The 57,671-nt window shown below is 58.8% G+C and carries 52 protein-coding genes (2 of these 52 running past the window's edge); 23 read left to right on the top strand and 29 right to left on the bottom strand.

Annotated features, from left to right (window positions below; translation table 11 throughout):
* On the top strand, positions 1-284 hold the end of the coding sequence (locus I6L37_RS09980) for an anhydro-N-acetylmuramic acid kinase (RefSeq protein ID WP_216993932.1). The gene continues 826 nt to the left of window position 1, outside the view; 284 of the gene's 1,110 nt are visible here — the last part of the coding sequence; the start codon falls outside the window, past its left edge; the stop codon is at positions 282-284.
* Between the two features lie 25 nt (positions 285-309).
* On the opposite strand, the gene I6L37_RS09975 is transcribed toward I6L37_RS09980, so the two are convergent.
* Positions 310-1,182, bottom strand: coding sequence for a hypothetical protein (locus I6L37_RS09975; protein WP_216993931.1), 873 nt, complete (start codon positions 1,180-1,182; stop codon positions 310-312).
* Positions 1,183-2,460: 1,278 nt separating this feature from the next.
* Between I6L37_RS09975 and I6L37_RS09970 the strand changes: the two genes are divergently transcribed.
* Complete coding sequence (locus tag I6L37_RS09970) at positions 2,461-3,726, top strand: RidA family protein (RefSeq protein ID WP_216993930.1); 1,266 nt, start codon at positions 2,461-2,463, stop codon at positions 3,724-3,726.
* A 167-nt stretch (positions 3,727-3,893) separates the two neighbouring features.
* On the opposite strand, the gene I6L37_RS09965 is transcribed toward I6L37_RS09970, so the two are convergent.
* Complete coding sequence (locus I6L37_RS09965) at positions 3,894-4,472, bottom strand: hypothetical protein (protein ID WP_216993929.1); 579 nt, start codon at positions 4,470-4,472, stop codon at positions 3,894-3,896.
* A gap of 181 nt (positions 4,473-4,653) precedes the next feature.
* Positions 4,654-6,645, bottom strand: a complete 1,992-nt coding sequence (tkt, locus tag I6L37_RS09960) for a transketolase (protein ID WP_124240461.1) — start codon at positions 6,643-6,645, stop codon at positions 4,654-4,656.
* Positions 6,646-6,997: 352 nt separating this feature from the next.
* On the opposite strand from tkt, the gene metK reads away from it, so the two are divergent.
* The 5 genes from metK to gshB all read left to right on the top strand — a co-directional run bounded on the left by metK (position 6,998) and on the right by gshB (position 11,372).
* Positions 6,998-8,149 (top strand): methionine adenosyltransferase, encoded by a 1,152-nt coding sequence (gene metK / locus I6L37_RS09955; protein ID WP_026457661.1) that lies wholly within the window; start codon positions 6,998-7,000, stop codon positions 8,147-8,149.
* Positions 8,150-8,218: 69 nt separating this feature from the next.
* The gene (locus I6L37_RS09950; protein WP_216993928.1) at positions 8,219-8,728 is read left to right on the top strand and encodes a SprT family zinc-dependent metalloprotease; all 510 of its coding nucleotides are present in this window, start codon (positions 8,219-8,221) and stop codon (positions 8,726-8,728) included.
* Positions 8,729-8,802: 74 nt separating this feature from the next.
* Positions 8,803-9,507 (top strand): endonuclease, encoded by a 705-nt coding sequence (locus I6L37_RS09945; protein WP_026458599.1) that lies wholly within the window; start codon positions 8,803-8,805, stop codon positions 9,505-9,507.
* Between the two features lie 65 nt (positions 9,508-9,572).
* A complete protein-coding gene (gene rsmE / locus I6L37_RS09940; protein ID WP_216993927.1) occupies positions 9,573-10,304 on the top strand; it encodes a 16S rRNA (uracil(1498)-N(3))-methyltransferase in 732 nt (243 codons plus the stop codon).
* Positions 10,305-10,418: 114 nt separating this feature from the next.
* Complete coding sequence (gene gshB / locus I6L37_RS09935) at positions 10,419-11,372, top strand: glutathione synthase (RefSeq protein WP_216993926.1); 954 nt, start codon at positions 10,419-10,421, stop codon at positions 11,370-11,372.
* 153 nt (positions 11,373-11,525) lie between these two features.
* Here the strand turns inward: gshB and I6L37_RS09930 are convergent, their stop codons facing one another.
* Positions 11,526-13,151 (bottom strand): methyl-accepting chemotaxis protein, encoded by a 1,626-nt coding sequence (locus tag I6L37_RS09930; RefSeq protein WP_216993925.1) that lies wholly within the window; start codon positions 13,149-13,151, stop codon positions 11,526-11,528.
* Between the two features lie 117 nt (positions 13,152-13,268).
* Here I6L37_RS09930 and I6L37_RS09925 point away from each other — a divergent pair, with 117 nt between their 5' ends.
* Entirely contained in the window at positions 13,269-13,823 is a 555-nt protein-coding gene (locus I6L37_RS09925; RefSeq protein WP_216993924.1) for a YqgE/AlgH family protein, read from the top strand.
* A 46-nt stretch (positions 13,824-13,869) separates the two neighbouring features.
* On the top strand, positions 13,870-14,292 hold the full coding sequence (ruvX, locus tag I6L37_RS09920; protein ID WP_026457452.1) for a Holliday junction resolvase RuvX: 423 nt from the start codon (positions 13,870-13,872) through the stop codon (positions 14,290-14,292).
* Between the two features lie 107 nt (positions 14,293-14,399).
* Here the strand turns inward: ruvX and ampC are convergent, their stop codons facing one another.
* Positions 14,400-15,548, bottom strand: coding sequence for an FOX/MOX family class C beta-lactamase (gene ampC, locus I6L37_RS09915; RefSeq protein ID WP_216993923.1), 1,149 nt, complete (start codon positions 15,546-15,548; stop codon positions 14,400-14,402).
* Positions 15,549-15,717: 169 nt separating this feature from the next.
* Between ampC and I6L37_RS09910 the strand changes: the two genes are divergently transcribed.
* The 3 genes from I6L37_RS09910 to I6L37_RS09900 are packed head-to-tail and all read left to right on the top strand — an operon-like array spanning position 15,718 to position 19,590.
* Entirely contained in the window at positions 15,718-16,638 is a 921-nt protein-coding gene (locus I6L37_RS09910; protein ID WP_216993922.1) for a MoxR family ATPase, read from the top strand.
* Positions 16,638-17,627, top strand: a complete 990-nt coding sequence (locus I6L37_RS09905; RefSeq protein ID WP_216993921.1) for a DUF58 domain-containing protein — start codon at positions 16,638-16,640, stop codon at positions 17,625-17,627. The genes I6L37_RS09910 and I6L37_RS09905 overlap by 1 nt, the downstream gene beginning before the upstream one ends.
* Positions 17,614-19,590, top strand: coding sequence for a transglutaminaseTgpA domain-containing protein (locus I6L37_RS09900; RefSeq protein WP_216993920.1), 1,977 nt, complete (start codon positions 17,614-17,616; stop codon positions 19,588-19,590). The genes I6L37_RS09905 and I6L37_RS09900 overlap by 14 nt, the downstream gene beginning before the upstream one ends.
* Before the next feature lie 51 nt (positions 19,591-19,641).
* Here the strand turns inward: I6L37_RS09900 and I6L37_RS09895 are convergent, their stop codons facing one another.
* On the bottom strand, positions 19,642-21,072 hold the full coding sequence (locus I6L37_RS09895) for a sodium:alanine symporter family protein (protein ID WP_042027935.1): 1,431 nt from the start codon (positions 21,070-21,072) through the stop codon (positions 19,642-19,644).
* 702 nt (positions 21,073-21,774) lie between these two features.
* On the opposite strand from I6L37_RS09895, the gene tal reads away from it, so the two are divergent.
* Both tal and I6L37_RS09885 read left to right on the top strand, forming a co-directional pair.
* A complete protein-coding gene (gene tal / locus I6L37_RS09890) occupies positions 21,775-22,725 on the top strand; it encodes a transaldolase (protein ID WP_216993919.1) in 951 nt (316 codons plus the stop codon).
* 159 nt (positions 22,726-22,884) lie between these two features.
* On the top strand, positions 22,885-23,067 hold the full coding sequence (locus I6L37_RS09885) for a DUF3545 family protein (protein WP_026456021.1): 183 nt from the start codon (positions 22,885-22,887) through the stop codon (positions 23,065-23,067).
* Positions 23,068-23,282: 215 nt separating this feature from the next.
* Here the strand turns inward: I6L37_RS09885 and accA are convergent, their stop codons facing one another.
* The 17 genes from accA to rpsB all read right to left on the bottom strand — a co-directional run bounded on the left by accA (position 23,283) and on the right by rpsB (position 42,550).
* Positions 23,283-24,233 (bottom strand): acetyl-CoA carboxylase carboxyl transferase subunit alpha, encoded by a 951-nt coding sequence (gene accA, locus I6L37_RS09880; RefSeq protein ID WP_005343800.1) that lies wholly within the window; start codon positions 24,231-24,233, stop codon positions 23,283-23,285.
* 15 nt (positions 24,234-24,248) lie between these two features.
* On the bottom strand, positions 24,249-27,728 hold the full coding sequence (gene dnaE, locus I6L37_RS09875; RefSeq protein ID WP_216993918.1) for a DNA polymerase III subunit alpha: 3,480 nt from the start codon (positions 27,726-27,728) through the stop codon (positions 24,249-24,251).
* A 38-nt stretch (positions 27,729-27,766) separates the two neighbouring features.
* A complete protein-coding gene (gene rnhB / locus I6L37_RS09870; protein ID WP_043818967.1) occupies positions 27,767-28,357 on the bottom strand; it encodes a ribonuclease HII in 591 nt (196 codons plus the stop codon).
* 119 nt (positions 28,358-28,476) lie between these two features.
* On the bottom strand, positions 28,477-29,616 hold the full coding sequence (gene lpxB / locus I6L37_RS09865; RefSeq protein WP_216993917.1) for a lipid-A-disaccharide synthase: 1,140 nt from the start codon (positions 29,614-29,616) through the stop codon (positions 28,477-28,479).
* Positions 29,609-30,400 (bottom strand): acyl-ACP--UDP-N-acetylglucosamine O-acyltransferase, encoded by a 792-nt coding sequence (gene lpxA / locus I6L37_RS09860; RefSeq protein WP_005338557.1) that lies wholly within the window; start codon positions 30,398-30,400, stop codon positions 29,609-29,611. The genes lpxB and lpxA overlap by 8 nt, the downstream gene beginning before the upstream one ends.
* Positions 30,401-30,405: 5 nt before the next feature.
* A complete protein-coding gene (fabZ, locus tag I6L37_RS09855; RefSeq protein WP_005338559.1) occupies positions 30,406-30,867 on the bottom strand; it encodes a 3-hydroxyacyl-ACP dehydratase FabZ in 462 nt (153 codons plus the stop codon).
* A 24-nt stretch (positions 30,868-30,891) separates the two neighbouring features.
* Positions 30,892-31,911, bottom strand: a complete 1,020-nt coding sequence (gene lpxD / locus I6L37_RS09850; RefSeq protein ID WP_088869967.1) for a UDP-3-O-(3-hydroxymyristoyl)glucosamine N-acyltransferase — start codon at positions 31,909-31,911, stop codon at positions 30,892-30,894.
* Positions 31,912-31,914: 3 nt separating this feature from the next.
* A complete protein-coding gene (locus tag I6L37_RS09845) occupies positions 31,915-32,427 on the bottom strand; it encodes an OmpH family outer membrane protein (RefSeq protein WP_005338563.1) in 513 nt (170 codons plus the stop codon).
* Between the two features lie 149 nt (positions 32,428-32,576).
* Positions 32,577-35,108: an outer membrane protein assembly factor BamA gene (bamA, locus tag I6L37_RS09840; protein ID WP_216993916.1), complete on the bottom strand. Its 2,532-nt coding sequence runs from the start codon at positions 35,106-35,108 to the stop codon at positions 32,577-32,579.
* 34 nt (positions 35,109-35,142) lie between these two features.
* The gene (gene rseP, locus I6L37_RS09835) at positions 35,143-36,495 is read right to left on the bottom strand and encodes a sigma E protease regulator RseP (protein WP_100654335.1); all 1,353 of its coding nucleotides are present in this window, start codon (positions 36,493-36,495) and stop codon (positions 35,143-35,145) included.
* Positions 36,495-37,691: a 1-deoxy-D-xylulose-5-phosphate reductoisomerase gene (gene ispC / locus I6L37_RS09830; protein ID WP_216993915.1), complete on the bottom strand. Its 1,197-nt coding sequence runs from the start codon at positions 37,689-37,691 to the stop codon at positions 36,495-36,497. Before ispC ends, rseP begins: the two co-directional genes overlap by 1 nt.
* Positions 37,691-38,548: a phosphatidate cytidylyltransferase gene (locus I6L37_RS09825; RefSeq protein ID WP_216993914.1), complete on the bottom strand. Its 858-nt coding sequence runs from the start codon at positions 38,546-38,548 to the stop codon at positions 37,691-37,693. Before I6L37_RS09825 ends, ispC begins: the two co-directional genes overlap by 1 nt.
* 27 nt (positions 38,549-38,575) lie before the next feature.
* Complete coding sequence (gene uppS, locus I6L37_RS09820; protein ID WP_216993913.1) at positions 38,576-39,352, bottom strand: polyprenyl diphosphate synthase; 777 nt, start codon at positions 39,350-39,352, stop codon at positions 38,576-38,578.
* A gap of 72 nt (positions 39,353-39,424) precedes the next feature.
* A complete protein-coding gene (gene frr / locus I6L37_RS09815; RefSeq protein ID WP_216993912.1) occupies positions 39,425-39,982 on the bottom strand; it encodes a ribosome recycling factor in 558 nt (185 codons plus the stop codon).
* Positions 39,983-40,029: 47 nt separating this feature from the next.
* Positions 40,030-40,764, bottom strand: a complete 735-nt coding sequence (pyrH, locus tag I6L37_RS09810) for a UMP kinase (RefSeq protein WP_026457972.1) — start codon at positions 40,762-40,764, stop codon at positions 40,030-40,032.
* 71 nt (positions 40,765-40,835) lie between these two features.
* Positions 40,836-41,717, bottom strand: a complete 882-nt coding sequence (tsf, locus tag I6L37_RS09805) for a translation elongation factor Ts (RefSeq protein ID WP_026457973.1) — start codon at positions 41,715-41,717, stop codon at positions 40,836-40,838.
* 104 nt (positions 41,718-41,821) lie between these two features.
* Entirely contained in the window at positions 41,822-42,550 is a 729-nt protein-coding gene (rpsB, locus tag I6L37_RS09800) for a 30S ribosomal protein S2 (RefSeq protein ID WP_005303470.1), read from the bottom strand.
* 373 nt (positions 42,551-42,923) lie between these two features.
* On the opposite strand from rpsB, the gene map reads away from it, so the two are divergent.
* The 4 genes from map to I6L37_RS09780 all read left to right on the top strand — a co-directional run bounded on the left by map (position 42,924) and on the right by I6L37_RS09780 (position 48,036).
* Positions 42,924-43,712 (top strand): type I methionyl aminopeptidase, encoded by a 789-nt coding sequence (gene map, locus I6L37_RS09795; protein WP_216993911.1) that lies wholly within the window; start codon positions 42,924-42,926, stop codon positions 43,710-43,712.
* Between the two features lie 84 nt (positions 43,713-43,796).
* Complete coding sequence (gene glnD, locus I6L37_RS09790) at positions 43,797-46,445, top strand: bifunctional uridylyltransferase/uridylyl-removing protein GlnD (RefSeq protein WP_216993910.1); 2,649 nt, start codon at positions 43,797-43,799, stop codon at positions 46,443-46,445.
* Between the two features lie 174 nt (positions 46,446-46,619).
* Positions 46,620-47,447, top strand: a complete 828-nt coding sequence (gene dapD, locus I6L37_RS09785; RefSeq protein WP_216993909.1) for a 2,3,4,5-tetrahydropyridine-2,6-dicarboxylate N-succinyltransferase — start codon at positions 46,620-46,622, stop codon at positions 47,445-47,447.
* Positions 47,448-47,652: 205 nt separating this feature from the next.
* The gene (locus I6L37_RS09780; protein WP_005303475.1) at positions 47,653-48,036 is read left to right on the top strand and encodes a DUF3461 family protein; all 384 of its coding nucleotides are present in this window, start codon (positions 47,653-47,655) and stop codon (positions 48,034-48,036) included.
* Between the two features lie 227 nt (positions 48,037-48,263).
* Here I6L37_RS09780 and ptsG read toward each other — a convergent pair whose 3' ends face one another.
* The 6 genes from ptsG to I6L37_RS09750 form a co-directional block, all read right to left on the bottom strand.
* A complete protein-coding gene (gene ptsG / locus I6L37_RS09775; RefSeq protein WP_042027964.1) occupies positions 48,264-49,694 on the bottom strand; it encodes a PTS glucose transporter subunit IIBC in 1,431 nt (476 codons plus the stop codon).
* Positions 49,695-50,116: 422 nt separating this feature from the next.
* Positions 50,117-50,962, bottom strand: coding sequence for a MalM family protein (locus I6L37_RS09770; protein ID WP_026458145.1), 846 nt, complete (start codon positions 50,960-50,962; stop codon positions 50,117-50,119).
* Positions 50,963-51,166: 204 nt separating this feature from the next.
* On the bottom strand, positions 51,167-52,441 hold the full coding sequence (locus tag I6L37_RS09765) for a maltoporin (protein WP_216993908.1): 1,275 nt from the start codon (positions 52,439-52,441) through the stop codon (positions 51,167-51,169).
* 528 nt (positions 52,442-52,969) lie between these two features.
* Entirely contained in the window at positions 52,970-53,410 is a 441-nt protein-coding gene (locus I6L37_RS09760) for a flavodoxin (RefSeq protein ID WP_216993907.1), read from the bottom strand.
* Positions 53,411-53,500: 90 nt separating this feature from the next.
* Positions 53,501-54,274, bottom strand: a complete 774-nt coding sequence (gene truC, locus I6L37_RS09755; protein WP_206874759.1) for a tRNA pseudouridine(65) synthase TruC — start codon at positions 54,272-54,274, stop codon at positions 53,501-53,503.
* Complete coding sequence (locus I6L37_RS09750; RefSeq protein WP_005338596.1) at positions 54,271-54,606, bottom strand: YqcC family protein; 336 nt, start codon at positions 54,604-54,606, stop codon at positions 54,271-54,273. The genes truC and I6L37_RS09750 overlap by 4 nt, the downstream gene beginning before the upstream one ends.
* A 276-nt stretch (positions 54,607-54,882) precedes the next feature.
* Between I6L37_RS09750 and I6L37_RS09745 the strand changes: the two genes are divergently transcribed.
* The 5 genes from I6L37_RS09745 to I6L37_RS09725 all read left to right on the top strand — a co-directional run.
* Positions 54,883-55,923 (top strand): DUF3549 family protein, encoded by a 1,041-nt coding sequence (locus I6L37_RS09745; protein WP_216993906.1) that lies wholly within the window; start codon positions 54,883-54,885, stop codon positions 55,921-55,923.
* A 111-nt stretch (positions 55,924-56,034) separates the two neighbouring features.
* Positions 56,035-56,334 carry a DUF3301 domain-containing protein gene (locus tag I6L37_RS09740; RefSeq protein ID WP_047435589.1) on the top strand — a complete coding sequence of 100 codons (300 nt, stop codon included), beginning with the start codon at positions 56,035-56,037 and terminating at the stop codon, positions 56,332-56,334.
* Between the two features lie 74 nt (positions 56,335-56,408).
* A complete protein-coding gene (locus I6L37_RS09735) occupies positions 56,409-56,645 on the top strand; it encodes a DUF2789 family protein (RefSeq protein ID WP_005338602.1) in 237 nt (78 codons plus the stop codon).
* A gap of 79 nt (positions 56,646-56,724) precedes the next feature.
* Positions 56,725-57,021 (top strand): DNA-binding protein, encoded by a 297-nt coding sequence (locus I6L37_RS09730; RefSeq protein WP_158112218.1) that lies wholly within the window; start codon positions 56,725-56,727, stop codon positions 57,019-57,021.
* Between the two features lie 3 nt (positions 57,022-57,024).
* Positions 57,025-57,671, top strand: partial view of a Zn-ribbon-containing protein gene (locus tag I6L37_RS09725; protein WP_216993905.1) — the 5' portion only. The gene runs 139 nt beyond the window's last position; 647 of the gene's 786 nt are visible here — the first part of the coding sequence; its start codon is at positions 57,025-57,027; the stop codon falls past the right edge of the window.

Below are 57,671 nucleotides of genomic sequence, written 5' to 3'. Positions count from 1 at the left end.
GCATCGCCAGCCAGCTGCCGGCCCTTGAGGGAGTGGCCGAGCACGGCGAACTGTTTGTCTGTGGCGGCGGCGCCCATCACGGCCCGCTGCTGGCGGAGTTTGCGGCGCTCTTGCCCGGGTGGCGCATCACCACCACCGACGAGCTGGGCATCGCCCCGGACTGGGTAGAGGGGGCCGCTTTCGCCTGGCTGGCGCAACGCTTTATCCATCGCCTGCCCGGCAACTTGCCCGCCGTCACCGGCGCCAGCCGCCCCGCCGTGCTGGGCGCCCTCTATCCCGCGTAAGCACAGGGCTCGATATCAGGATGCCCTAAGCGGCGTCCTTGAACAGGCGAGCAACCTGTTGCCACAGCCAGACAAACGGGGACGGCCTGGGGGCCACCAGATTGACCTGGCTGAGGCCGGCGCGCGCCTCACAGCGCATCAGGTTCTGGATGTAGTAGGGGTGAGAGCGATTGATCAGCTGTGAAGCCTGGTAGGCCCACAACTTGGGCACTCCCCAGAGAGTGCTGGCAATAGCGCCGACGATGCAGAAAAAGGCGGGCTCCCGTATCCCCATCCTGGCCCCGTTCTCCAGCGCCTCCTTGAAGGAGCCCGAGTGGGCGATGCAGGTGAGGATATTGACCATGAAAGCCTCGTAATCGTCCCCCTCCCCCTTGCCAATCCGCGCCGTCAGATCGGGCGCCGGGCGATAGCCAAACTGGTGGCCTATGTCTTCCAGCACCGCATTGCGCTGGCGGATCACCTTGCCATAGAACATCAGCATCACCACACAGTCGATCACCTTGCACAGCACCTCGTAGTGAGGGTGAGCCTTCTTGGGACGCGGCGCCGTCAGCAGCGCCAGCTCCTCGGAGATGGCGATCAGACCGACAGGCACCGCGGTGGCGATAAAAGAGAGGTCGATGGAGAGCGCCAGTCCCTCGTCCCCTTCCAGCCGGGCCACGATGACGTGCTCGGCAAACAAAAGACGCTGGCGCTCGATATAGGCCCCATAGATCAGCTCCCGATACCGCTTCTGTGGGTAAGGGGTATTGAGCAGGGTCTCTATGGTCATGATGGCGGCCGACACGCGACCATGTAGTTGATAACCAAGGGGAATGGGGAAGTGTTTCCCCAGCTTGGGAGGCAAGGAGTGCGAGCCCCCTTGACAGTACATATCACCCAGAACAAAACCCAACATAAGCCCTCCACCATCAGGTAAGGGCGACCGCATTGCGATCGCGCTGGCCAACTTCCTGGCAGTTGAGTGCCGGACTCTGTGTGCTATCCGGCAGACCCTTTGATGACCATACCAACACCACCATCAACAGGCGATCAAAAAAGCAACATATTGCATATCAGCTCCCGTTATTCATTGTGTTGCCGGGCGGCTACGACAAAATGACAAGCGGCTGCTCTCTTCGATCATTTCTATTTTTTAAACAATCAGTTAGGCGATAGTTTTTCAAGATGATGCGCCATATCCCCCAGCCCCCGTGTCCATATAACGCCCGGGGAGTGCAGCCATGGCGGCATTTTGTGGCACGGGAAGGGCTTGTCAAGTCACCGCCGCTTCTGTCGCAGCTCACACTCAACCCGCTGAGCATCTTTCCCCCTCAAGGCACTCTTATCGCCTTATCGTTTTATCGCCGAGCAGGACGCCGGGGGATGAGAGCCAATCCGAAACAACCCGTTCCCCGCGTACCACTCGGCGGATCAGATTGGCCAGCAACCGAGCGATGGCCGCTTATTTCGGTGCTGCAAATTCATGGCATATTTCGTTATTACCAAGGCAATCAGAAAGGAGCCCTTTTCACCTGTTGGTGCGTCATGGACGCACAATACCGATATCACTCTTATAGGTCGCCCATGCAGCGCCACTGAATTATATTCCAGATGCATCTTTATTGACGCAGGCAGGCATATTTTCCAGCGTTTGGGTAGCCCCTAAAAAATCCTGAAAATACATATCTATGCACAATTGAATGCATGAACTGCCGGGTTTCGGCATATTATTAACGCTTTATTCACAGAGTCGCCCCCTATTCGACCCAGGAGAGAGCCTTGCCATAGCTGATGTGCCCTGGTGTTAAGAGTCATTCAGCCCGCTTTGTCCCCCTCCTGCCCGTGAATTGAATCGCAATCTGGCTATATTTCAGCGCGTTGAGCCATCTCATAGAAATGAGATCCCGGTTTGCATCCCGTGTTCGCGCCTCATAGGATTTCCCCTGTCTGAAATCATTAACCCAGCCCGGGCTTCTTTTTATCAAATCCCTCAATTGATGGATTTGGTCATAAATAGAGGCAGCGGCTCCTGTGTTTGCCTTTATAGCCTTATGCCTGCAGTGATTGCGGGCCAGGGTAAATATTAAAGAGATAAAACACGGCAAGGCAGGAGCGACGTCAAAATAGATAAGGCGTTGGCGAGGGTTAACCTGTCCCTACATCGATAACCAGTATTACAACGAGGAATATCACCATGAGTGACACCATCATCAAGGCTGCCAGAAATACCTCCAATGCCCCCCAGGGCCTGGGCCCCTACACCCAGACGGTGGCTTTCTCCCACTACAACAATATTGCGGCCCAGTTACCGGTCGATCCCCGCACCGGCAAGCTGATCGAAGGTGATGTCAAAATGCAGGCCAGACAGTGCCTGACCAATATCAAGGCCATCGTCGAGAGCATCGATCACGTGATGGACGATATGGTGAAACTCACCGTATTCCTCAGCGACATCGCCGAACTGGATGCGGTCAACGAGGTCTATCGCGAATTCTTCCCGGGCTATGTGCCGACTCGCACCTCCCTGGCGGTAGCCGCCCTGCCGCTGGGCGCCAAGGTTCAGATGGACGCCATCATCTCCAACGGCGAAGGCACCTATCCGCAGGCCCCCTGCGCCCTGGTGAAGCTGGCTCGCAACAGCAGCCGTGCGCCGCAAAGCGCCCTCTCCACCCAGACCGTTGCCTTCTCCCACTACAACAACATCGGCGCCCAGCTGCCCATCGATGCAGCCTCCGGCCAGCTGGTTGCCGGTGGCATCAAGGAGCAGGCGGCCCAGTGCCTGAATAACATCAAGGCCATTCTGGAGGGGATCGACGTGCCCTTCGACGATATCGTCAAGGTGACCGTCTATCTGAAAAACCTCACCGATCTGGATGCCGTCAACGAGGTCTACACTACCTTCTTCCCGGATTCCGCCATCGCCCGCGCCGCCGCCTATCTGCCGGCCCGCAGCGTGATTGCCGCCTCTGCCCTGCCGATGGACGCCCTGGTGCAGATGGATGCGGTCATCTCCCACGGTGACGGCACCCCGCCCCAGCTGGTGGAAGACAGACACAACTTGGTGATCCGCGCCCGCAATACCGACAAGGCACCGCGCAGCCCCCTGCACACCCAGACCGTCGCCTTCTCCCACTACAACCATATCGCCGGGCAGCTGCCGGTCGATCTCGCCACCGGCAAGATCCTGACCGGTTGCGTCAAGGAGCAGACCGCCCAGTGCCTGAACCATATCAAGGCGATTGTGGAGAGCATCGACCATGTGATGGACGATATCGTCAAGGTAAATATCCAGCTGGCCCGTATCGAGGATCTGGAGGCGGTCAACGCCATCTATACCCGCTACTTCCCGGATTATCAGCCCGCCCGCACCGTGATCGCGGTACGCGAGCTGCCCGCAGGCGCCCTGATCCAGATGGATGCCGTGATGTCCAATGCAGAAAGTACCCCGCCGCAGGCGTAAGGTTGCGTTAAATAATAAAAAGAGACCGGCCGATGGCCGGTCTCTTCTTTGGTAACACGAAGGGATATTACTTTTATGGTATCGACGTAAAGAACGCGAACGTCCGATTATGCTTCGCTAATCGAACCTACGGGCTAATCAAATCTACAGACAATAATTTTTAATGCTTATCTTTTATCTATTGCCTTTTTAATTTCATTATAATAGTAGCCTTCTTCAGGCTCTTGACCAAATGCAATCTGCATCATCATTTTGATCATCATAATGGTTCCGACTTGAATTCCTTTTTCATCTATTTCTTGTCCTGAATAATCTGGGTGGATTGATATTTCATAATTCATGATCCAATAGACACCAATTTTGTTGGTAACCTCAAGCATTTTATTAAAAATGCCTACATCAACCTCATAGTCTGGCTCTGATATAAATTTAGGTAAATTATGTGCAACTTCATTACGATGTGCTATTGATTTTTCAAAATCCTCGATATCGATGTCACTTATAGCTCCTTGTTCTTTGAACCATAACAATGATGCTTTAAGAGGGCTTCGACCAAAAGACATAACATCCTTGGAATATTCCTCACTCAGAGTCTCACCATTGATTTCCCAGCTATCAGTAAAAAAGTCTCTTGGTTTTGATATAATGAAATCTTTACACATTTCATATGATGAAATATATACAGAAGCGCTCATCAAGTTCTCTCGCAACTTCTTTGGATTTGTTAACTTTTCCCATGCTTCCATGACTATATTCCGAGCAATTAAAAATTAAATTGAAGAATAACTCACTATATAAGCAGTTATAACAAATTTTTAATTGTATATTTCAAACCATAAAAAACGCCCCCCATCTTGCGATGGAGGGCGTTTTGTTGTTCCGGCTATTGGGCCAGAGCGGCCCAATGGTCAGGAATTACAGGGACTGTTACAGGGACTCAGCGGTCGCAACCACGTTTTCCACGGTAAAGCCGAATTCCTTGAACAGCAGCTCGGCCGGCGCGGACTCGCCGAAGGAGCGCATGCCGATGATCTTGCCGCCAAAGCCCACGTACTTGTACCAGTAGTCGGCGATACCCGCTTCGATAGCCACACGCTTGGTGACGGCCGCCGGCAGGACGGATTCCTTGTATTCGGCGGATTGAGCGTCGAATACGTCGGTGCAAGGCAGAGAGACAACGCGCACGGCACGGCCCTTGGCAGTCAGCTGCTCATAGGCGGCCACGGCCAGCTCCACTTCGGAACCGGTGGCGATCAGGATCAGCTCCGGGGTACCGGCGCAATCTTTCAGCACATAACCACCCTTGGCGGCATCGGCCAGCTGCTGGGCAGTGCGGTCCATCTGGGCCAGGTTCTGACGAGAGAAGATCAGAGAGGTCGGGCCGTCGGTACGCTCGATGGCGTGTTTCCAGGCGATGGCAGACTCTACCTGGTCACACGGGCGCCAGGTGCTCATGTTCGGAGTCAGACGCAGGGAGGCGATCTGCTCGACCGGCTGGTGAGTCGGGCCATCTTCACCCAGACCGATGGAGTCGTGGGTGTAAACGAAGATGGAACGCTGCTTCATCAGGGCGGCCATACGCAGGGCGTTGCGGGCGTACTCCATGAACATCAGGAAGGTGGCGCCGTAGGGGATGAAACCACCGTGCAGGGCGATACCGTTCATGATGGCGGACATGCCGAACTCGCGTACACCGTAGTGGATGTAGTTGCCGGAGGCATCGTCGTTGGTCAGGGACTTGGAACCGGACCACATGGTCAGGTTGGACGGAGCGAGATCCGCGGAGCCACCCATGAATTCCGGCAGCAACTTGCCGAAGGCTTCCAGAGCGTTCTGGGAGGCCTTGCGGGTGGCGATCTTGGCCGGGTTGGCCTGCAGGTTTTCGATGATCTTGGCAGATTCTGCAGCCCAGTTGGCCGGCAGTTCGCCAGCGCTGCGGCGCTTGAACTCGGCAGCCAGCGCCGGGTGAGCGGCTTCATAGGCGGCGAACTTGGCAGCCCAGTCGGCTTCCAGCGCAGCGCCCTTCTCGCGACCGTTCCACTCGGCGGCGATGTCGGCCGGGATCTCGAACGGTGCGTGGTCCCACTTCAGGAAGGCGCGGGCAGCGGCGATCTCGTCGTTGCCGAGCGGTGCACCGTGGCAGTCGTGAGAGCCGGACTTGTTCGGGGAGCCGTAACCGATGATGGTGCGGCAGCAGATCAGGGTCGGCTTGCCGGTCTCGGCCTTGGCGGCTTCGATGGCGGCGTTGATCGCTTCCGGGTTGTGACCGTCAACGGCCGGGATAACGTGCCAGCCGTAGGCTTCGAAGCGCTTGACGGTGTCGTCGGTGAACCAGCCTTCCACGTGACCGTCGATGGAGATGCCGTTGTCATCCCAGAACGCGATCAGCTTGCCCAGTTGCAGGGTACCGGCCAGGGAGCAAGCCTCGTGGGAGATACCTTCCATCAGGCAGCCGTCGCCCATAAAGGCGTAGGTGTAGTGGTCAACGATGTCGTGACCCGGCTGGTTGAACTGCTCGGCCATAGCCTTCTCGGCGATCGCCATGCCCACGGCGTTGGTGATGCCCTGACCCAGCGGACCAGTGGTGGTCTCGACGCCCGGCGCGTAGCCGTACTCCGGGTGACCCGGGGTGCGAGAGTGCAGCTGGCGGAAGTTTTTCAGATCATCGATGGAGAGGTCATAACCGGAGAGGTGCAGCAGGGAGTACAGCAGCATGGAGCCGTGGCCGTTGGAGAGGATGAAACGGTCGCGGTCGGCCCACTTGGGGTTGTTCGGGTTATGTTTCAGGTGGCTGCGCCACAATACTTCGGCGATATCCGCCATTCCCATGGGGGCGCCCGGGTGACCGGAGTTGGCTTTTTGAACGGCATCCATACTCAATGCACGAATGGCATTGGCAAGCTCTTTACGAGAAGGCATCTGTATCTCCTGCGATTGCTTCATTTGATGGCCAAGATTAAGGCGCGTTATTGTCCCAGCAGGGCGCGCGCCGTGCAAATGTTATCTGGATGAATAAAGTGGCTTTGGGAGGACAATCGCTTTTCTCGCCTTGGGTTGGCGGCCCAAACCGGCTGCAAACGTTTGATCTCCATCCCTTTGGAGATAGCGGGGCGTCATAAGAAACCAATCTGGCCGGTAGCGGGAAAATAGTACTGGCATTCAAGGGGGGCGCTAACTAGAATAGACGTCCAGATGTAGATACCTCTACAGTCATCCCAATATCACCCGGTTATTGCACTGGCGATAACCCGGACAAACTGAGAATTTCATCATGGCAAAGCTGTTTACTTCCGAGTCGGTCTCCGAAGGCCATCCCGATAAAATCGCGGACCAGATCTCCGATGCGGTGCTGGACGCCATTCTCCAGCAAGACACCAAGGCGCGCGTCGCCTGCGAGACCCTGGTCAAGACCGGCATGGTCATGGTGGCCGGTGAAGTAACCACCTCTGCCTGGGTCGATATCGAAGAGATCGTGCGTAATACCGTGCGCGAAATCGGCTACACCCACTCCGACATGGGCTTCGATGCCGACTCCTGCGCCGTGCTGAACGCCATCGGCAAGCAGTCCCCTGACATCAACCAGGGCGTTGACCGCAGCGACCCGCTGGAGCAGGGCGCCGGTGACCAAGGCCTGATGTTCGGCTACGCCACCAACGAAACCGACGTGCTGATGCCGGCCCCCATCACCTACTCCCACCTGCTGGTCAAGCGCCAGGCCGAAGTACGCAAGAACGGCACCCTGCCGTGGCTGCGTCCGGATGCCAAGAGCCAGCTGACCTTCGCCTACGACGACGCAGGCAAGATCCTGGGCGTGGATGCCGTGGTGCTCTCCACCCAGCACTGTGACTCCATCAGCCACAGCGACCTGGTGGAAGCGGTACGCGAAGAGATCATCAAGCCGGTGCTGCCGCAAGAGTGGATCACCAAGGACACCAAATACTTCATCAACCCGACCGGCCGTTTCGTTATCGGCGGCCCCATGGGTGACTGCGGTCTGACCGGTCGCAAGATCATCGTCGACACCTACGGTGGCATGGCCCGTCACGGTGGTGGCGCCTTCTCCGGCAAGGATCCGTCCAAGGTTGACCGCTCCGCCGCCTACGCTGCCCGCTACGTGGCCAAGAACATCGTTGCCGCCGGCCTGGCTGATCGTTGTGAAGTGCAGGTCTCCTACGCCATCGGCGTGGCCGAGCCGACCTCCATCAGCGTCGAGACCTTCGGCACCGCCAAGGTGGCCGAGGATCTGCTGGTCAAGCTGGTGCGCGAGCACTTCGAGCTGCGCCCGTATGGCCTGATCGAGATGCTGGATCTCAAGCGCCCGATCTACCAGGCTACCGCCGCCTATGGTCACTTCGGTCGCAACGAGTTCCCCTGGGAGCAGACCGACAAGGCCGAGCTGCTGCGCGCTGCCGCCGGCCTGTAAGGCTCACGGTTGTGATATAAAGGGGAGCCTGGCTCCCCTTTTGCTTGTCTGCCGACCACCGGAAGTCCCATGTCTGCCCAGCTAGAATCCCTGCTCCATCAACGCGTTGACGCCTGCTTCACCCGGGCCGAGGCACGCCTTGGCCGAACCTTCCCCCGCCCGCGCATTCATTGCAACATGCGGGGCCGGGCGGCCGGGTCGGCACGGTTGCAAACCTGGGAACTGCGCTTCAACCCCGCCCTCTATCAGGCCAACCAGCAGGCCTTTCTGGCCGAGGTGGTGCCCCACGAGGTCGCCCACCTGCTGGTCTATGCCCTCTGGGGTGAAGGGCGCGGCAAGGCGCGGGTACTGCCCCACGGCAGGCAGTGGCAGTCGGTAATGCGGGAAGTGTTCAACCTTGAGCCCAGAACCACCCACAGCTTCGATCTCGCGGTACTGGCACAGCCGACCGTGCCCTATCGCTGTCAGTGCCAGCTGCATCAGCTGTCGATCCGTCGCCACAACAAGGTGATGCGCGGCGAGGCCCGCTATCACTGTCGCCGCTGCCATACGGCACTGGAACGGGCCCAGACGGAATAAGCCAGCCTGTGTCGCACCTCTGTGCTAGGGTGCCCGCTTCGTTACGTTAAACTGCTTTATTTTCAAGGATCTCCATGTTTCGTCCGCTGTTGTCCCTCACTCTGACCCTGCTGGCCGGTTTGCCGCTGCTCAGCGCCCCCCTGCATGCCCAGACCTTTCGCGAAGCCAAGCAGGATCTGGTCAGGCTCTACCAGACCCAACCCGCCGTCACCAGCTTCTACTGTGGCTGCGACATCGACTATCAGGGCAGGAAAATGAGCCCGGATCTCGCCAGCTGCGGCTATGAACCGCGCAAGCAACCCAAGCGCGCCGCCCGCATCGAGTGGGAACACGTGGTGCCCGCCTGGGAGTTTGGCCACCAGCTCAAATGCTGGCAGGAAGGAGGCCGCAAAAACTGCGGCAAGAGCGACGAGTTCAACAAGATGGAAGGGGACATGCACAACCTCTACCCCGCTATCGGCGAGGTGAACGGCGATCGCGCCAACTTCCGCTTCTCCGACTGGAACGGCAAGCCGGATCAATACGGCCAGTGCCAGATGCTGGTGGACTTCAAGGATCGTCGGGTACAGCCGCCCAAGGGGCCGGTACGCGGCCAGATCGCCCGCGCCTACCTCTACATGAGCCAGCAGTATGGGCTGCGCCTTGCCGCGCAACAGCGTAGACTGTTCGAAGCCTGGGATCGCCAGTACCCGGCCGAGGGCTGGGAGTGCGAGCGCAACCGTCGCATCGGCAAGCTGCAGGGCAATACCAACCCCTTTATTGAAAAGCAGTGCCAATAACCCTATCTAATGGCGAGGATCAGGCATCCTCGCCTGTTGAACGAGCAAGAGACTGATAAGCCGCCATGCGCATTCCACGTATCTATGAACCGGCCACCCTGCAGGTGGGCCAGACCCTCGCCCTGTCGGAAGACGGTGCCAACCACATCGGCCGGGTGCTGCGCATGCAGCCGGGCCAGCAGCTCGAACTGTTCAATGGCGACGGCAACCAGTATCCCGCCACCATCACCAGCGTCGGCAAGAAGTCGGTGGACGTGACCATAGACTGCTGCGAACCGCGCTCGGTGGAGTCACCGCTCGCCATTCACCTGGGCCAGGTGATCAGCCGCGGCGACAAGATGGATTTCACCATCCAGAAATCGGTGGAGCTGGGCGTCACCTGCATCACCCCGCTCTTCTCCGAGCGCTGCGGCGTCAAGCTGCCGGCGGATCGGCTGGAGAAAAAACGCGAGCAGTGGCAGAAAGTGGTGATCAGCGCCTGCGAGCAGTGCGGCCGCAACGTGGTGCCAGAGGTGCGCATGCCGATGGAGCTGGACGCCTGGCTGGCGGAAGAGACCAAAGAGCTCAAGCTCAACCTGCACCCGCGCGCCGAGTACAGCATCAACACCCTGCCGGTGCCGGAGCATGGCGTGCGCCTGCTGATCGGCCCGGAAGGGGGCTTGTCGAGCGACGAGATCGCCCGTACCGTGCAGGAAGATTTCAAGGAGATGCTACTGGGGCCACGGGTGCTGCGCACCGAAACCGCCGCCCTGACCGCCATTACGGCACTGCAGTGTCGCTTCGGCGATCTCGCTTGATACTATCGGCCGCATCAATCAGCCCCATGGCTGCATCGACGCAGCCGCAAGCGGACGATTACGCTGCGCTAATCGACCCTACAACCCTATCGAGCCATTAAAAAGGAACAGCGGATGACCATTAAACTCGGCATCGTGATGGACCCTATCTCGTCCATCAACATCAAAAAGGATTCCAGCTTCGCCATGCTCGAAGAGGCGCAAAAGCGCGGCTACGAGCTCTTCTATCTGGAGATGAAGGATCTCTACATGCAGGAAGGCCGGGCATTTGGCACCATGCGTCCGCTCACGGTCAAGCATGACTACGCCAACTGGTTCAGCCTGGGCGAGGTGGTCGATCAGCCCCTCTCCAGCCTGGACGTGATCCTGATGCGCAAGGATCCGCCGTTTGACACCGAGTTCATCTACGCCACCTACATGCTGGAGCGTGCCGAGGACGAGGGCTGCCTCATCGTCAACAAGCCCCAGAGCCTGCGCGACGCCAACGAGAAGCTCTACACCGCCTGGTTTGCCGAGCACACCCCGACCACCCTCGTCACGCGTCGTGCCGACAAGCTGCGCGCCTTCCACGCCCAGCACAAGGACGTCATCCTCAAGCCGCTGGACGGCATGGGTGGCGCCTCCATCTTCCGCATGAAGGAGGATGACGCCAACGTCGGCGTCATCATCGAGACCCTGACCGAACACGGCCAGCGCTACTGCATGGCCCAGACCTACCTGCCGGCCATCAAGGAGGGGGACAAGCGGGTGCTGGTGGTGGACGGCGAGCCGGTTCCCTACTGTCTGGCGCGCATCCCGGCCCAGGGCGAAACCCGCGGCAACCTGGCCGCCGGCGGTCGTGGCGAGGCACGCCCCTTGAGCGTCTCCGACTGGGCCATCGCCCGCGCGGTGGGGCCGACCCTGAAGGAGAAGGGCCTCATCTTCGTCGGACTCGACATCATTGGTGATCGCCTGACCGAGATCAACGTGACCAGCCCGACCTGCATCCGCGAGATCGAAGCGGCCTTCCCGGTGCACATCACCGGCATGCTGATGGACGCCATCGAGCGCCGTCTCGGCAAAGCCTGATCACGGGTACGGCTGGCAAACAAACAGCAACGAAAGAGGCGGCACCCTGTGCCGCCTCTTTTTTGCCTCCGGTTTCTGCCGCTGACGCGAGAAGCATCATGAGCCATTCAGCCCCGCTCACGGATCGGGTCGTCACACCAGAGCGGTACACTCTTAGCAGCGGAACTGCCCCACCTTCGCCTTGAGATCGTTCGACAGCTGCTCCAGCTCGTGGCAACTCTGGTTGAGCTGGGTCGCCGCCTCGGTCGACTCGGTCGAGATATGGGCGATATTGACCACGTTGCGGGTGATCTCCTCGGCCACCTTGCTCTGCTCCTCCGCCGCCGTGGCAATCTGGGTGTTCATCTCGTTGATCACGTTGACCGAACTGACGATATCCCCCAGCGCCTGACCACAGGCCAGCACGGTGCGGTTGGACTCCTCCACCTGCTCCAGCCCCTGCTCCATGCTGCTGGCCGCCTGGTTTGCCCCCTGCTGCAACTTGATGATGGTCTTGCCAATCTCTTCAGTGGAACGCTGGGTGCGCTGGGCCAAGGTGCGTACCTCGTCGGCGACCACCGCAAAGCCGCGTCCCTGATCCCCCGCCCTGGCCGCTTCGATGGCGGCGTTGAGAGCCAGCAGGTTGGTCTGCTCGGCAATGCCGCGAATGGCGTCCATCACGCTGCCGATATCCTGGCTATCATCCGCCAGCTGGGTGATCATGGCCGCCGTGTTCTGGATCTGGGAGGAGAGACCGGACATCCGGTGGATGGCGTCTTCCACTGTCTTGTGACCGTGCCGCGCGCTGTCATCGGCATGACGGGCCGCATCGGCGGCGTTGTTGGAACTGTTGGCCACTTCGGCCACAGTGCTGCTCATCTGGTTCATGGCGGTCGCGGTCTGATCCGTCTCCGCCTGCTGCTGGGCAAAACGCTGGCGGCTCTCGACCCCGATATGGGCCAGCTGGGCCGACTCTCTGGCAAGCTGCTCCGCCATGTCGTTGATCTGGGCGATGAGGCCACGGAAATGGCGGATCACCTCGTTGAGGGAGTGCGCCAGGCTGCCCATCTCATCCTTGCGCAGCACGGGGGCCTGTTTGCTCAAGTCGAGATCCGTCTGCATACCGCGCAGGATCTGGCCCATGGCCGCCAGCGGCTGGCTGACACTGCGCCCGGCCCAAATCCCGATAAACAGCACGCAGCCACCCACCACCACAAACAGCGCGATAAACAGCTGGGTCAGCTGCTGCCTGAGCTGATTGAGCTCGGCCACTTTCTTCTCCGCTTCCGTCAGCTGATATTCCACCAGCACGCTCACCGCATCGCTGACCGGGTCGATCACCTGATAGAGGGGCATGATGGCGGCGGAGAGGGCCGTGCGATCCTGTCCCTGCGAGCGATCCAGCAACTGCATCACGCTGTCTATCTCGTGATTGGCGGCGGCAAACAACCCTTCCACCTTGTCCGCCAGCCTGCGCTCCTCGTCGCTCATGTTGTGGCTGCGATATTGGCGCCAGATCCGGGTTATCTCCTGCTGGGCGGCGCTCATGTCCGCTTTGGAACGAGAAGGTTCAAAGCCCCCGACGTTGGCCTTGTTGGCAGCATCGATCACCTTGACCGCGTAGAGATCGGCGATCTGCTTGAGCTCCTTGAGCTGGACCACCTCCCCCTGATACATGGCGTTTATCCCCGTCATCAGTTGGGACATCGCCTGGGTTGCCCCTATGACCAGCAGCAACAGCGCCAGCAGGGGGACTACGCAGCCCAGGATAAGCTTCTGCTTGATTGAAATACCTTCCATGGCTTTCTCTCCACCCGAAATAGATTGATAGGCCTGAACCGGCCGCCAAAAAGCGGTTTTGCCAGACGAAGCGAGCTGCCATAATTGACGCAAATACCTTTGCAATATTTGGCCCATATGCAAACACTGCAAAATCACTTCCTGCTCGCCATGCCGAGCCTCACCGACCCCTATTTCGAGCGTTCGCTGGTTTACCTGTGCGAACACAATGAACAAGGCGCCATGGGGCTGGTGGTCAATATTCCGGTGGATATGTCGCTGGAGACCATGCTGGCGCAGCTCAAACTGGCCCCGCCCGCCAATCCGGAGCTCAAGCAGCCCGTGCTGCAAGGGGGACCGGTGCACGCCGATCGCGGCTTCGTGCTGCACAGCTTCCGTCCCGGATTCAACTCCACCCTGCAGGTGGGGGACGAGGTGATGGTGACCACCTCCAAGGACATTCTCGAGACCCTGGGCACCGACGAGGCGCCGGAGCACTGGCTGGTCGCCCTGGGTTATGCCGGCTGGAGTGCAGGTCAGCTGGAGCAGGAGCTGGTCGAGGGCGCCTGGCTGGTGATCCCTCCCAATCCGGATCTGGTTTTCAAGACCCCCATCCACCAGCGCTGGCAACGTGCCGCCGCCAGCATTGGCGTCAATCCCGTTCACCTGTCCAGCGACATCGGCCACGGCTGATGCAATCTGCTGTGCATTTTGCGACGCATTTTGAGGAAATTATTCAATGTCATCACGCAGTATCATGGGCTTTGACTACGGCACCAAGAGCATAGGGGTCGCCATCGGCCAGGAGCTCACCGGCACGGCCCGCCCGCTGCGCGCCCTCAAGGCCAACGACGGCATCCCCAACTGGGACGAGATAGAGAAGCTGCTCAAGGAGTGGCAACCGGACCTGCTCATTGTCGGCCTGCCGCTCAACATGGACGGCACCGATCAGGAGATCACGGTGCGCGCCCGCAAGTTCGGCAATCGCCTGCACGGCCGCTTCGGCAAGCCGGTGGAGTTCAAGGATGAGCGGCTCACCACCACGGATGCCCGGGCCCGCCTGTTCGCGCAGGGTGGCTATCGCGCCCTGGAGAAAGGCAGCGTGGACGGCGTCTCCGCCCAGCTCATCGTCGAAGCCTGGATGGAAGAGCAGTACGGCTAATCTGCTTATCCCCCTCCAAGCCCCGTAAACAACGACGCCGGGATCAGCCCGGCGTCATTGTTTACGTCAACCAGCCACTTATCATGGCCAAACATTGAATGCGGCCATCAGGGTGCCAGATGGCGCAGGATGGCATAGGCAGCCTTGACCCTGGCCTCAATGGGGTAGTTGCGATTGGCCAGCATGACGATGCCCACGCCTCTGGCCGGGACAAACACCACATAGGCACCAAAGCCGTTGGTCGAGCCTGTCTTGTTGTAGAGTCGCTCGTTCCCCATCACTCTGGGAGCCACAAAGGGTTTGACCGGATTGGCCTTGAAGCTCACCGCCGGTGAATTGCCCGCCAGCAGCGCCTGTTCGGTCACGGGATAGGCGTAGCTCTCCCACCCCAGCCCCTGGGTCATCTCTCCCACCGAGTAGAAACCGGTACGGGTCATGGCCAGCGCTTGCTGCACCGCCTTGTCACCACTGCCTGTCATGTTGGCGCCCACAAACTTGATGAGATCCGCCGCGCTGGTCTTGATGCCATAGGCCTCGTCCGCCAGCACTCCGGGATTGACTCTGACGGGTTTGTCTTCCTTCGAATAGCCATAGGCGTAGTCAACCATGGCTGCGTCTGGCACCTCGAGATAGGTGTGCTGCAAATCGAGCGTGGGCAGCAGAGTCTGGCTCATCAGTTGTCTGAATGGTTGGCCCAGGGTGCTCGCCGCCAGATGGCCGAACAGACCTATGCTGGGGTTGGAGTACTCGCGATGAGTGCCTGCCACATAAAGCGGTGACCACTGCCGGTAGTACTGGCGCATTCTCTCGTTTGAGTCGACCTCATCGGGAAACTGCAACGGCAAGCCCCCTGCGCTGTAGGTCGCCAGCTGGGCCATGGTGACGCGATCAAACGCCGAATTCTGCAACCAGGGTGCGTGCTGGCTCACCTTGTCATCCAGCCGAAAGCCCCCTTTGACGACCGCGTAGGTGCCCAGGGTCGCAGTAAAGGTCTTGCTGACCGAACCAATCTCGAACAGGGTCCGCTCGCTGATGCGCCGGCCGCTCTCCCGATTGGCGACGCCATAATTGAAGTAGTGAGGCTTGCCCTCCTTCAGCACGGCAACCGCCATGCCCGGGATCCGGTACTCCTCAAGCAGCGGCTGGACAGCCTTTTCCACTATGCTCGCCATGGGCTCATCTGCCGCGGCATAAACGCGGGGGACGAGCAACAGGGGCCCCAATGCCAGCAGTGATAGCGCGGTTCGTTGTTTCATGGTGTCAATCTCATGGTGGAATCAGAGATGCCACTATAACCATGCTGCATGAGCCCAGGGTGAACCTGTGTGAAGTCTCTGTGAAGTCACCAAGAAATAAACGACGGCCAGCTTAGACCAATCTCTTCTGACTAGGGTATAAATGGGAGAGAGCACAATGGAGGTGCGAATGAGGACACAGGAACAGATTGCGCAACTGTTGACGGCCCTGGAGCAGGTGATCCTCGGCAAGCCGCAGCAACTCAAGATAGCTCTGGTCACCTTACTGGCTCGCGGCCATCTGCTGATCGAGGATCTGCCCGGCATGGGCAAGACCACCCTGGCCCATGCGCTGGCCCAGGTGCTGGGGCTCGATTGCCGGCGAGTGCAGTTCACCGCCGATCTGCTGCCTGCCGATCTGCTGGGGCTGCAGATCTTCGATAAAGTCCAGCAGCAGTTTCGCTTTCACCCCGGCCCCGTCTTCACCCAGGTGTTGCTGGCCGACGAGATCAACCGCGCCAGCCCCAAGGTGCAGAGCGCCCTGCTGGAGGCCATGGCCGAGCACAGTGTGAGCATGGAGGGACAGAGCTATCCGCTCCCCTCCCCCTTCTTCGTCATCGCTACCCAGAATCCGGCGGATCAGGCAGGCACCTATCCCCTGCCGGAGTCCCAGCTCGATCGCTTTGCCGTACGCCTGTCGCTGGGATTTCCCCCGCGGGAGGCCGAGCGACAGCTGCTGCGCGGTGCCAACCAGCCCGTCACCCTGACCCGCCAGCTGGATGCTGCCGCCCTGGCCGCCCTGCAAGCGCAAGCAGATGGCATTCATCTCTCCGATGCCACCCTCGACTACCTGCTGGCGCTGGTCCACCAGAGCCGGTTCGATGAGGATCTGCCCCAGCCCCTCTCCCCCCGGGCCGCTCGCACCCTGCTGGCGGTCAGCCGCGCCTGGGCCCTGGTCGCGGGGCGCCGTTTCGTAACGGCAGAGGATGTGCAGGCCGTTTTCCCCTATGTGGCCGAACACAGGCTCAGGGGGAGCTTTGGCGTGCAACGCGGCGAGGCCTGCCCCCTGAGCCAGCGCCTGCTGGCCAGGGTGGATCCGGACAACCCCTGATGGGCTGGCGACACCGACGGGATGCATGGCAGCGGCGCTGGCTGGCTCGCCGCATTCCCCCTGCCCGCCAGGTCACCCTGGGGCCGCGCAGCCTGTTTATCCTGCCGACCCGCCTCGGGCTTGGCTACCTGCTGGTGATGATCGCCATCTACCTGCTCGGCACCAACTACCAGAACAATCTGGTACTGCTGATTGCCTACTGCCTCGCCAGCCTGTTTATAGCCGCCATGTGGCTCACCCATCGCAACCTGCTGGGGTTGTCCCTGCTTGGGGGCCCCATGGTGCTGGGTGAAGCGGGCCAGCCCCTGCCCATCCGGGTGACGGTGAGAGCCCTTCGCCCTGCGCGGGCACTGCTGTTGACCCTGAACGAAGGCTCCCTCTGGCTGGCGCAAGCCGACTCTGCTCCTGCCAGTCTGATCCTGCCAGTCAAGGGCGGCCGGCGCGGCCGGGTGGCGTTGAACCGGCTAAGGGTGGAGAGTCTCTATCCCCTGGGGCTGTTTCGCTGCTGGTCGCTACTGGATCTGCAACTGGAGGCCTGGCTCGCCCCCGCGCCCCTATATGGGAGTTTGCTCACGGGCGCCTCGCAAACGGAACAAGCGGGACAGGGGCAAACCGTTCCCGCCACTCTCGGGGACTTTGATACCCTGCGGGAGCATCGCCCGGGGGAGCCGCCGAGCCGGATCGCCTGGAAGCAGCTCGCCCAGGGACGCGGCCTCCTGGTCAAGCAGTTCGAAGAGCCCCTGCAAGATGACACCCACCTCTCCCTCTCCCGGGTCAGTGGCCAGGATCTCGAAGCGCGGCTGTCAGTGCTGGCCTGGTGGTGCAGCGATTTCGCCAAGCGGGGCGTCCCCTTCACCCTGACTCTGGCGAGCCAGACCCTCGGCCCCGAGAGCGGGCCCGCCTTTTTGCATCGTTGCCGGCTGGCACTGGCACGCGTTGGCGACAAGGGGGATACAACAGCAGAGAGGGGGATGGATGCTGCTCGATAACCGTCGCCTGCTGCCGCTCATCGCCCTGCAACAGCTGCTGCTGGCGGCGGCGCTCTGGCCCCAGCTGCAACTCTGGGTGCTGACCGTGGGTTCCGCGACCCTGGGCGTGCGCGCCATGATGCTGTGGCGGGGCTGGCGTCCGCCCCCTGCCCGGCTACTGGCGCTGCTGGCCGGCATCGGCATCTTGCTGCTGGTATGGCAATGGCGGGCGCTGGGCACCCTGCCGGCCCTCATCAACCTGCTCTGGCTCGGCTATAGCCTCAAGATGATAGAGGTGCGACGAGAGCGGGACATAGAGCAGGTGCTGCTGCTCGCCTTCTTCCTCATCGCGCTGGCGCTGGTACATCGTCAGAGCATCGGCTGGACCCTGGTGATGGCGCTGACCCTCTGGCTGGCAATCACAGCGCTGGTGGCGGCGGTGGATCCCGCTTTGCAGCAGCCCTGGCGCAAGGCGGGCTTTGCGCTGCTGCTGGCCTTTCCATTGCTACTTACCCTGTTTTTGCTGCTGCCAAAACTGCCGCCTCTATGGCAGATGCCCGCCACCAGCCGCGCCCTGTCGGGGCTGTCGGAGGAGGTATCACCCGGGGACATCAGCGAGCTGGCCAACTCGTCCGAGCTCGCCTTTCGCGTCACCTTCGCAGGTGGCCCGCCCCCCACCAGCGAGCGTTACTTTCCGGTGATGCGTCAGGAGTATTTCGATGGCCGGAGCTGGCAGCTGAGCGCCGAGGTCAAGGCTTGGCAGCGCACCGTGCCAACCAGAGAGGGCGTCCCCGGTGTGCTATCCGATGTGCCTCTGCCAACCGGCAGTTACGAGGTGATCGCCGAGCCCCAGCGCCATCGCTGGGCCTTTGCCCTGGCCAGTCCCTTGGTGCTGGATGGTCCCGTACTGGTGACCCCCCTTGCCACCCTCTATCGCCAGGGACGCGGCGAGGTGACCATCCGCTATCGGGTAAGCGGCCTTCAGGCAGAACAAGATGTCACCCCGCAATCACTCCAGCGCAATCTGCAACTACCGGTGGCGGGCAACCCCAGGGCGCGCGCCTTCGCCCTTGACTTGCGCGAGCAATACCCCGAGCGGGATGCCATGGTGGCCGCCTTGCTGGCGACCTTTCGCCGTGAGCCCTATGCCTACACCCTGACGCCCCCTCCCCTTGGCGACGACGGGGTGGATGAGTTTCTGTTCGATACCCGGCGCGGCTTTTGCGGCCACTACGCCATGGCCACCGCCTTCGTGCTGCGCTCAGCCGGGGTGCCAGCCCGGCTGGTGACCGGTTATCTCGGCGGCGAGTGGAATCCCAGCGGCAACTATCTGGCGGTACACCAGTTCGATGCCCACGCCTGGGTGGAATATCTTGATGAGGCCGGACGCTGGCGACGCATCGATCCCACTGCGGTAGTCGCGCCAGAGCGTATCGAAGGAGGCATCACCCAGGCGCTGAATGAGGAGTTTACCGCCGCCGATCCTCTCGCCCTGCAGCGCTATCGCAACTGGGCCCTGCTCAACCAGCTGCGCTGGTGGGGCAGCAACATCGACTATCAGTGGAGCCGTTGGGTGCTGGGTCATGATGCCAGCCAGCTCTGGCAGCAGCTCGGCCAACGCTGGCCGGCACTCGCCGGCCAGATCCCATGGCTTATCCTCGCCAGCCTGATGCTGGTTACCCTGCTGGTGAGCCTGCCCCTGCTCTGGCCAGGCCGCCAACCGCCACAACAACGCATCTGGTCGCCACTGCTAAAACGGGGGCGGAAGATAGGCTGCTCACCCGCTCCGGGGGAAAGCCTGGCCCTGTGGTGCGAACATCTGGCACAGCAGCGTCCCGAGCTGGCCCATCCCCTGCGACAAAGTGCCTGGCTCTATCGCAGGTGGCGCTACGCTTCCCTCAATGCACGGCAGCGCCAACGCTGCTGGCGCCAGCTGCAGCGACGGCTGAACCAAGTCTGTCGCCGCTGGGATCTTCTGACATAACGAAAAAAAGGGGAGCCACTGGCTCCCCTTGTCGGTCTGACTCACCCGCTCTTATTTCTTGGTCGGGTTGTCCCAAATCCCCGCTTCCAGCTGGGAGCGGATCTCGGGGTACTTGTTGGCATCGAAGGTGGGCAGCTTGCCCAGCTTGAGCTGGTCGTTGTAATCCTTGGCCAGCTTGATGGCAACGCCGGAGAGCAACAGGATAGCCACTAGGTTGACAATGGCCATCAGCCCCATGGAGACATCCGCCATGGCCCACACGGTCGGCAGCTCGCCCACGGAACCGAACATCACCATGCCCAGCACGAACAGACGGAACAGCATCAGGCCGCCCTTGTGGTTGTGCTCGAGGAACACCAGGTTGGTCTCCGCGTAGGAGTAGTTCGCCACGATGGAGGTAAAGGCGAAGAAGAAGATGGCTGCGGCGATGAAGATGTTGCCACCGTTGCCTATCTGGGATGACAGCGCACGCTGGGTCAGCTCGACGCCGGTCACACCGGAACCCGGTTCAAACTGGCCGGAGACCAGGATGATGGCCGCGGTACAGCTGCAGATGACGATGGTGTCCATGAAGACACCCAGCATCTGCACATAACCCTGGGAGGCCGGATGGGGCGGATAAGGGGTCGCAGTCGCTGCAGCGTTGGGCGCAGAACCCATGCCCGCCTCGTTGGAGAAGAGGCCGCGCTTGATGCCGTTGATCATCGCCTGGGAGATGGCATAACCCAGGGCACCGGACCCTGCCTGTTCGATACCGAACGCCGACTTGATGATCAGGGCAAACACACCGGGCAGTTCGCTGATATTCATGGCGACGATGATCAGCGCCAGCAGGATGTAGGCCAGTGCCATGAAGGGCACTACCAGTTCGGCGAAACGGGCGATGCCGCGAATCCCGCCGAAGATGATGAGGCCGGAGAGGACCACCAGCGCCAGGCCGCTGACCCAGTCAGGAATGCCGAAAGCCACGTTCATCGCCAGGCTGATGGAGTTGGCCTGCACCGCGTTGAACACCAGACCGAAGGCCAGGATCAGGCACAGTGAAAACAGCACCCCCATCCAGCGCATGCCAAGCCCCTTTTCCATGTAGTAGGCGGGGCCGCCACGATAGTTGCCGTCTTCATCCTTGACCTTGTAGAGCTGGGCTAGGGTGCTCTCGACGAAGGCGGTCGCCATGCCGATGAAGGCGATCAGCCACATCCAGAAGATGGCGCCCGGGCCACCCAGATAGATGGCTACGGCCACACCGGCCAGGTTGCCGGTGCCGACACGTGCGGCGAGACTGGTACAAAGAGCCTGGAAGGAGGAGATGCCTGCGTTGTCCGATTTACGGCTGTTCTTCAGCACGGAAAACATGTGGCCAAAGTGGCGGACCTGGATAAAGCCGAGTCTGAAGGTGAAGAAAATTCCGACCCCGATGAGCAGGTAGATGAGCACGGCTCCCCACATCAGGTCGTTTAGCATCGCAATCAAAGTGTCCATAATTCTCTCGTTGTTATTCACATCCATGGCCGATCCGTGCCGGCCGTTTTTTGTCTGTCGTTTTAATTAGCGTTTCGCTAAAGGGGCGGAATCTAGCATAGCGGGGGTGTTCAGAATAGTGATCCCGATCACTCGAGATACAAAAAACGAACGGAAAAAGCCCAAAAAGCTCCATTCAAATCGCAAACTTTCAACAATTCCAATAAGTTAATCGAGCAAGCAGAAAACAAGCCTCATAAGAGAACCTTTCATCCGCCGCCGCCAAACCTCGTCAAAAAATGCAAACGCTTGCCTGAAACGGCGCTCAAATCGCGCACTGTCGCCAAACGTTTTCCATGTAATTAAATTTCAAGTACCTTAAGTAATAATTTATGTGATCTAGAACACAAATATGGATATTGGTGAAAAAAGATGGCTCGACGACAAGCGAAGCCAACCTTGTTGCAGGAAGTAAAAAACCTTACTAATCATATACTTTTATCATGGTTTTTGAGGTGACATCAAACACTGGATGATTAACGGCCAACCCTCCCTATTGCAGGATGCACCACATCAGTATTAATTAGGCAGGCAATGACGATGGGCTGGCCCCGTCGCGTTTTTCTGAGCATGAGGCAACAAGAACCTGTAATTTTATTTCAGAATCGCCGTCTCACGCCCGCAACCCCGGGATGACTCCCGCATTAAGAGATGATATTCGCTATGGCCGATAAATTAACCCAGCTGAAAGCCCTGACCACTGTTGTTGCCGATACCGGTGATATCGAAGCCATCAAACGTTATCAGCCCATCGATGCCACCACCAACCCTTCTCTGGTTCTGAAGGCCTCCGAGATCCCCGAGTACGCTCCGCTGATCGAAGACGCCATCAACTGGGCTAAATCCCAGAGCCAGGACAAGGCACAGCAAATCATCGATGCGGGCGACAAGCTGGCAGTCAACATCGGTCTGGAAGTGCTGAAGATCGTCCCGGGCCGCATCTCCACCGAAGTGGATGCCCGTCTCTCCTTCGACACCGAGGCCAGCATCGCCAAGGCCCGCAAACTGATCCGTCTCTACAACGAAGCAGGCATCAGCAACGATCGCATCCTGATCAAGCTGGCCTCCACCTGGGAAGGGATCCGCGCCGCCGAGGTACTGGAAAAAGAGGGTATCCAGTGCAACCTGACCCTGCTGTTCTCCTTCGCCCAGGCCCGTGCCTGTGCCGAAGCCGGCGCCTTCCTGATCTCCCCGTTCGTGGGCCGCATCCTCGACTGGTACAAGGCCAAGCACAACCGCGACTACACCGCGAGCGAAGATCCGGGCGTGGTCTCCGTCACCGCCATCTACAACTACTACAAGCAGCATGACTACCCGACCGTGGTGATGGGCGCGAGCTTCCGCAACACCGGCGAGATCCTGGAACTGGCTGGCTGTGACCGCCTGACCATTGGCCCGGCCCTGCTGGAAGAGCTGAGCAAGGCCGAAGGCGCCGTGGTTCGCAAGCTGGACTACACCGGCGAGCGTATGCCCAAGCCGACCCCGATGACTGAAGCCGAATTCCGCTGGGAGCTGAACCAGGACGCCATGGCTGTCGAGAAGCTGGGCGAAGGTATCCGCCTGTTTGCCATCGACCAGGGCAAGCTGGAAACCATGCTGGCAAGCCACCTGTAATCGACTCTTTTTGCTGAAAAAAACCGGGAGCCATGTTGGGTTCCCGGTTTTTTTATGGGCTTTTTTTAGCGCTGTCATGGAGTCGCAATAAAAACGTTTTACTTTCAATGTCGTTATGTTATACGGATGGTGAAAACGATAACAACCAAGGAGGGAGCCATGGACATGTTCAACTTCGAGTATGAAGAGGTGGTTGAACTCGGTTCGCGTAGCCGCGGGACAACGGGAAAAAAACGCAAGTGGCGTGAGATTGAGGCGTTGAAAGACAAGCATCGCCTGCAGAAGGAGCTGCAATCCATCGATATCGCCTACGAAGGAATGTGTGACGAGATTGAATTGTAACACCGGCACATGAGATACCAGCGCCCCGCTCCTGCGGGGCGTTTTATTTTACCCGGCCATCCTGCACCCGACAGGCTAATTGCGGCGGGCACGCCCCCAAGCCAATCCTGCTTTACTCCCCAACCCTTCTGAGTCTCTGAACCTATGGCCAGAAGCAGACATAAAAAAGCCCCCGTGCAGGACGGGAGCTTCATGATGCTGGTGCCGAGCCGGGTTTAGCAGTAGCCGTAGCCCAGCAGACGCTGGTAGCGCTGCTCCAGCAGTTGTTCGGTATCAAGCGGACGCAGAGCGTCCAGATCCTGCTTGATGCGGGCCTTGAGGTTTTTAGCCATCTTTTCCACATCGCGGTGGGCACCGCCGAGCGGCTCTTCGACGATGTTGTCGATGAGTTTCAGCTCTTTCAAACGCTGGGCAGTGATCCCCATCGCTTCAGCAGCCACAGAAGCCTTCTCGGCGCTCTTCCACAGGATGGAGGCACACCCTTCCGGCGAGATGACAGAGTAGGTGGAATACTGCAGCATGTTGACGCGGTCACCCACGCCGATAGCCAGCGCACCACCTGAGCCGCCTTCACCGATTACGGTGCAGACCACCGGCACGGTCAGGCCGGCCATGACTTTCAGGTTGCGGGCGATGGCTTCGGACTGGCCCCGCTCCTCTGCACCAACGCCCGGGTAGGCCCCCGGGGTGTCGATAAAGGTGATGATCGGCATCTTGAAACGCTCGGCCATCTCCATCAGACGCAGGGCCTTGCGGTACCCTTCCGGACGCGGCATGCCGAAGTTGCGCTTGATCTTCTCTTTGGTCTCGCGACCCTTCTGGTGACCAATCACCATCACCGGCTCGCCGTCGAGACGGGCAATACCGCCGACGATAGCCTTGTCATCGGCATAGGCACGATCACCGGCCAGCTCGTCGAAATCGGTGAAGATCTGCTCGATATAATCGAGGGTGTAAGGGCGCTGGGGATGACGCGCCATCTGGGATACCTGCCAGGCCCCCAGATCACCGAAGATCTTCTTGGTCAGCTCTTCGTTTTTCTTCTCCAGCCGGCGGATCTCGTCTTTCAGATCCACGGCGTGATTGCCTTCACTCACATGTTTGAGCTCATCAATCTGCGCCTGCAACTCGGCAATCGGCTGTTCAAAATCCAGAAAAAGACTCATAGGGCCTTAGAACCTCTAATCAAAAACCAACTCGACCCGCTCTCGTCCAAGCAGGACGCGCAAGTCATCTAACAGTTGATCGGTGGGCGTCACCCGCCACTCGGTACCGAGCGTCAATCGCACCCGGGAACCGGGGCGACGATAGTTTACCTGAACCGGACAGACTCCGGCACGGGCGGGCTCCAAAATCTCGCACAAACGCGGAAAAAAGCGATCATCGATACGCTGTTCATCGAGGGAGATGCGGATTGCTCTGGCAAAACGCTCCCTCGCATCATTGATATCCAGTAATTCCCGGGCCGACATTTTAAGGCCACCGGAGAAGTCATCAAAGCTGACCTGTCCAGAAACCACCAAAATGCGGTCTTTTTGCATCAATTCTTCATATTTTTCCAGCGCTTCACTGAACAGGGTCACATCGAGGCGACCGGAACGGTCGTCCAGGGTGAAGATCCCCATCTTGTTGCCACGCTTGGTCACCATGCTGCGGGCCGCAATCACCAGCCCCGCCGCCGTGGTCACGGTATCGCGGGAGGTGGGATGCAGATCGCACAAGCGACCCGAGGTATAACGACGCAACTCGCTGCTGTACTGGTTGATCGGGTGACCGGTGAGATAGAGCCCGAGGGTCTCGCGCTCCCCTTCCAGCCACACCTTGTCAGGCCAGTGCGGCACGTTGGCAAACGCCTTCTTGACGTCGTCAATCTCTTCGGTGAGCACGCCGAACATGTCGACCTGCCCCACCGCCTGCGCCTTGGCGTGCTGCTCGGCGGCACGCATCGCCTCCTCCAGCGTCGCCATCAGCGCCGCGCGGTGGGGGCCGAGCCGATCCATGGCGCCGGAGAGAATAAGCTTCTCCATCACCCGCTTGTTGAGCTTCTTGATGTCGACCCGGTTGCAGAAGTCGAACAGGTCGCGGAACGGGCCGTCCTGATCCCGGGCGCTCAAGATCGCATCGATGGGGCCTTCACCGACCCCCTTCACCGCCCCGATCCCGTAGACGATATGGCCATCTTCGTTGACCGAGAAGCGATAGCGACCTGTGTTCACATCAGGCGGGATCACGGTGAGCCCCATCCGCTGGCACTCGTCCACCAGGGTCACGATCTTGTCGGTGTTGTCCATATCGGCGGTCATCACCGCCGCCATGAACTCGGCCGGGAAGTGGGTCTTGAGCCAGAGGGTCTGGTAGGAGACCAGCGCATAGGCGGCGGAGTGAGATTTGTTAAAGCCGTAGCCGGCAAACTTCTCCACCAGATCGAAGATCTTCATCGCCAGCTCGCCGTCGACGCCATTCTTGACGGCACCCTCCTCGAAACCGGCCCGCTGCTTGGCCATCTCCTCGGGCTTTTTCTTACCCATCGCCCGGCGCAACATGTCCGCGCCACCCAGCGTATAGCCTGCCAGGGTCTGGGCAATCTGCATCACCTGCTCCTGATAGAGGATGATGCCGTAGGTCGGTTCCAGAATCGGTTTCAGGCTCTCGTGCTGCCACTTCTCGTCCGGATAGGAGATCGCTTCATTACCGTGTTTGCGGTCGATGAAGTTATCCACCATGCCTGACTGGAGCGGGCCCGGTCGGAACAGGGCCACCAGTGCGATCATATCTTCGAAGCAGTCGGGGCGCAGTCGCTTGATGAGATCCTTCATGCCGCGGGATTCGAGCTGGAATACCGCTGTGGTCTCATAGCGTTGCAGCAGGTCGAACGACTTCTTGTCATCGATGGGGATGGCGGCGATATCCACCGGCGGCTTGCCCTCTTTGGCAAGACGCGGGTTTATCATGCCGAGCGCCCAGTCGATGATGGTGAGGGTGCGCAGACCCAGGAAGTCGAACTTCACCAGACCGGCGTATTCCACATCGTTCTTGTCGAACTGGGTCACCGGATGATGACCCTCGTCATCGCAGTAGAGCGGCGCAAAGTCGGTGATCTTGGTCGGCGCGATCACCACGCCACCAGCGTGTTTACCGGCGTTGCGCACCACCCCTTCCAAGCGGCGGGCCATGTCGATGAGGTCTTTGACCTCCTCATCCTGCTCGTAGAGCTCGGGCAGCTTGGGCTCGGCCTCGAATGCCTTGGCGAGCGTCATGCCCGGATCCGGCGGGATCAGCTTGGAGATGCGATCCACAAAGCCGTAAGCGTGGCCCAGCACCCGGCCCACGTCCCGCACTACTGCCTTGGCCGCCATGCTACCGAAGGTGATGATCTGGGAGACCGCATCCCGACCATACATGTCGGAGACGTGCTCGATCACCTCGTCGCGCCGGTCCATACAGAAGTCGACGTCGAAGTCGGGCATGGATACCCGCTCGGGGTTCAGGAAACGTTCGAACAGCAGGTCAAATTCCAGCGGATCCAGGTCGGTGATCTTGAGGGCGTAGGCCACCAGAGAGCCAGCACCCGAGCCCCGGCCCGGGCCAACGGGAATGCCGTTGTCCTTGGACCACTGAATAAACTCCATCACGATGAGGAAGTAACCCGGGAAGCCCATCTGGTTGATCACTTTCAGCTCAACATCGAGACGCTCGTCATACTCGGGACGTCGCTCGGCCCGCACTTGCGGATCCGGGAACAGGAACTCGAGACGCTCCTCCAGACCCTCTTTCGATTTGGCCACCAGAAAATCTTCGGTAGTCATGTCACCGGTCGGGAAGTTGGGCAGGAAGTATTCGCCAAGACGCACCGTCACGTTGCAGCGCTTGGCGATCTCCACCGTGTTCTCCAGCGCTTCGGGGATATCGGCAAACAGCTCCGCCATCTCCTCCTGACTGCGCAGGTACTGCTGGGGGCTGTAGCGACGGGGACGGCGTTTGTCCATCAGGGTATAGCCATCGTGGATGGCAACACGGATCTCGTGGGCGTCGAAGTCATCGGCGTTGAGGAACACCACCTCGTTGGTGGCGACCACCGGCAGCTCGAACTCGGTGGCGATGGCCACCGCCATGTGCAGGTAGACCTCTTCGTCGGGTCGACCGGTACGCAGCAGTTCGAGGTAGTAGGCATCGGGGAAGTGGGTCTGATAGAAGGCGACACACTGCTCGGTCATCTGCCGGTTGCCCTTGAGCAGGAACTTGCCCACATCCCCCTCGCGGCCGCCTGAGAGGACGATCACCCCCTTGGCATGCTCGGCGAGCCAGCTCTTGTCGATAACCGGACGCCCCTGCACGTGGCCGCGCTGGTAACCGCGGGAAATAAGCAGGGTGATGTTCTGGTAGCCGTCGTTATCCATGGCGAGCAGGGTGAGACGGAACTGCTCGTCGCCGAGCTCATCGCTCTGCACCCAAAAGTCGGCACCGACGATGGGCTTGATCCCCTTGCCGTGTGCCGCGCCATAGAAGCGCACCAGACCGCACATGTTCATCTGATCGGTCAGCGCCAGCGCCGGCATGTTGTTGGCCGCAGCCGCCCCGACGATGGGGTTGATCTTCTGCAGGCCATCGACCATGGAGAAGTCGGAGTGGACTCGCAGGTGGATAAAACGGGGTTCAGCCATCGTCATCTCCTCTCGCTGCTCAAACTAAATGGCATGGTCTACTCGATCCCCAGTGCGCGGCGCACCGGTTTGAAGCTCTTGCGATATTCGGGCAACGGGCCCCGTTCGGCCAGAATGGCGAGGTGCTCAGCGGTCGGATAACCCTTGTGGCGGGCAAAACCATATTCGGGATGACGGCTGTCCAGCTCGGTCATCTCCGCATCGCGGGTCACCTTGGCGAGGATCGAGGCGGCGCTGATGGCGGCCACCAGACTATCGCCCTTGACCACGGCGCGCGCTTCCATCGGCAATGCCGGGCAGCGGTTGCCATCGATAAAGACCAGCTCGGGGGTGACCTTCAACCCCGCCACGGCGCGCTGCATCGCCAGCATGGTGGCATGCAGGATGTTGAGCTCGTCGATCTCCTCCGGAGTGGCGCGACCGATGGCCCAGGCGAGCGCTTTCTCTTTGATCTCGTCAAACAGGGCGAGGCGCTTCTTCTCGGAGAGCTTCTTGGAGTCGTTTAGCCCCGCGATCGGATTGGCGGGGTCGAGAATAACCGCAGCGGTGACCACGTCACCCACCAGGGGGCCACGGCCCACTTCGTCCACACCGGCAACCAGCTTGTCGTCAGGAATATCGATCATCATCTTGTAGCCTTGAATCAAAACAGGCCCCGTGGGGCCTGACTGGGGTCGACTGGCGCGGCATTACCGCTCGGAAAACGGATTAACGGGCTGCGCGGCGCAATCGACCGTCCGAAATAGCGTTATCTGCCGAGCAGATCCGCCACCGCATCGGCGGCCTGCGAGTCGGCATTGCAGCGGATCAGCTGGTGCAGCTCGGTGAAGGTGTTGACCAGCGCACTGTTGTCGTGCTCGAAGTACTTGCTCACCTCTTCCACCAGATTCTCCGGGGTGCACTCGTGCTGGATGAGTTCCGGCACCAGCATGCGACCGGCCAGCAGGTTGGGCAGAGAGACAAATTCGGTCTTCACCAGTCGCTGGGCCAGCCAGTAGCTGAAGGGCTTGAGCTTGTAGCCCACCACCATCGGCTTTTTCACCAGCATGGCTTCGAGCGCCGCGGTGCCGGAGGCTAGCATCACCACGTCGGCGGCGATCATCGCCTCGCGGCCCTGCCCTTCCAGCAGCACCATGTCGAGACCCGGCGCTACCTCGGCCTTGATGGCCATAAACTGCTCGCGCCGTTTCTGGTTGACCAGCGGCACGATGAAGCCGAGATCCGGATAGCGCACCGTCAGGTGTTTGCACGCTTCGAGAAACAGGGGGGACATAAAGCCCACTTCTGCGGTGCGGCTGCCCGGCAGCACTGCCAGCCAGCGGCGATTGGCATCGATACCGAGATTGCGACGCACGGCAGCCTGATCCGGCACCAATGAAATATCATCCGCCATGGTGTGACCAACAAAACGGCAAGGGGCGTCGAAGCGGTCGTAAAAGGCTTTCTCGAACGGCAGGAAGGCGAGCACCATGTCGGTAGCGGCCTTGATCTTGTGAATGCGGTTTTGGCGCCAGGCCCACACAGAGGGGCTGACATAGTGAACCGTCTTGATACCGGCGCGGCGCAGTTTCAGCTCCACTCCGATATTGAAATCCGGTGCATCCACGCCGATGAAGATATCGGGCGGATTGGCAATAAAGTGGCGCAGCAGTTCGCGACGAACCTTGAGGATGCGCGGCAGACGGCCAAGCACCTCGGTAATCCCCATGACGGAGAGCTCTTCCATCTCGAACAGCGCCTTGACGCCGAGGGCCTGCATCCGCGGCCCGGCGATCCCTTCGAACTGCGCATCCGGGTAACGGGCCTGCAGCTCGCGCACCAGACCGGCAGCCAGAATGTCGCCGGAGACTTCTCCGGCGACGATACCGATACGAACCGGATCAGGCACGGATGATCCCGCGCTCGTTATCTTTGAGGAAGTCCACATAGAGCTGGACGGCCGGTTCGGCTTGCGCCATCTCGATCAGCACCGGCAGCACCTCTTCGATGGTCTTGCCGGAGCGGAAGATCTCTTTGTAGGCACGCTTGACGGCAGAGATAGCCTCGGCGCTGAAACCGCGGCGACGCAGACCTTCGGAGTTGACCCCGAACGGCTTGGCGTAGTTGCCGGCGGCCATTACGTAAGGCGGCACGTCCTTGTTCAGGGCGGCGCAGCCACCGACGAAGGCGTGGGAGCCGACGCGGCCGAACTGGTGAATGGCGGAGAGACCACCAAAGATCACGAAGTCACCGATCACCACGTGGCCCGCCAGGGTCGCGTTGTTGGCGAAGATGCAGTTGTCACCGATGATGCAGTCATGGGCAACGTGAACGTTGACCATGAACAGGTTACCGCTGCCGACCTTGGTCAGGCTCTGATCCTGAATGGTGCCACGGTGGAAGGTGCAGTTCTCGCGAATGACGTTGTTGTCGCCAATCTCGAGGAAGGTGCGCTCACCGGCGTACTTCTTGTCCTGGCAATCCTCACCGATGGAGGTGTGCTGGAAGATCTTGTTGCCGCGACCAATCTTGGTCGGGCCCTTGATCACCACATGGGAACCTACCCAGGTGTTGTCACCGATTTCCACCTCGGCGCCGATGACAGAAAAGGGGCCGATTTCAACCCCTTTACCGATCACGGCAGACTCATGGACGATGGCAGTATCGTGAATGATGGCAGTCTGGTCGATCACGTGTGTTAAACCTCGCGTTTGGCGCACATCAGCTCGGCGGTACAGACCACTTCACCGTCGACGGTGGCGACACCGGTGAACTTGGCAATACCGCGACGCTCTTTCAGGAACTCCACGTCGAGCACCAGTTGGTCACCGGGGCCGACCGGACGCTTGAAGCGAGCGTTGTCGATTGAGGCAAAATAGTAGAGTTCGTTGGGAGACGGCTTGCCCACCATGGTAAAGGCCAGGATACCGGTGGCCTGTGCCATCGCTTCCAGGATCAGTACGCCCGGGAACACCGGCTTGGCCGGGAAGTGCCCCTGGAAGATCGGCTCGTTGAACGAGACGTTCTTGATGGCACGCAGGGTTTTGCGCTCATCGCTGATCTCGTAGTCGTCTACACGATCCACCATCAGAAACGGATAACGGTGGGGCAGCAGATCCATGATTTCCTGGATACCCAGGCTCTTCTTTTCAGTAGTCAAAACAGTACCCTATACCAATCGTGATTATTCTTGATCCAGCTTCTTCTCAAGCTTGCTTAACCGCTTGTGCATCTCTTCAATACGCATCACCCGGGCGGCGGTCTTGCGCCACTCTTTATTGGTTTGCAGAGGGATGCCGGAAGAGTAGACACCGGGCTCGGTAATGGGTCGCATCACCATGGCCATACCGGTAACGGTGGCCTGGTCGCAGATCTCCATATGCCCGTTAAAGACGGAAGCGCCGCCAATGATACAGTATTTGCCGACCTTGAGACTACCCGCCATCACGGTGGAGCCCGCCACGGCGGTGCCGTAACCGATCTCCACGTTGTGGGCGATCTGGCACTGGTTGTCGATGATGACGTTGTCAGCGATGCGGGTATCTTCCAGCGCACCGCGGTCAATGGTGGTACAGGCACCGATCTCGACCCGGTTGCCAATGGTCACACCGCCGAGCTGGGGGATCTTGATCCACTCGCCACGCTCGTTGGCATAACCGAAACCATCGGCGCCGATCACTGTGCCGGATTGAACCAGACAGTCGGTACCCATGGTCACATTGTGATAGAGGGTGACGTTGGCCCACAGCCGGGAGCGTGCTCCCAGCCGGGTATTTTTGCCAATAAAACAGCCCGGGCCAATGCGTACATCGTCACCCAGCACGACGCCGGATTCGATCACTGCATTGGCGCCGATGGCCACTCTCTCGCCCAGTTGCACGTCAGCCGCGATAACGGCGCTCGGATGGATATCCGTGGCCGGCTGCGGGGTGGTGTCCAGCAGTTGGGCTACCCGGGCAAAGCCCACATAGGGGTCTTTGAGCACCAGGGCATTGGTGGGACAAAATGGCAGATCCGCTTCTGTAATGAGCACTGCGGTCGCCTTGCTCTGCTCCAGATAGTGCCGGTACTTTTTGTTGGACAGGAAGGTGATATCCCCCTCCCCGGCCTTTTCCAATGTCGCTACCTTGCGGATTTCCAGGGTTCCGTCGCCATGGACCTGGGCCCCCAGTTGCTGGGCCAGCTGTGCGAGAGTGAATGCCATCAATTAGTTGCTCTTGCTTACCTGAGAAATAACCTGGCCGGAGATGTCCAGCTTGCTGGCGGCATACGGGGCGGCATTGCGCTCCAGCACCAGATCGTAACCATTGCTCTTGGCGATGGAATCGATGGCAGCCTGCACCTTGGTCAGGATCTTGTTGCGCTCTTCGGACTGACGGCGGCCGTTGTCCTGCTCAAAGGCTTGACGCTTCTGGTTGAACTCCATCTGCAGCTTGGCCAGCTTCTCCTGGTTCTGCTTCTTCTGCTCGGCGCTCATGAAGGCTTCATCCTTGCGGAACTTCTCGACCAGCTTCTGGCCTTCCTGTTCCAGCTTCTGCAGCTCACGCATACGCGGCTCGAATTCACCTTTCAGCTTGGCTGCAACGGCTTCACGCTGGGGCAGCTTTTGGAAGACTTCGCCCATATCAACCACGGCGATCTTGGTCTCAGCAAAGGCAGAACCCATGCCGGCAGCCATCAGTGCAAAGCTCAAACCAGCTACTTTCAACGCTTTATTCACACTTACTCCTTGTTCCCTCATGGCGAGGGCTACCTGATTTACCCGATTATGCAAGCGGCGTTAAGACCGTCTTGTTACCTGGTGAGGCACGCATACCGCGCGTCCCATCATTGAAGACCCCCACCGCATGGGTGGGGGCGAAACTCTGCTTAGAAAGTACGACCGATGTTGAAGGAGAAGACTTCGGTGCGATCCCCTTCATATTTCTTGATCGGCTTGGCCAAGGCAAACACCAGCGGGCCCATCGGCGAGAGCCACTGCAGGGAGACACCAGCAGAGACCCGGATATTGCCCGGGCTGGAGTAGTCCTGGCTCAGATAGTTGCAATCAGAACCGGCGGCGCAAGGATATGCTCCGTTGGCAAAATCAGTGCTCCAGACAGTACCTGCATCCATAAAGACGGTGGAACGGATCTGCGGACGATAGGTCTCGGAGACGAACGGGGTCGGGAAGACCAGCTCCAGTGTTGCAACGGCCAGAGCGTTACCGCCCACCGAGGTGTCGGAACCTTCATAACTGCCGGTCTCACAAGGTTGACTGCCAGTACAAGTGCCAACCCCCGGTTTGTTGTAGGTCTTGTAAATCGCCTTGGGACCAATGGTGTTGCTCTTGAAGCCACGTACCGTATCGAAACCGCCGGCATAGTAGTTCTCGAAGAACGGCAGCATGGGGTCATCGCCATAGCCGTTACCGTAGGAGACGCGCCCCTTGCCAATCATCACCCAGTTATGATCCGCATCGAGCGGGAAGTAATGGGCATCTTCGGCGGAGAGCTTGTAGTACTGCAGTTCCATGCCCGGTACGGTCACCTTGGCGTTGACACGCTGGCGGTCACCGGCGGTCGGGAACATCCCCTTGTTCAGGGTGGAGCGGGTCCAGCCAGCGGTGACATCGACGGTCACAAAGTCGAGGTTGGAACCATCCTGTGAATAGAGATTCCAGAACTGATCCATCTGCACCGACTGGCGGTTATCATTCCACTGATCCCAGCAATAGGTATTGCCGTCAGTATCCGGATTGTCCTTTAGACATTCCTGATAGTTCTGGCTATTGAATGAGGGACGACTCAGCTTGGTGCTCTCGATACCGGTACTGAAGTCGAGACGGTTGAACTCGTTGACCGGGAAGCCGCTGGAGAGACGGAAACCGATGGTTTCGTTCTCGTAATCGACGATATCGGCATCATCGGCGCGGAACTGGTTGTAGTAGACCCGACCACCCAGGCTGACACCATCTACGGTGAAGTAGGGATCGTTGTAGCTCAGGTCAACGTTCTTGGAGTAGTCGTTGGTGCTGGCGTTGATGGAGACCGTTTTACCGGTACCCATAAAGTTATTCTGAGAGATCCCCGCCTGCAGGCTCAGACCCGATTCGGTACCGTAACCGATACCGGCGTTGATGGAGCCTGCTGGCTGCTCCTTGACCTTGAAGTCGAGGTCAACCAGATCATCGTTGCCCGGCACCCGCTTGGTGTCCACTTCGACGCTCTCGAAATAACCAAGGCGGTTGAGACGGCTCTTGGACTGCTCGATGTTGTCGGAGGAGAGCCAGGTGCCTTCCATCTGGCGCATCTCGCGACGCAGTACCTGATCTTCGGTGGTGGCGTTACCGCTGAAGTTGATATTGCGCACATAGACACGGGGGCCCGGTTCAACGTTGACGATCAGCTCCACTTCCTTGGTCTTGTCATTGATCTGCGGGAAGGTGACTACTTTCGGATAGGCATAACCGTAACGACCGAGGAACTTGGAGAGCACCTCTTCGGTATGAGTCACCTGACTGGCGGAGTAGGTGCTGCCAGCAGCAATCGGGATCAATCCCTTCATCTCGCCACCGCGATCGATCAGGTCACCCTTGAGCTGGACGCCGGAGACCTTGTACTGATCCCCTTCCTTGATGTTGAGGGTGACGTAGACGCCCTTCTTGTCGGGGGTCATGGAGACCTGGGTAGACTCCTGCTGGAAGCGGATATAACCGCGGTCCATGTAGTAGGAGCGCAGGGTCTCGATATCACCGGCCAGTTTCTGCTTCTGATAGCGCTGGTCGGCGGTAAAGTTCCACCAGGGCACTTCGTCGCGCAGGGAGAGCTGGGCAATCAGCTTCTCTTCAGGGAAGACGCTGTTGCCGACAATATTGATCTGCTGGATCTTGGCCGCTTCCCCTTCCACGAAGGTGAACTTGAGATCGACCCGGTTGCGCGGCAACGGGGTGACGATGGCCTTGACCTTGGCGGAGTATTTACCCACGCCATAGTAGAAATCTTCCAGTCCCTTCTCGAGGGAAGTGAGCACGGTGCGATCCAGCGGATCGCCCACACGGATACCGGAGGACTCCAGACTCTGGGTCAGTTGCTCCTCTTTGATATCCTTGTTGCCGGCAAACTCGATGCTGGAGATGGTCGGACGCTCCTTGACCATCACCTGCAGCACCTGGCCGTCACGGTAAACCTTCACATCCTCGAAGTTACCCGAGGCATAGAGCTTTTTGATGGCGCTGGCCAAAGCCACGGAGTCGACGGTATCACCGACCCGGATCGGCAGGTTCAACAGTGCGGCACCCAGGGTCACCCGTTGCAGACCTTCGACCTGGATATCTTGCACCACAAAAGAGGCAGGGGCCGCCTGGGCCAGGAAACTGGCACCCAGCAGGCAACTCAACACCAATGCTTTTTTAACAGCCATTTTGTTCTTATGTGTCCTTGTTGATGCTCTGGCCTCAGAGGCGAGCGAAATCGTTAAACAGCGCAATGCCCATCAATAACATCAGAATGGCGGCGCCGATCCTGAAACCCACTTCCTGTATTTTCTCTGATACCGGCTTGCCGGTGACCGCTTCGATCAGGAAATAGACCAGATGGCCACCATCGAGCACCGGCAGGGGGAACAGATTGATAATTCCCAGGTTGACGCTGATGAGCGCCAGAAAACTCAAGAAATAGACCAGACCATAGTCGGCACTGCTGCCGGCGCCCTTGGCAATGGAGATGGGGCCGCTCAGGTTGTCCAGCGACACGATGCCAGCGACCAGCTTGCCAATCATGTCAAAGGTGAGCGTGATCAGGCTCCAGGTCTTGTCCGCGCCATGCCACAGCGCCTGCAAAGGCCCATACTGTAACAGAATTCGATATTCATCCGGTAATGGAACCAGTTGCGGCGAGAGACCGACGAATCCTACCAGCTTGCCCTGCACCTTGCGGCTATCCGGGGTCAGGGTCAGGTTGAGGTCACTGTTGTTGCGCTCAACCACCACTTGCAGGGGTTCGCCCGGAGCCTGCTGCACCAGTTCGACAAACTGGGCCCACGCGGTAATAGGCTGATCGCCGACCTGTTTGATACGGTCACCGACCTGCAGCCCCGCCTTTTCACTGGCACTCTTGGCCACCACGGCAGCCACGACTGGCAGCACTTTGCCACTCAGGGGGACGATCCCCAAGCTGCCGATGGGCGACTCTTTATCCGGATCAAAAGTCCAGCCGGTCAGCGACAAGGTTTTATCGGTGGCATAGCTGGTATTGGGTGCCTGCACTTTCAGGGTGACTGCATCATCACCCAGATGGCTGATAAGGGCGTAAGTGACGCTCTCCCAGTCACCGGTCTGCTCATCGCCGACCCCGACAATCTCCATCCCCGGCAGCACACCCGCCTCGGCAACTATGGATGCCGGACGCACTTCACCGATCACAGGCTTGACGCTCGGCACCCCGATGATAAACATCAGCCAGAGTGCAAACAGGGCAAAGACGAAGTTGGCCATAGGACCTGCGGCAACAATCGCCATCCGCGCCCAGACACTCTTGTGGTTGAAGGCGTACTGCTCGTCACCGGGCTTGAGTTCATCGACCCGGCCATCGAGCATCTTGACGTAACCACCGAGCGGGATCAGCGCCAGCACATATTCGGTGCCATCCTTACCCATCCGGCGCCAGATCGCCTTGCCAAAACCGATAGAGAAGCGCTCAACCTTGACGCCACAACGACGAGCTACCCAGAAGTGACCAAACTCGTGCACCGCGACCAGCAGGCCCAGCGCAACAACAAAGGCACCGATATTCCACAACACACCGCCCATCAGCCAAGCTCCTCAATCAAAGTGTGAGCACGGGCTCTTGCCGCACCGTCCAGGGCAAACAGATCATCGAGCGAGCCGACGGCGCTGCTCTCCAGCGCCAGCATCACTGCCTCGTTGATCCGGGCAATATCCATAAAGCCGATGCGCCCGGCCAGGAAGGCGGCAACCGCCTCCTCGTTGGCTGCATTGAGCGCAGTGGTCGCCGCTTGTCCCTTCTGGCAGGCATTGATGGCCAGTGCCAGACAGGGATAGCGATCATAATCAGGCCGGATAAAGCTGAACTCTCCGACACTGAAGAAATCCAAAGGTTCCACACTGGAGGGGATGCGATTGGGATAAGCCAGCGCATGGGCGATGGGGGTACACATATCCGGATTGCCAAGCTGAGCCAGCACGGAGCCATCCTTGTACTGCACCATGGAGTGGATCACCGACTGCGGGTGGATCACCACCTGGATCTGCTCGGGCGCAGCATTGAACAGCCAGCGCGCCTCGATGTACTCCAGCCCCTTGTTGATCATGGTGGCGGAGTCGACCGAAATCTTGGCCCCCATCGACCAGTTGGGATGCGCGATGGCCTGCGCCGGCGTCACCTTCGCCAGCTCGCTGATCTCGGTGTAACGGAACGGGCCGCCGGAACCGGTCAGCAAAATCTTGCTGATCCCCGCCGCAGCCAGATCGCAAAAACCGGGCTGGCGCTGCACAGCGGTCGGCAGACACTGGAAGATGGCATTGTGTTCGCTGTCGATGGGCAGCAGCTCGGCGCCATGTTCGCGCACGGCTTCCATGAAGAAAGCACCGGACATCACCAGCGCCTCCTTGTTGGCCAGCAAAATACGCTTGCCGGCACGTACCGCGGCCATGGTCGGGGCCAGTCCGGCCGCACCGACGATGGCGGCCATCACGCTATGGGTGTCGGGGTGAGCGGCCACATCGCAGAGGGCTGCTGCACCAGACATGACCCTGGTCGCACTGCCGTGCGCTTTCAGACGGGCAGCGAGTTCACGGGCGGCATCCTCATCGACCATCACGGCAAAACGGGGGGAGAATTCGAGGCAGTCCCGCAACATGGCATCCACGTTGCGGGCGGCGGTCAACGCCAACACTTGCCAACTGCCCGGGTTATGGCGCAGCACTTTCAAGGTACTCTGACCAATGGAGCCAGAGGCCCCCAGAATAACCAGTGACTTGTGCATCAAAACTCCTGACTGAGTAGCAGATAACTGAGCAGAAACACCGGCAGGGCGGCGGTCAGGCTGTCGATCCGGTCAAGAATGCCGCCATGACCAGGCAGCAGAGTGCCGGAGTCCTTGATGCCTGCTTCGCGCTTGAACATGCTCTCGGTCAGATCGCCGAGTACGGAGGCAAGCACCGCCAGCAGAGAGCAAAACAGCACGGTGATCATCTTGGCAGGAACAAATCCCATCGACCAGGTAACGCCGATGGCCAGCAGGCTGGCGGTAAAGAGGCCGCCACACATTCCTTCGATGGTTTTGCCCGGACTCACAGCAGGTGCCAGCTTGTGCTTGCCGAATGCCTTGCCGAAAAAATACGCGCCAGAATCTGCCGCCCAGACCAGTCCCATCACGAACAAGAGGATCCAGGCGCCCATCATGGGGTCATGGTAAAAGTTGTAACCACGGATGGCGACCAGCGACCAGAAGAAGGGAACCAGGGTCACCAGACCAAACAGCGACTTGAGCCAGATAGACTCTTTCCACAACTTGGCGCTCTGGGGATAACGCAGCACCAGCAGCAGACCCAGCAGCCACCAGCTTACCGCGGTCCAGAGCACGCCCATCAAGAGGGGGTGCAGATGGGGCGTCCAGAGTTGCTCTACCGGCAGCCAAAAGAGGCTGGCACCGAGCAACAGACAAAATACGATGGGTAACCATTGCTGCGGAGCAGCAGAGACAAACCCGCTCCATTCGCGACTGGCCAACAAAAACACCAGCGCAGCCAACAGGGCAAAAAATTTCAATGGCAGAAAGAAGAGCGCCCCCAACACCAGGGGGATCAACATCAAAGCAGTAATAATTCGTTGTTTTAGCAAAAGAAACCTCTCTCTTGGGAGCGGGGTTTAGCCGGTCTGCTGCTCGGCGATCAATTCCCGTATCTGTTCACCCGTGCAACCGAAGCGACGCTCGCGGGCAACGAAAGAGGCAACCGCCTCACTGAACTCGGCCTCGTCAAAATCGGGCCACAGGACCGGGGTAAAATAGAGTTCGGCATAGGCGAGCTGCCACAGGACAAAGTTGCTGATGCGATGATCCCCGCCGGTGCGGATCAACAGATCCACGGGGGGAAGATCAGCCATGCAGACATGACGACCCAATGCCGCCTCATCGACCGCCTCGGCATCCAGTTCACCCGCCGCCACGGCCCGTGCCAGGGTCCGGGCCGCCTGGGCGATGTCCCACTGACCGCCATAGTTGGCGGCGATATTGAGGGTCAATCCCTGATTGTTGGCGGTCAGGGCTTCCGCCTTGGCGATTTTGGCCTGCAACCGCTCACTAAAGCGAGCAGTATCGCCAATCACCTTGAGCCGGATCCCGTTGTTGTGCAGTTTCTGCACCTCACGACCCAGCACTGTGATGAACAGTTCCATCAAGGCACTGACCTCCCCTTCCGGGCGGCGCCAGTTCTCGCTGGAGAATGCAAACAGAGTCAATGCCTCGATCTTGGCACGCGCAGCAAAGGTAACGGCCTCGCGCACTGACTTGACGCCCGCCTTGTGGCCATAAACCCGCATCTTGCCTCGGTTCTGGGCCCAGCGACCGTTACCATCCATGATGATGGCGACGTGACGGGGTAAAGACGAGTTGGCACAATCACCCAACGCAGCCAAAAGCGACATGTAATTCTCCCACAAAGACAAAAGCGCCGTGCAGGGGCACTACACGGCGCTCGTAATATACCTTTCAGACGGTTAGATTTCCATTAGCTCCTTCTCCTTTACGGCAAGGGCCTCATCGACCAGCTTGATGTAGGAGTCGGTCAGTTTCTGGATCTCTTCCTGAGCGCGACGGTCGTCGTCTTCGGAGATCTCTTTGTCCTTCAGCAGCGCTTTCAGATCGGCGTTGGCGTCACGACGGATGTTGCGCACGGCAACACGGGCGTTTTCCGCTTCGGCACGGACGATCTTGGTCAGGTCACGACGGCGCTCTTCGGTCAGCGGCGGCAGCGGCACACGCAGGGTCTGGCCATTGCTGGACGGGTTCAGGCCCAGATCGGAGGTCAGGATCGCCTTCTCTACCGCCTGGATCATGGAGCGGTCAAAAATGGAGATGGAGAGGGTGCGAGCATCTTCTGCCACGACGTTGGCCAACTGTTTCAGCGGAGTGGCAGCACCGTAATACTCAACCTGGATGCCGTCGAGCAGGCTCGGATGAGCACGACCGGTACGGATCTTGGACATCTGGGTCTTGAGCGACTCAACGCTCTTGCCCATACGGTCCTTGGCGTCGTTTTTAATCTCGTTGATCACAGTGGTTTTCCTTTTGGCGAACGAGCCGTCTACAGCTCGTATCTATCTTATTTGCTGACGTGATGGATCAGGGTGCCTTCCGGCTCACCCATGATAACCCGGCGCAGGGCACCCGGTTTGTTCATGTTGAACACGCGGATCGGCAGGTCATGGTCACGGGCCAGAGTAAAGGCAGCAAGATCCATCACCTTGAGCTCTTTTTCAAGAACTTCATCATAACTCAGTTCATGATACAGCACGGCATCCGGATTCTTAACCGGATCCTCGTTGAAGACACCATCGACCTTGGTGGCTTTCAGCACCACGTCGGCTTCGATCTCGATCCCGCGCAGGCAGGCGGCAGAATCGGTAGTAAAGAAGGGGTTGCCGGTACCGGCGGAGAAAATTACCACCTTGCCAGCGCGCAGCTGGCTGATGGCTTCTGCCCAGACATAGGAGTCACAGATTCCTTGCAGGGAGATGGCAGACATCAGACGGGCATTCACATAAGCACGATGCAGGGCATCACGCATGGCCAGACCGTTCATCACGGTCGCCAGCATACCCATGTGGTCGCCCACCACACGGTTCATGCCAGCTTTGGCAAGACCGGCGCCACGGAACAGGTTGCCGCCACCGATGACCAGACCGACCTGAACACCCAGCTCAACCAGTTCTTTGATCTCTTGGGCCATCCGATCCAGCACGGCCGGATCAATGCCAAAACCCTCGGATCCTTGCAGGGCTTCACCACTCAACTTCAGAAGAACACGTCTGTATGCAGGCTTGGGATTGGTACTCATGTCACTGATTCCTGGTCATATAAAGACCGCGACATAAGTCGCGGTCTGGGGAAACGGAAAAACCGGTTCGATTAGGCCTTTTGAGCGGCCGCGATTTGAGCTGCAACTTCAGCAGCGAAATCGGTCTCTTGCTTCTCGATGCCTTCGCCCACTTCGAAACGGGTGAAGGAAACAACGTCAGCACCTTCTTTCTTCAGCAGTTCGGCAACGGTCATGGAAGGATCTTTCACGAACGGCTGACCAGTCAGGGAAACCTCACCGGTGAACTTCTTCATGCGGCCTTCAACCATCTTCTCGGCGATCTCTTTCGGCTTGCCAGAGTTGACGGCGATGTCGATCTGGATTTCGCGCTCTTTGGCAACGACGTCGGCAGATACATCTTCCGGCTTGACGAATTGCGGGCTGTTGGCAGCTACGTGCATGGCCAGATCTTTGGCCAGCTCGTCGGTACCGCCGACCAGCTTGGTGATAACACCGATACGGGAACCGTGAACGTAGGTACCCAGGTTGTCACCTTCAACCAGCATCACGCGACGCAGGTTCATGTTCTCACCGATCTTGGCGATCAGGTTGGTGATGGTCAGCTCTACGGACTCACCGTTGCCGAAGTCAGCGGCTTTCAGCGCGTCAACGTCAGCGATCTTCTGGGTAGCGGCGATCTCGACGATCTTCTGACCCATGGCCAGGAAGCCGGCATCCTTGGAAACGAAGTCAGTTTCGCAGTTCAGCTCGATCATGACGGCAACGTTGCCTTCGGTACGGGCGAAGATAACGCCTTCAGCGGCGATACGGCCAGCTTTCTTGGCGGCTTTGGCCTGACCGGATTTACGCATGTTCTCGATAGCCAGCTCGATATCACCGTTGGCTTCTTCCAGCGCTTTTTTGCAATCCATCATGCCAGCGGCGGTGCGCTCGCGCAGTTCTTTTACCAGGGCGGCAGTAATGTTTGCCATGTCCAGTATCCTCGGTCTTGAATTGACAAGAAACAGGGGCCACAAGGGCCCCTGCTAACCAATTACATCAGCTTGGTTAATAAGGGCTTTACAGACCTTATCAATTACTCAGCTTCAACGAAGCCATCTTGTTCAGCTTGAACAACGATGTCCTGAGCGCGAGCTTCCAGTACGGTGTCAGCAGCAGCATTCAGGTACAGCTGAACGGCACGGATAGCGTCGTCGTTACCCGGGATGACGTAATCAACGCCGTCCGGGTTGGAGTTGGTATCAACGATGGAAACTACCGGGATACCCAGGTTGTTGGCTTCTTTGATAGCGATGTGCTCGTGGTCAGCATCGACAACGAACAGAACGTCAGGCAGGCCGCCCATGTTCTTGATACCACCCAGGCTCTTCTCCAGCTTTTCCATTTCGCGAGTACGCATCAGCGCCTCTTTCTTGGTCAGCTTGTCGAAGGTACCGTCCTGGCTCTGGGTTTCCAGATCTTTCAGGCGCTTGATGGACTGACGAACGGTTTTCCAGTTGGTCAGCATGCCGCCCAGCCAGCGGTGGTTGACGTAGAACTGGTCGCAACGCTCAGCGGCTTCTTTGACGGCTTCAGACGCGGCACGCTTGGTACCTACGAACAGTACCTTGCCCTTCTTGGCAGCTACGGAGCTGATGAAGTTCATGGCATCGTCAAACATCGGAACGGTTTTTTCCAGGTTGATGATGTGAACCTTGCTGCGGGCACCGAAGATGTAGGATTTCATTTTCGGGTTCCAGTAACGAGTCTGGTGACCGAAGTGAACGCCGGCTTGCAGCATGTCGCGCATAGAAACTTTAGCCATTTTATACCTCTGTATTGGGGTTAGGCCTCCACACATCCCATGTAACCGACCCCAGAGGGGCACCCCGGTACAGGTGTCGATGTGTGTGTGTTGTTTAAGTAAGGGTGATGAAACAGGGACCCATGATCCCCATTCCGGCGCGCTTTATACCATAAGTTTGCTCAGGACACCACCGGCGACACATCAAACGGGTGTGAAATCTGGATCCCGTCAGGAGAGGCTGCAACGTCGATTTGACGTTGTGATGACAATCACACTGGAAGTGAGCAGGGGTTGCGGATAAAATTTTGCCCTGATTGCAAACGCATCTATTTTTCATTACCTGCCCGACCAGCCGTTGCTGGTTGTTGCGGCAGGCCGCAAGAGAGATCCCATGTCCATTAAAATCAAGACACCGGAAGAGATTGAAAAGATGCGCGTTGCCGGCCGATTGGCCGCCGATGTGCTGGTCATGATTGCGCCCCATGTCAAAGCTGGCGTCACCACTGACGAACTGAACACCCTGTGCCACAACTACATCGTTGACGTGCAGCAGGCCATCCCGGCCCCTCTCAACTACCACGGCTTCCCCAAATCCATCTGCACCTCGGTGAATGATGTGATCTGCCACGGCATTCCGAATCACAAGAAGCTGCGCGACGGCGACATCATCAACCTGGACATCACCGTCATCAAGGATGGCTACCACGGCGATACCTCCGCCATGTTCATCGTGGGCGAGACCACGCCGCTGCGCCGCCAGCTGTGCAAGGTCGCCCAGGAGAGCCTCTACGCCGCCATCAAGACGGTGCGCCCGGGTGCCTGCATCACCGAGATCGGCGCCGTGATCCAGCCCATCGTCGAGAAGGCCGGCTTCTCCGTGGTACGTGACTACTGCGGCCACGGCATCGGTGCCGAATTCCACGAAGAGCCGCAGATCCTGCATTACCGCAACAGCGGCAAGCTGGAGCTCAAGGCCGGCATGTGCTTCACCATCGAGCCCATGGTCAACAGCAAGAAGTATCACTGCAAGGTCAACCCGAAGGATGGCTGGACCGTGACCACCAAGGATGGCGGCGACTCCGCCCAGTGGGAACACACCCTGCTGGTGACCGAAGATGGCTGCGAGATCCTGACCCTGCGCCCTGACGACACCATCGACCGTTTCATCAAACACGGTTAACATTGAACCCCGGCCCTGCTCAGAAGCGCCGGGGTTTTTATTGCCCGTTTTCGCCATTTCCCAGCCACCTGCGTGTGAGATGCCATGGACGCCAGCCTGCTTTCCCCCCACCTGTTACCCGACGATCAGCTTACCCGTGACAACTGCAAGGAGTACCTGAGTCGTTTCCTTGGCTGGCTGCACGCCCGCTTCGACGCCGGCGACAACATCATCGAGCTGGTTGCCACCCGCTCGGAGTACATGGATCAGCTGCTGACCCGGTTGTGGCAAAAATTCGGCTTCGACAAGACGGATCTCGCCCTGATCGCGGTGGGAGGGTATGGCCGGGGTGAGCTGCACCCCCACTCCGACATCGACCTGCTGATCCTCTATGACGGCGACGAGCTGGACGAGGTGCTGGGGCTGCGCATCGGTGAGTTCATCACCCTGTTGTGGGATCTGAAACTGGAAGTGGGCCAGGCGGTGCGCAACGTGGCAGAGTGTATCGAGCAGGGGCGGGCCGACATCACGGTGGCCACCAACCTGATTGAGGCGCGCTACATCACCGGCCGCCAGGCGGGCTTTCAGCAGCTCAGGGAGGCAACCGGCCCAGAACACTTCTGGCCAAGCGAGCAGTTCTTCAAGGCCAAGCGCCAGGAGCAGGCCGAACGCCACCAGCAGTTCCTCGGTACCGCCTACAAGCTCGAACCCGATCTCAAGTGCAATCCGGGGGGACTGCGCGACATCCAGACCCTGGCCTGGGTGGCCCGCCGCCACTTCGGTGCCACCACCCTGTTCGAGATGACCAGCCACGGTTTTCTCAATCGCGCCGAATACCGCGAGCTGCTCGACTGCCAGAACTTCCTGTGGAAGGTGCGCTTCGCCCTGCACATGGCCATCAACAAAGGGGACAACCGCCTGCTGTTCGATCGCCAGCGCACCGTGGCCCAGATGCTGGGCTTTGAGGGGGAAGGCAACACCCCGGTCGAGCAGATGATGAAGCGCTTCTACCAGACGGTGCGACGGGTCTCCGAACTCAACGAGATGCTGTTGCAGCTGTTTGACGAGGCGATCCTCGGCAACACCGCCATGGACGTGCGCCGCCTCTCCGATGAATTCCAGCTCCGTGGCCGCCTCATCGATGCGGTGGATGCCGAACTGTTTGCCCGCGAACCCGCCGCCATCCTGCGCCTCTTCTACCAGATGGCGCAGCATTCCGAGATAGCGGGCATTCACTCGGCCACCTTGCGCCAGCTGCGCGAGGCGCGGCGCAAGCTCAACTGCTGGCTGCAGGATATCCCCGAGTGCCGCCGCCTGTTTATGGCGCTGTTGCGTCACCCCAATGGCATCGGCCAGCCCCTCAGCCTGATGCACAAGTACGGGATCCTGGCGGCCTATCTGCCCCAGTGGAACCTGATTGTCGGCCAAATGCAGTTCGACATGTTCCATGCCTACACGGTGGATGAACATACCCACCGGCTGCTCAAGAACATCCATCAGTTTCCCAATCCGGCCAGCCGCCAGACCCACCCGCTCTGCCACGAGGTGTTTACCCGGCTGCGCAAGCCGGAGCTGCTCTATGTAGCCGCCCTGTTCCACGACATCGCCAAGGGGCGGCGTGGCGATCACTCGGAACTCGGCGCCGTCGATGCGCTGGAGTTCTGCCAGCTGCACGGTCTGGATCGCTACGAGAGCCGACTGGTCGCCTGGCTGGTGCGCCACCATCTGCTGATGTCGGTCACCGCCCAGCGCCGCGATATCTACGATCCCGACGTGGTCACCGACTTTGCCCAGAAGGTGCGCGACGAACAGCATCTCGACCTGCTCTACTGCCTCACCGTGGCCGATATCTGCGCCACCAACGATACCCTGTGGAACGACTGGAAGGGCACCCTGCTGCGGGAGCTCTACTTCGCGACCCAGAAGGCGCTGCGCCAGGGGCTGGAGAACCCGCCCGACATGCGGCTGCGCATTCGCGAAAACCAGCGTCAGGCCAAGCAGATCCTGGCCCAGCGGGATGTATCGGAAGAAGCCGTCAACCGCTTGTGGGCCGACTTCAAGGCCGACTACTTCCTGCGCCACAGCCCGGAACAGATCGCCTGGCACTGCCGCCACATCATCGAACACGGCGACAACCCGGCCCCTCTGGTGATCATCGGCAAGCACCCGACCCGGGGTGGCAGCGAGGTATTTATCTACTGTCGCGACACCCCGAACCTGTTCGCCACCGTAGCCTCGGCACTGGATCAGAAGAACCTCAACATCCACGACGCCCAGATCATGAACTCGCGCAGCAACTTCGTGCTCGATACCTTCGTGGTGCTGGAGCCGAGCGGCGAGCCCATCAGTCCGAACCGTACCGCGCCCATCAAGAAGGCGCTGGAGAAAGCGTTGCAGGAGCCCGGCAAGCTGGTGCTGCGCAGCAAGCCCCTGTCACGACGCCACCGCCAGTTCAGCGTACCGACCCGGGTGGTGTTTCTGCCCCGCTCTTCGCCCACTAAAGGGGAGAGCCGTCACACCCTGATGGAGTTGACTGCCCTCGATACCCCCGGCCTGCTGGCGCGGATCGGTGCCGTTTTCCAGCAGTGCGGACTGTCGCTGCACGCCGCCAAAATTGCCACTTTCGGTGAGAGGGTCGAGGACTTTTTCAGCCTGACCAGCCTCGATGGCGAGCCATTGACCGCCGAGCAGCAAAAACAGCTGGAAGAGCGACTGGTACACCAGCTCAATCCCCAGCAGTCGGTACTGGATTAAGCGAAGAGTGATTCGAAAGAGGCTGATTGTCGGGCGTTTTTTGCCATGCCAAACAACTGGTTGGCGCACACCGGATGAAGAAATGGCCGCTGGCCGGAAGAATTCCGGTCAACCCCTTAAAAACAGTCGGAAAAGTGTGATACAACAAACAGAATTTTTTAAAGGAAACCTGTCATGACCGAGTTGCAACAGATCATTGAAGCGGCCTTCGAGCGCCGCGACACCATTACTCCGGGCTCCGTGGATAGCGCCACCAAGTCCGCCATCCTGCAAGCCATCGACCTGCTGGACTCCGGCAAGGCCCGCGTTGCCGAGAAGATTGCCGGCGAGTGGGTTGTTCACCAGTGGCTGAAGAAGGCAGTGCTGCTCTCGTTTCGCATCAACGACAACGGCATCATCAAGGGTGACGATGCCCAGTACTACGACAAGGTTCCCCTCAAGTTTTCCAACTACACCGAAGAGCAGTTCCGCGAAGCGGGTGTGCGTGTGGTGCCGCCGGCGACCGCCCGCAAAGGCTCCTTCATCGCCCCCAATACCGTGCTGATGCCCTCCTACGTCAACATCGGTGCCTACGTTGACGAAGGTACCATGGTCGACACCTGGGCCACCGTCGGTTCCTGTGCCCAGATCGGCAAGAACGTCCACCTCTCCGGCGGCGTCGGCATCGGCGGCGTGCTGGAACCATTGCAGGCCAACCCGACCATCATCGAGGACAACTGCTTCATCGGCGCCCGTTCCGAGGTGGTTGAGGGCGTCATCGTGGAAGAAGGCTCCGTCATCTCCATGGGCGTCTTCATCGGCCAGTCCACCCGCATCTATGACCGCGAAACCGGCGAAATTCACTACGGCCGCGTACCGGCGGGTTCCGTTGTGGTTTCCGGCTCCCTGCCCTCCAAGTGCGGCAAGTACAGCCTGTACGCTGCGGTGATCGTCAAGAAAGTCGATGCCAAGACTCGCGCCAAGGTGGGCATCAATGCCCTGCTGCGCTCCATCGACGAGTAACTGGCAGTCCTTTGAAAAAGAGCGCCTGATGGCGCTCTTTTTTTATCGTTGAAGAATGCTCTGTCGGTGCATCTCGCATGATGTTCGGAGAAGGCAAAAAGTGCCTTTTGAACCCCATTTGGATTTTGGCGCCCCTGTCACAGGCAAGCCACACCCGCTCGGTTAAGATAGATGACACAGGATCGTTTCAAACCAAGGAAGCCTGATGTACGAGAATCTGAAGAGCCTGGGGATCCAGGATCCCGCCTCCGTCGACAGCTACACCCTGCGCCAGGAGGCCAACCATGACATCCTCAAGATCTACTTCAAGAAGCAGAAAGGCGAGTTCTTCGCCAAGAGCGTGAAATTCAAATACCCTCGCCAGCGCAAGACCATGCTGGTCGACTCGGGTACCCATGAGTACAAGGATGTCACCGAGATCAACGCCAATCTCAAGTATGTGGTGGACGAGCTGGACAACCTGACTCAGGGCGTGCACGTTCAGGCCGATCCGGATATCAAGCAGAAGATCCTGCGCGACCTGCGCCATTTGGAAAAAGTGGTGCAAAACAAGATCAGCGAAATCGAGCGGGACCTCGAAAAGCTGTAATCCTGCTCTTCCCCAAAGAGCGCCCTGATGGCGCTCTTTTTATTGCCCTACACGCAGAATCCACATCACTGTCTCCACTTTCAAGGCAAACACCTGCTCTCCAAACAGAAAAACGGTGAATCACCCCATTTCCGCCTATCTGGCACGGCAACCCTCTACACGCTACAAAACGGAAAAAGGGAGGCTTGCGCCTCCCTTTTCGGAACTCCAGGATTCAAACAACCGGATTAGTTGCTCTTCATCCAGATATCCATGTCGGTTTTCAGGTTGTCGGACTTGGTGCCGAAGATGGCCTGTACGCCAGAACCAGCCACAACCACACCGGCAGCGCCCAGTTTCTTCAGACCAGCCTGGTCAACCTTGGCCACATCTTTCACGCCGACACGCAGACGGGTGATGCAGGCATCCAGAGAGGCGATGTTCTCTTTACCACCGAAGGCGGCAACCAGAGCGGCGGACATTTCGTCTTTACCTTGGCCCACGGACTCCTCGGCAGTCTCGTCTTCACGACCCGGAGTTTTCAGGTTCATGGCACGGATCACGAAGCTGAATACTACGTAGTAGATAGCGGCATAGACCAGACCCAGACCCACCAGCAGCAGCATGTTGCTGGCACGCGGGGATTGCACCACGAAGTCGATGAAGCCGTTGGAGAAGGTGTGACCGTGAACCACGCCCAGCATGTTGGTCAGCACGTAAGCCAGACCAGCCAGGACGGCGTGGATGGCATACAGTACCGGTGCCACGAACAGGAAGGAGAACTCGATCGGCTCGGTGATACCGGTCAGGAAGGAGGTCAGGGCAGCGGAGGCCATGATACCAACGACCTTGGCACGATTTTCCGGTTTGGCAGCGTGAGCGATGGCAAACGCGGCAGCAGGCAGACCGAACATCTTGAACAAGTAGCCACCGGCCAGCTGGCCGAAGCCATTACCGGCAGCGCGGGAGGCATCATCAGCAGTCAGGAAGCAGGTCATGATGCCGTGTACGGTTTCACCGGCACCGTTGACGCAGGTACCAGCCTGGTAGAAGAACGGTACGTTCCAGATGTGGTGCAGACCGAACGGGATCAGGGAACGTTCAACCACGCCATAGATACCGAAGGCCAGTACCGGGTTCTGGTTGGCAGCCCAGTCAGAGAAGGCACCGATGGCACCACCGACCGGCGGCCAAATCACGGACAGGATCACACCCAGACCAATAGACAGGAAACCGGTAATGATGGGCACGGCACGCTTGCCGGCGAAGAAGCCCAGATACTCTGGCAGCTGGATCTTGTAGAAGCGGTTGAAGGCCCAGGCGGCGATACCACCAGCCAGGATACCACCCAGTACACCGGTATCGATGCTTTCAACGCCCATGACCGGCGCCATGACTTTCAGGGTGGCGACCATGATGCCGTAGCCAACGATGGCTGACAGGCCGGATACGCCGTCGTTATTGGTGAAGCCAAGTGCCACACCGACTGCAAACAGCAGGGCCATCTGGCCGAACACGGAACCACCTGCCTGCTCCATCAATTGGGAGACGATTTCCGGCAGCCAGCTGAAGTGGGCAGCACCCACCCCCAGCAGAATACCTGCAACGGGCAAGACTGATACGGGCAGCATCAGCGCCTTACCAACCTTTTGCAGATTAGAGAAAGCATTTTTCAACATTGTGTGCGCTCCTGAATGGATTGTCTTCCCTGAACGAGCTTTTTGAATGAAATAACAACAGTTCATCCAAATATCGTCGGATCGGGTTTGATTATTTTGACCATCAAAATATAACCCACCGGGTAATAAATTGCTGCTTTCGAAGAGAGAGGAATATTGAATTTGGAGGGGAGATCACAACTTGTTTGGCTGCAATAAAATCTTATTTTCTAAAGATAAATTACCGCATGATAAGTCTATTACACAAATAGATAAATTACAGTTTCGCTTTGTATTTTAATAATTCCAAATATATCCATAGGAAACACAATGTAACACTATGTAACCAACTCCTTTTTATTATTACAGTCTACCGATTAAAAAGGCCTCCAACAAGGGAGGCCTTAAAAATATATTGCTCAGTCAAAAAGTCGGGTTAATCCCTACTTTTGGGAACGCTTCACCGCATCGACGAACACCGCCTTGGCCTTGCTGGAACCGGCACGCTCAGCTTCGCTGACCAGCTGCATCGCCTTGTCGATATCACCGGCATTGACCGCTTTCTCGATCTGGGATTGATAGAAGGCTTCGGTCTCGGCCAACATGGGAGCCACGGGTTTGCTCCCCACTCCGGTTGCCAGCGGAACAACCAGCTTGTTGGGTTCCGGGTTGACCACAGGTGTATTGGCATCGATCACGTCCTGATAGACAGGCTTGTAATAGTTGCTATCTGTTTTTACCCCGCTCAGATCTTCCATCGACACGCTGACCACGCCCCAGGGAGAGTGGGGAATAACGGGATCTTTCTCACCGTAATCAACAACCCCCAGCGACTTGGTCATTAATTTGGACGGGCTCAGGATGGTCGTTGTCTTGTCCAGCGTGGCGGAATCCGTATAGATCACCATGTAACTCTCGTTATTGGGGTTACCCACATAGGAACGATCCACCGTAAACACGGCCTCCATGCGATCGCCTTCCAGCATGCGGGCGGGCTCGTACTTGAATACGTCACTGCCAAGCTTGCGGGTCACATTGAATTTGGAGTCAAGCATCATTACGGTGGGATTAAACAGGGACTTGTCGATCAAGCCATCCACCGTAATGCGCAAATTGCCTGAGTTCACAGGCAGGCGGAAGGCGGCAAAATAGCTTTTTCCTTCGTTGAAGTTGTAAGCCGGGGAGCTGCTGTCAATCGGGACCAACTTGGTCGCCCCAGGCTGAAGCTCCTGAAAAGGCAGGCTGGAGACATCACGGCAGCAGCTGCTCACCGACGCCAGCTGGGTCATCGCGGTATCACGATTTCCCAAAATGGATTTGAATTCTTGCGTCGGGGCTACGGTTGTTTCCAACGAAGCACACCCCCCCAAGACAACTGAGCAAAATACAGTCAAGGCTAACCCGGAATATCTCATTGCGTAACCCTACGGACAGTGTTGTAAAAAAAGCGCCCCCGTCATGCGGGGGCACTTGCATTCATGACATCAAACAGCTTACCACCAGGCTTCAGCTTGAACACCGAAGTTCCAGGAATCATCCTGTTTCACGCCGTTGGAGTCCGGACGGAACTGTCCATCAGCATCCAGATAGGAGGCATAAACACGGATTTCCGGACGGGCCCAGAAGCCGGAACCAGCGGACCAAGCCTGTGCCAGGGTGTACTTCTTGCCGATGGTGCTGGAATCAGTACCACTGTTCGGCTCGTAGCTATCGTGGTGATAACCGAGTTCGGCGATGGTCTTCATGGTGTCGTTCCACTTGTACATCGGGCGAACGACGACGGAGAAGGTGTCCTTGTCAGCGCTGTTGTTATCAATGTCACTGGCCATGCCATAAACAATCTGGTGACCGAATTCGACTTTGTCACCGATAGGCAGCACACCCCAATTGATGAAACGCCAGCCATCGCCTTTGGAGGCTGCCTGGCTCAGGCCGTTGCCAGAACCACTACCATAATCGACGGCCTGGGATGCATAACCGTCAGCAAAGTACTGAACCACAGTCTTGTTGAAGCCACCCAGCATGGACTGAGTCAGCTCGGCGGTCAGCATGTGGCCATTTTTCTCGTAGTCCTTGCTGCCCAACGCCGCTTTCTGCTCATCGGTCAGGTTAGCGCGAGCGAAGTCATAACCCAGCTCCAAGGACGCGTCGGTCCACAGCGGAATACCGGCATAACGCACATCCAGCACGTCAGTATCGACGCGCTTGTCTACGCCGACACTACCAACGAACTCATCGTAGTCATCCCACGGGTCGTTGCGCAGCCAGGCGAAGGAGAGCTTGCCGGGACCGGCCTGGATGTTTTCTACACCGGCGCCCGCGCCGGATACATCCCAGTAGTAGAAGTCGGAGATATGAATATCGTGACGCTGGTAGTAACGCTTACCAGCCCACAGGGTGGCTTCCGGCGCAAAGCCCAGCACACCTTTGGCTTGCACGTTGAACTGACGCAGGGCGAAGTCGGCATCGCTGCCGCTGGTGCTTTCCCAGTCACGGCCTTGCTGACCAGAGACCATGGCAAACATGGAGTCTACATAGAAGGTCTTGCCATCCTTGTTGTAAGCCTCTTGCCCCAGCTGTACTTCGCCATAGGTCTCGGCTTCGTTACCCAGACGACCGACTTTCTGCTTGGAGTAAGTCTGGAGGCTGCCATTATCGGAAGTACCAACACCGGAACGCATATAACCGTGGAAATCTACGGCAAAGGCGGCTTGGGAAGCCAGGGCGGCAGTAACAGCTGCTGCAATCGGGAGCCACTTCATTTTCATTGTCATATTCCTTATTTCCCGCTGTGAGGAGTGTGATCCTGAATATTCAACTTCATATCACCAGGCAATCCTGCAGGTGATAACCGAGGTCGATTATAGGGAGCGCATATCGCGACAAATATGAGCAGACTCACAAAATGGCGACAAATCGCTCGGCAAACGTTCGCAGCGCCAAACAGAAGTAAAAAATGAGCAAATTGAGCAACAAAACACCACCAAAAAACATAAAATGGAAATAACATTGCACTTGAAATCGGTACCAGCAATTAATTTGCTTCTAAGCAAAAGTGAATATTTGCGCATCCTTTTTTAAAAACATGACTGAAATCGCTTTCATGATTGAACTTTTATTTCCTCGTTATGTCGCGGCCTCTGGGCTCTAAATGAGCGGGATAACTTTTTAGCATCTTGAAATAGATACCTTACAGGGGAGAAATATGGATACCAATTGGGTTGGCGGATAGTGAAAATAAAAATCCCCTGTGGCAAACCGACAGGGGATTTTTATGGCGCTATTTAACAAGCAATTCAGGGCTGAAACGTCCACTCCTTCAGCCAGGAAAGTGCCACCTGCTCGGGTTCATCATGAAGGGTGGCATCCAGTTCAAGGCGGGGGATCACGGCGCTCGCCCCCAACTCTTGCAGCTGCTCGTCAAGACGACGGCCGGCCCCGCAGAAATGCTCGTAGCTACTGTCACCCATGGCGATCAGGGCATAGCGCAACCCCTTGAGCCAGGGCGCCCGATCGGCCAGATCGCTGGCAAAAGGTTGCAGATTGGGCGGAATATCCCCCTGCCCCGTGGTGGCACTGACCAGCAATAAAAAACGGCCGGGGTCTATGTCCGCCAGCCGTGCTTCTTCGTGCAGAGAACAGTGATGCCCCTTGCGTTCCAGCTCATCTGCCAAGGTCTCGGCCACCAGCATGGCTGCGCCATAGACAGTTCCTACCACGATATCGATCTGCGCCATTCTCCTCTCCCTGCTTGAGTCACTCTTTTGAGCAACTCTATCAGCAAGCTGGCGTCAGATGCCACCGGTTCAAGGCTGAGGATCAGGCGCTTAGTAGTCGCTCTCGCTGGCGGGCCAGCCCAGCTCGGCAAACAGGCGCAACACATCCTGACCGAGCGGCGCCTGGATCCGCATCGGCACCTTGAGCACCGGATGGGTAAAGCTCAGGGTGCGGGCCACCAGCAGCAGCCGTTCGCAGCCGAAGTGCTCGCGAAAGAAACGGTTGTGGCGCCCATCCCCGTGGGTGGTATCGCCCACAATAGGATGGAACAGATGATCCATATGGCGGCGCAACTGATGCTTGCGGCCGGTCTTCGGGAACAATCTGACCAGACTGTAGCGACTGGTGGGATGCTTCTTGGAGACCGCGTGGGGCAGCTCGACCTTATGCAGGCGCCGGAAGGTGGTGACGGCATCCTGCGCCGGGCGATCCGGGTTGCTCATGGCATCGGCAATCTTGTCCAGCTGCTCCTTGAGGGGATAGTCGATCACCCCCTGCTCGGGTGCCCAGCCGCGCACCAGTGCCAGATACTCCTTGTGTACTTGACGTTGGGTGAAGGCTTCGGTCAGTGCGCGGGCAATCACCGGATCGAGCGCAAACAGCAGCACGCCTGAGGTGGGCCGATCGAGGCGATGCACCGGATAGACATGGCGACCACCGATGAGATCCCGGGTCATCTGCATGGCAAAACGGGTCTCGCCCTTGTCGAGCCAGCTGCGATGCACCAGCAGACCGGACGGCTTGTTGACCGCTACCAGCCACTCATCCTGATAGAGCAGAGTCAACTTCAGGTCACTCTCTTCTCGGGTTTGATCTGGCATCATTGTTCGATCACTTTGCCGGAAAGCAGCAGATCGAAGCGGGCGATCAGGCGCAGCAACGCTTCTGCCTCGGCCAGATCTTCTTTGTAGACTTCGCTGGCCATGGGATAGAGGGAGACGCTGGTCGGCAGCGGAGCCTGCAACATCACCAACTGCTCCATGCGCGGGATCAGCACGAACTGCAGCCACTGATCAAAGCTCAGGGTATCGACACAAAAAGGCAGGGTGCTTGCCAAGGCTTCGTCACCGGGATGGTCAGCTTGCCAGCGCTCGAGGCGCTGCAACTCGGCGGTGAGTTCCCCCAACAGGCCAGCTACCAGCAAATATTGATTCATCTCGCTCTCTTCCTCATAACCACAAATTGATCCGCCGACCCGACAGGGTCAGCCAGGATGCAAATAAATTCCGTCACGCAGCACCGGCGATTCAGCCAGCTCGTCGACATACACGGCAGCCAGCGCGGCCTGCCGCCGTTAAAAAAGGGCGATATTATACACCTCCCCCCGCATGGCTGCCATGTTGATATCTGCCGCAACGCGCGTCTGCTGCCACTGGCTATCCTCGGCAAGGGCCTTATAATCGGCCCGCATCACCATTAGCCGGATCTCACCATGTCTGCGACGCCTACTGCCATCAATACCTTGACCGAATTTCTGACTCAGGCTGGCACCCAGTTCCAGCTGTTTGACATGGGCCGCCAAGTGCGGCCACTGGCAAGCGATACCTTTGTGCGCATCGAACAGCAGCAGGAGCCCTATCCCTGGCCGCTGCAACAGCACGCCTGGCTCGGTGTGCACTTCTTCCAGCCGAACGAGTCTCGCCACTACCTCTGGTTCCTCAAGTTCGCCCTCGATGAGCGCGGCCTGCTGATGTCAAATGGCCCCAAGCTGTTCATGGATCAGGTGGTGGAGACCCTGGGCTACAAGCTCACCGGCGATCTAGATGAAGAGAAAGCCCAGCGCTTGGCCGACAATCCCTACACCTTCCGCCCGGCGGAGGCAAAAATGGCCAGTCTGCACGCCAAGCTGGCGCGCCAGCTGGAGCAGGCTCCTTCCGCCTATTACGATGCCCTCTGCCACTATCTGGCCGCCCCCAACGACGCCGGTTGGCAGACGCTGGGACTACAGGGCTTTGCCGATCTGGCCGAGCGACTGCATGATGAACGCAATCTGGCGCTGATCTGCAAGGCGCTGCCCAAACTGCCGCAAGAGCCGCTCTATGCCCTCTGCCAGAGCCTTGAAAACGCCCCGCTGCCGCCAGCAGTACAAGGCGCCCTGCTTGAGCGGATCGGCAAGGAGCAGGAGTGCGCCGCCCCCAACCCGGAGACCCTGGCCTACCTCTGCCGCGCCATGGCCTCCTGCCCCGGCAGCACTGTGCGCACCAACAAGCTGCTGACCCTGCTGCAAACCCAGCCAAGCCCGGCGCTGCTGCTCGCCATTGCGGGCCGGCTCTGGCCCGATCTGAAAGATGCCAATCTGCTCAGCCACTATCTGGAACAACTGGCGCTACAACCGACCCAGTTCTTCAATCAGGTTTTTGCCGAGTTGGTCACTTTACCGGCCCTGCGCAATGATATGCTGGCCAGACTGCGTGACCCCGACCGCAGCGATGCGCTGGGCAAGGCCATCGGCCGTCTGTTTGCCTCGGCCTGATCCCTCGCCTCCCCCTCACGCCACGAGGCAATACGGCGGGAAATAGAAAAGGAGATCGGGAGTGCCGAGCAGGACTCCCGGTTATCGACATCACGATAAGGAAGCCCGCCTATGGGAGAGATGCTCGGAATTTTGTTGCTGATTGCCGTAGCCGGCCTGTTCTGGCTGCAACGCCAACAGGCAGAAGTGGCCTGGCAATACATGCGCCGCTACTGCCAGCACCATGATCTGCAACTGCTGTCACTGGCTCGCCATCGGCGGGAGCTGGCGCATAATCCCCTGCGGCTGCTGACCCACTATCAGTTTGAATTCTCCAGCGATGGCGAGAGCCACTATCAAGGCACCCTCAAGATGCAGGGGCTGCACATCGTGGGCGTCGATCTGCCCCCCCATCGAATCCCCTCAGCCTGATCCCCAATCTCGTCTCTGCGCCCGATGGCTGTGCCTGTCTATAATCTCAGGGATTAAACAAAGGGAGAGACGAGATGGAACCCCTTGTCCACGATCTGCCAGCCCTGTTTGCCCAGCTCGGGATGGCCAACGACGAGCTGAGCCTGCACCGCTTTGTGCACGACCATCACCTCGACAATGAGACCCTGCTGCCGGAGGCCGGTTTCTGGAACGCCGCCCAGGCCAGCTTTCTGCGCGACGCCCTGTGGAACGACTCCGACTGGTGTGAAGCGATCGACCAGCTCGATGTGATGCTGCGCCAGCCCCGCTAAGCCGCCCTTTCCTCCCCTGCCGGCTTTGGTTAAGATCCCGCCCCGATATCGATCCCCCCTTCTCACCCAGAGCATGCTTATGTCCGCCCACGAGATCATCCGAATTGCCAACGAGCTGGCCGCCAAGGGCCTGACACCCACCACCGCCATGATCAAGGCCCGCCTTACCCAGCCCGTGCCGATGGCCGAGCTGCTGAAAGTGCTGAGCCAGTGGAAGCAGCAGCCCGTCGCGACCGCCGAGAGCGAGCTCCTGCCAGAGGCCGTGCCCCAGCCAGCACCGGAGCTCACCCTGCAGCAATTCGCCGAACAGCTCGCGCGCATCGAACAGAAGGTGGATCGCCTGACCGACCTGCTCCTCCAACAGGGGCAAGGCTGAACCATGTATATCGTCGAACTCTGCTTTGAGTGTTACCGCGATACCTCCCTTGGCGACGCCGAGCGGGCCATCGTCAACTACCTCGACATGCTGCGTTATCAGGGCCAGATCCTCGGGCGGGAGTTCCCCACCAGCATGCATGAGGGCTATTTCGTCAGTCGGGTGGTCTGTCCGGAGCAGGATAGCCTGCACCCCGACAACCAGAGCGATCAGGTCAAACTGGCCGAACAGCAGCTCAATCAGGCGGGGTTGCTGGCGCCCAAACTCCAGCTGCAGGGGGCGGATCTACTCTCCGACAGCACAGATCCTTGCGGCCAGCAGGGCGAGCGGCCGAGTTGGATGATGCTCTACACCAGCTTTTTGCATACCTGCTCGCCGCTGCGCTGTGGCGACCACTTCGCCCCCATTCCGCTCTACCAGCTGCCCGCAGTCGCCAACGGCGATCAGAAGCAGATCATCAAGTGGCAGGAGGATTGGGAGGCATGCGATCAGCTGCAGATGAACGGCTCCATCGCCGAACATGCGGCGCTGCACGAAATCGGCGAAGTGGGCAGCCGCCTCTACCGGCGCGGCAGCGATCTGGCCAAGCGGCTGGAAGTGCTGAGCGGCATCCCCACCTACTACTACCTCTATCGGGTGGGCGGGCTGAG

Origin of the sequence: Aeromonas sp. FDAARGOS 1407 (genome assembly GCF_019048725.1) — a bacterium.
Classification (GTDB): domain Bacteria; phylum Pseudomonadota; class Gammaproteobacteria; order Enterobacterales; family Aeromonadaceae; genus Aeromonas; species Aeromonas enteropelogenes.
This window is presented reverse-complemented; position numbering and strand designations above follow the sequence as displayed.

What these genes read in the sequence shown, in the direction of transcription:
- I6L37_RS09975 (WP_216993931.1), bottom strand. Translation starts at nt 1,182, where the DNA reads ATGTTGGGTTTTGTTCTGGGTGATATGTACTGTCAAGGGGGCTCGCAC.
- I6L37_RS09970 (WP_216993930.1), top strand. Translation starts at nt 2,461, where the DNA reads ATGAGTGACACCATCATCAAGGCTGCCAGAAATACCTCCAATGCCCCC.
- I6L37_RS09965 (WP_216993929.1), bottom strand. Translation starts at nt 4,472, where the DNA reads ATGGAAGCATGGGAAAAGTTAACAAATCCAAAGAAGTTGCGAGAGAAC.
- tkt (WP_124240461.1), bottom strand. Translation starts at nt 6,645, where the DNA reads ATGCCTTCTCGTAAAGAGCTTGCCAATGCCATTCGTGCATTGAGTATG.
- metK (WP_026457661.1), top strand. Translation starts at nt 6,998, where the DNA reads ATGGCAAAGCTGTTTACTTCCGAGTCGGTCTCCGAAGGCCATCCCGAT.
- I6L37_RS09950 (WP_216993928.1), top strand. Translation starts at nt 8,219, where the DNA reads ATGTCTGCCCAGCTAGAATCCCTGCTCCATCAACGCGTTGACGCCTGC.
- I6L37_RS09945 (WP_026458599.1), top strand. Translation starts at nt 8,803, where the DNA reads ATGTTTCGTCCGCTGTTGTCCCTCACTCTGACCCTGCTGGCCGGTTTG.
- rsmE (WP_216993927.1), top strand. Translation starts at nt 9,573, where the DNA reads ATGCGCATTCCACGTATCTATGAACCGGCCACCCTGCAGGTGGGCCAG.
- gshB (WP_216993926.1), top strand. Translation starts at nt 10,419, where the DNA reads ATGACCATTAAACTCGGCATCGTGATGGACCCTATCTCGTCCATCAAC.
- I6L37_RS09930 (WP_216993925.1), bottom strand. Translation starts at nt 13,151, where the DNA reads ATGGAAGGTATTTCAATCAAGCAGAAGCTTATCCTGGGCTGCGTAGTC.
- I6L37_RS09925 (WP_216993924.1), top strand. Translation starts at nt 13,269, where the DNA reads ATGCAAACACTGCAAAATCACTTCCTGCTCGCCATGCCGAGCCTCACC.
- ruvX (WP_026457452.1), top strand. Translation starts at nt 13,870, where the DNA reads ATGTCATCACGCAGTATCATGGGCTTTGACTACGGCACCAAGAGCATA.
- ampC (WP_216993923.1), bottom strand. Translation starts at nt 15,548, where the DNA reads ATGAAACAACGAACCGCGCTATCACTGCTGGCATTGGGGCCCCTGTTG.
- I6L37_RS09910 (WP_216993922.1), top strand. Translation starts at nt 15,718, where the DNA reads ATGAGGACACAGGAACAGATTGCGCAACTGTTGACGGCCCTGGAGCAG.
- I6L37_RS09905 (WP_216993921.1), top strand. Translation starts at nt 16,638, where the DNA reads ATGGGCTGGCGACACCGACGGGATGCATGGCAGCGGCGCTGGCTGGCT.
- I6L37_RS09900 (WP_216993920.1), top strand. Translation starts at nt 17,614, where the DNA reads ATGCTGCTCGATAACCGTCGCCTGCTGCCGCTCATCGCCCTGCAACAG.
- I6L37_RS09895 (WP_042027935.1), bottom strand. Translation starts at nt 21,072, where the DNA reads ATGGACACTTTGATTGCGATGCTAAACGACCTGATGTGGGGAGCCGTG.
- tal (WP_216993919.1), top strand. Translation starts at nt 21,775, where the DNA reads ATGGCCGATAAATTAACCCAGCTGAAAGCCCTGACCACTGTTGTTGCC.
- I6L37_RS09885 (WP_026456021.1), top strand. Translation starts at nt 22,885, where the DNA reads ATGGACATGTTCAACTTCGAGTATGAAGAGGTGGTTGAACTCGGTTCG.
- accA (WP_005343800.1), bottom strand. Translation starts at nt 24,233, where the DNA reads ATGAGTCTTTTTCTGGATTTTGAACAGCCGATTGCCGAGTTGCAGGCG.
- dnaE (WP_216993918.1), bottom strand. Translation starts at nt 27,728, where the DNA reads ATGGCTGAACCCCGTTTTATCCACCTGCGAGTCCACTCCGACTTCTCC.
- rnhB (WP_043818967.1), bottom strand. Translation starts at nt 28,357, where the DNA reads ATGATGATCGATATTCCTGACGACAAGCTGGTTGCCGGTGTGGACGAA.
- lpxD (WP_088869967.1), bottom strand. Translation starts at nt 31,911, where the DNA reads ATGGCATTCACTCTCGCACAGCTGGCCCAGCAACTGGGGGCCCAGGTC.
- bamA (WP_216993916.1), bottom strand. Translation starts at nt 35,108, where the DNA reads ATGGCTGTTAAAAAAGCATTGGTGTTGAGTTGCCTGCTGGGTGCCAGT.
- rseP (WP_100654335.1), bottom strand. Translation starts at nt 36,495, where the DNA reads ATGGGCGGTGTGTTGTGGAATATCGGTGCCTTTGTTGTTGCGCTGGGC.
- ispC (WP_216993915.1), bottom strand. Translation starts at nt 37,691, where the DNA reads ATGCACAAGTCACTGGTTATTCTGGGGGCCTCTGGCTCCATTGGTCAG.
- uppS (WP_216993913.1), bottom strand. Translation starts at nt 39,352, where the DNA reads ATGTCGCTTTTGGCTGCGTTGGGTGATTGTGCCAACTCGTCTTTACCC.
- pyrH (WP_026457972.1), bottom strand. Translation starts at nt 40,764, where the DNA reads ATGAGTACCAATCCCAAGCCTGCATACAGACGTGTTCTTCTGAAGTTG.
- tsf (WP_026457973.1), bottom strand. Translation starts at nt 41,717, where the DNA reads ATGGCAAACATTACTGCCGCCCTGGTAAAAGAACTGCGCGAGCGCACC.
- rpsB (WP_005303470.1), bottom strand. Translation starts at nt 42,550, where the DNA reads ATGGCTAAAGTTTCTATGCGCGACATGCTGCAAGCCGGCGTTCACTTC.
- map (WP_216993911.1), top strand. Translation starts at nt 42,924, where the DNA reads ATGTCCATTAAAATCAAGACACCGGAAGAGATTGAAAAGATGCGCGTT.
- glnD (WP_216993910.1), top strand. Translation starts at nt 43,797, where the DNA reads ATGGACGCCAGCCTGCTTTCCCCCCACCTGTTACCCGACGATCAGCTT.
- dapD (WP_216993909.1), top strand. Translation starts at nt 46,620, where the DNA reads ATGACCGAGTTGCAACAGATCATTGAAGCGGCCTTCGAGCGCCGCGAC.
- I6L37_RS09780 (WP_005303475.1), top strand. Translation starts at nt 47,653, where the DNA reads ATGTACGAGAATCTGAAGAGCCTGGGGATCCAGGATCCCGCCTCCGTC.
- ptsG (WP_042027964.1), bottom strand. Translation starts at nt 49,694, where the DNA reads ATGTTGAAAAATGCTTTCTCTAATCTGCAAAAGGTTGGTAAGGCGCTG.
- I6L37_RS09770 (WP_026458145.1), bottom strand. Translation starts at nt 50,962, where the DNA reads ATGACCCAGCTGGCGTCGGTGAGCAGCTGCTGCCGTGATGTCTCCAGC.
- I6L37_RS09765 (WP_216993908.1), bottom strand. Translation starts at nt 52,441, where the DNA reads ATGAAAATGAAGTGGCTCCCGATTGCAGCAGCTGTTACTGCCGCCCTG.
- I6L37_RS09760 (WP_216993907.1), bottom strand. Translation starts at nt 53,410, where the DNA reads ATGGCGCAGATCGATATCGTGGTAGGAACTGTCTATGGCGCAGCCATG.
- truC (WP_206874759.1), bottom strand. Translation starts at nt 54,274, where the DNA reads ATGATGCCAGATCAAACCCGAGAAGAGAGTGACCTGAAGTTGACTCTG.
- I6L37_RS09750 (WP_005338596.1), bottom strand. Translation starts at nt 54,606, where the DNA reads ATGAATCAATATTTGCTGGTAGCTGGCCTGTTGGGGGAACTCACCGCC.
- I6L37_RS09745 (WP_216993906.1), top strand. Translation starts at nt 54,883, where the DNA reads ATGTCTGCGACGCCTACTGCCATCAATACCTTGACCGAATTTCTGACT.
- I6L37_RS09740 (WP_047435589.1), top strand. Translation starts at nt 56,035, where the DNA reads ATGGGAGAGATGCTCGGAATTTTGTTGCTGATTGCCGTAGCCGGCCTG.
- I6L37_RS09735 (WP_005338602.1), top strand. Translation starts at nt 56,409, where the DNA reads ATGGAACCCCTTGTCCACGATCTGCCAGCCCTGTTTGCCCAGCTCGGG.
- I6L37_RS09730 (WP_158112218.1), top strand. Translation starts at nt 56,725, where the DNA reads ATGTCCGCCCACGAGATCATCCGAATTGCCAACGAGCTGGCCGCCAAG.